Genomic DNA, 57,671 nt, shown 5'->3' on the forward strand with positions numbered 1-57,671 from the left:
AGCGCAACGAGCTTTTCGGTCGGCGGGCTGCCTTCCGCAGCCATGTTGCCGCCGTCACCGCCGGTGCGCAGCTTGCCGGTGGTACCCAGCGAACCATCGATAAGGCGTCCATACATGTCGCGCAGCTCAAGGCCGAGCTGGCGCTGGCCGAAGAACCAGTTTTCCGGGTTCGGGGCCTGATAACGTGTCAGATTCAGAATACCGACATCGACAGCGGCAACCATGACATAGGCCTGCTCGCCGCCTGCATTTTCTACTGAAACGGGAACCGAGAGCGTGCTGCGCGGGGTGATTTTCTCTGGTGGCGTCAGCTTGACGGCCAGTTGTTTGTCGGCAGGGTCAACCTTCAGCCATTTGAGGCCAATGGCGCGGGCGGGCATGCGGCTTTCCTGCGCGCTGCCCGGGCGGAAAAGCGTTGCGGTGACATAAGCACCAGCGCCCCAGTTTTCGCCGACTGGAATATCGATGGTTGCACCGTCCGCCGATACGCTCTCGCTGATGGTCGTCAGCAGCTTTTCCGCGCCGATGGTGATCAGCAGCTCACCGGCAAAACGCGGGCTGATCTTCAGCTTCGCCGTTTCACCCGCAGCGTAATGATCCTTGTCGAGCGCAATTTCGAGGCCATCCGGCGTTTCCGTCGAGGTCGCGGCCACATACCAGCCCGCGTCGAATTCGTAGCTTGAAGCCGGACCGGAAGCGTCGCCCGTCTCGATTTCAAGACGATAGCGACCCCAGTCGACCGGCTGGGTGATGCTGGCTTCAGCATCAGCCTTGAGGTCGATCTTGCCGGTTGCAACCGACTTGGTGAAGGTGACCGGCTCGTAGTTCCAGCTATTGCCGCTGCGATACCATTGGTAATTGCGCTCAACCTTCACAAGCGACCAGACGGCGCCGTCAAGGTTCGTGCGATTGCCGTTGGCATCCGAAGCGATGAAGCTGAATTTCGCGGTGCCGCCTTGCGGAACTTCGTCACCGGAGAAATCCGGTCTGATGCCGATCATCGATCCTTGCGGACGAACGGCAAGGTCAAGCTTGCGTTCCACAGCACGACCGCCGCTTTCGCGCATGCGGACGGTGACGGCTGCATTGATAAGACGGGTGGTGGATGGCAGGTCATCGATCACGACCGGGAAGGTTGCCTTGCCGTCGTCGCCAACCTTGGGCAACTGATCCAGCGGCAGACGCGTGGCTTCGCCCTGACCTTCATCGGCCAGCCCGAAATAATAGCCCTTGAAACGGTCCCAGTCGCGCTTGGTCGAAAGAGTGACTTCGCCTTCGAGCGCCAATCCGGCGGCAGGCGCGCCATAGAGAAAGCGGCCATCGACGGTTACATTGGCGGCTTCACCGCTGGCGATTTCCGGCTTGTCCGATGTCAGGTCGAACTCAATGCGGTCCGGCACGAAATCTTCAACCAGGAACATTTGCGAGGCGACTGCCGGTTGCTTGGGGTCGGTATAGATATTCAGGTTCCATGTGCCGCGCATGGCATTGGCGGCTAATGTCAGATCGACGGAATGTCCGCCAGCCTTGCTGCTATCCGATACGAGGCGACGATCTTCCACGCCATCCGGGCGTGTGAAGATGAAGGTCAGCGGCAGGTTGTCGACGGCGAGCGACGCATCATCCCGGGCAAGCGCTGCGGCATGAACCACTTCGCCTGCGCGATAAATGCCGCGTTCTGTCCAGGCATAAACGTCGAGCGCCTTGGGCGCTGCGCGTCCGGTGACGCCGCGATCAGAAAGATCAAAGCCTGCACGCGCCATATCGAGGAAGACGAAATCATCCTCACCCTGATTGGCCATCAGCACGGCAGGAACCATGCCATCGGTGCCGCGCGTGAGACCAGCGGTAAAGGTAGCACGACCGTCGCGATCAGTTGTCGCTTCGCCCAACATTTCGTTGTTGCGAGCCAGCAATGTCAGCTTGACGCCGGAAAGCGGTTCCGCCGTTTCGAGCGAACGCGCAAAGACATTGATACCGTCCTGACCTGTATAGGTCGAAAGCCCGATATCCGACACGACAAACCACTGGGTCGCCTTGGTGTCATAGCTCTCGCCGCTCGCCTTGATCGGTTCTGCGGTCAGCACGTAGACGCCGGGCTTTCGCTGCGGCAGGGCTTCATCAATCGGGAAACTGGTAGTGACTTCCTTGTTCAGCTCTGCGGCGGCAGTGTCGATTTCGCCTTCCCAGACGGGTGCGCCCATCTGGTCGGAAATCGTGCTGACGTCATAGCCGTCGAGCTGACGCAGAAACTGGTAGCCGGACAAAAGCTGCGCCAGCGAACGGTCGCCGATGCGATAGAGCTTCACCTTGGCTGCGCTCATATTGACGCTGACCAGTGGAATGCCGCGACGCGCCTTGGCAGGCAGCACGAAACTGTCGCCGGTAAAGCGCACCGATGGAGCACGGTCCTGCACATAGACGGACAGGGTTACCGGTGCTGGCAGCGTCTCGCCAATAGCAGCGGGCAAACCGGCGCGGAATGTCACGCTATATGTGCGGCCATGTTCCAGACCTTCGACGCAAATCTGGCGATCCTTGGCTTCAATAGCCTTTGGCGCGGCGCTGTCCAATGTCACGAAACTGGAATAGTCGGTGCCGCTCTTGACCAGTTCTTCGGAAAACTGCGCGCAGATGCGTGGCGATGCATTGTCGTTATCGACACTGTGGTCGACGATGCGGAAACCCTTGCGGGCCTTGAGGTCTTCATAGGCGGCGCGAACGGAAGCTGAATTGACGAGATTGAGGCTCGCATCATAGGCCTGAAGGGCTGGGCGCGACAGTTCGCGACGGTCAAGTGCCTGCGCCATCGCATTCAGGGCATCGGCGCGCGCGGCCTTATTGCGCGAGGTCTGATAGCCGTTCCAGGCTGCCGATGTGGCGTCGCGTTTGAACTTGGCCGTCTCTTCGCTGTTGGAAGGTTCTGTCGCCAAAGTGGCGAGAGCCAGACCGGTCCAGAGCGCGCTGTCGTCAGGCGAGGCACCGGCCGCGGCTGCAAATTTCTCCATTGCCGTGCGTGGGTCGCTATTGGCGAGTGCGGAGGCAGCTTCCGCCTTCAGCGTGCTGAGGCCTTCGCTGCTGTCCGCAGCCAGAATAGCCGTGCGGAAACGGCGGGCTTCATCGACAAGATTATCCGCGAAGAAGGTAACGGCTGGTGGCGCGCCGATATCGGCCTTGGCTGTGTCCTTGGCTGCGCCCGACACGACCTTACCGGCAATGGAGCCGACCGAAGGATTGAGCTTGTTGAAATCGGTCTTGAGGAAGCACCACTTGACCTTCGGATTATAGGTAAAGGCGCGGCAGGCATTGTCACCGAGGCAGGTGCTCTTGCACTGGTCCAGTGTCACGTTCTTCTGGGTGCGCAGGTCGAAGCCGAAATAATCGCTGTCTTCGGTGATTTCGATACGACGCGTTTCAGCGGCGTTCGACGGAGTGGGCGCAATCGCAAGCCCAGCGGTCAAACCAGTGATTGCAGCCAGCGTCAGGAAAACCTGTGCCCAAAGCGCATGACCCATCTGCCGTTTGAAACCGTTAAGCATTTGCCTCTCCTTGCGATTTCGGTGCCCGACCAATGTCCCCTGGAAGAGCGGAAAGAATCTGCGCCATGTGAAGCTTGCGCACAACCCAGAGTCAAGTTGCTTTGCTAATATATACAGTGTTCTATCATCATCACCCGCAATTGTGACGGCTGTTTCGGCCCATCTGCCAAGCGTGCTTTTGGCGTGCAAATTGAATGAGACGTGTCGCGATTGAGACTGAGCCTTGCTCCCATCGCCGTTACGTTTTCACTTTCTGACATCTTCGTTTGTTGTCCAACCTGGAGGAGGTAGACATGAGCAGGAACCGTGGCGTCGTCTATATGCGACCCGGAAAAGTCGAAGTCCGTGACATTGAAGATCCGGTGCTTTCTGCACCCGATGGGAGGAAGCTGGGTCACGGTGTCATTCTGAAAGTCATCTCGACCAATATATGCGGGTCGGACCAGCACATGGTGCGCGGACGCACGACGGCGATGCCCGGGCTTGTGCTTGGCCACGAGATCACCGGCGAAGTCATTGAGAAGGGTTCCGATGTCGAGATGCTTGATGTCGGCGACATCGTATCAGTGCCGTTCAATGTTGCCTGTGGCCGTTGCCGCTGCTGCAAGGAGCAGGACACAGGTGTCTGCCTGACGGTCAATCCGTCGCGCGCTGGCGGTGCTTACGGCTATGTCGATATGGGTGGCTGGATCGGCGGGCAGGCCCGCTATGTCATGGTGCCTTACGCCGATTTCAATCTGCTGAAATTCCCGGATCGTGACCGGGCTATGGAGAAGATCCGCGATCTCACCATGTTGTCGGATATTCTGCCGACCGGCTTTCACGGCGCGGTCAAGGCGGGCGTCGGTGTAGGCTCGGTGGTCTATGTGGCCGGTGCCGGACCAGTCGGGCTGGCCGCCGCAGCCTCGGCAAGAATTCTTGGCGCTGCTGTCGTGATGGTTGGAGATTTCAACAAGGAACGTCTGGACCATGCCCGCAAGGTTGGTTTCGAGCCGATTGATCTTTCCGCCAGCGACCGTCTGGGCGACATGATCGCGGAAGTTACCGGCAGCAATGAGGTGGACAGCGCCATCGACGCTGTCGGTTTCGAGGCCAGAGGCCATAGCGGTGGTGAACAGCCCGCAATCGTTCTGAACCAGATGATGGAAATCACGCGTCCTGCCGGTTCGGTTGGTATTCCGGGCCTCTATGTGACGGAAGATCCGGGTGCGGTGGATGGTGCGGCCAAGCAGGGCAGCCTGTCGCTTCGCTTCGGGCTCGGCTGGGCCAAGGCGCAGTCATTCCATACGGGGCAGACACCGGTTCTGAAATATAACCGGCAGTTGATGCAGGCGATCCTGCACGGGCGTCTGAACATTGCTGAAATCGTCAATGCGGAAGTCATTTCGCTTGAAGACGCAGCGGCTGGTTATGAGAGTTTTGACCAGGGCGTAGCGAAGAAGTTTGTTCTCGATCCGCACGGTATGCTCGGCAAAGCCGCGTAACCTTGCGAAACACAGAAGCGCTGTGCCCCCGCGCGGCGCTTCTGTTGTCGCCTATTCCGCGTCGCTACGCTAAAACAACAGGTGGTAGCGACGATGCGGAGATTTCAACATGACCGATATTCGCCTCAAACGGATCTATGAAGCGCCATCACACGATGACGGCTATCGGGTTCTGGTTGATCGTGTCTGGCCGCGCGGCATGACCAAGGAGAAGGCTGCCATCGATCTCTGGGCAAAAGATATCGCGCCGTCCACCGATCTTCGCAAATGGTTCAATCATGACGTGGCGAAGTGGGACGAGTTTCAAAAACGTTATTATGCCGAATTGCAGGATAAGTTGTCGGACCTCAAAACACTGGTTGCCCAGGCCGGTGATGTGCCGCTGACATTGCTTTATGGCGCGAAGGACGAGGAGCACAATCAGGCCGTTGTGCTGCATGAATATATGCAGAAGATGCACCTCGATTAAATTATTAGGTACTTCTAATATTGCATTGAATAGATACCAGAAAGTAGCATTCGTTATGAATAATCATTGCTGATTTCAGATCGGCTGCTCTGTGATATAATCGCCCTCCGTCTATAGGATGCAGGCGACTGAGATGCTGGAAGCCGATAAAGTGTTCGCCGGTTCCATCCCGGAAAATTACGAGCGCTATATGGTGCCGTTAATCTTCGAGCGTTACGCTGCGGATATGGCCGAACGTGTGGCCAGTCTTTCACCCGCAATCATTCTGGAAACCTGTGCCGGTACCGGTGCAGTCACGCGTGCTTTGGCACCGAGGCTGGGCAGCAGCGCCCATTATACTGCGAGTGATCTGAACCAACCGATGATTGATTTTGCGGCATCACGGCAACTGCCCGACAGCCGGATTGAATGGCGGCAGGCCGATGCTCTAGCATTGCCGTTTGAAGCGGCGCGCTTTGATGTGGTCTGCTGCCAGTTTGGTGCGATGTTTTTCCCCGACCGAATTGCCGGTTACCGGGAAGCGCGGCGCGTCCTGAAACGTGGTGGACGGCTTCTGTTCAGCGTCTGGGATCGTATCGAGGAGAACATCTTCGCGGATGACGTAACGCATGCGCTTGCCGAGATATTTCCGCAGGATCCACCACGTTTTCTGGCGCGGACACCGCATGGCTATCACGATACGGCGCTCATCCGAAGAGAACTTGAGGAAGCAGGATTCTCAAGTATCAGTATCGAGACACGCGCCGAGCAAAGCTCCGCATCGTCACCGCGCCTTCCCGCCGTCGCTTACTGTCATGGAACTTTGCTTCGTCAGGAAATAGAAGCCAGAAATGCGAATGGACTCACCCCGGCGACGGACTATGTGACCGAGGTGCTTTCCGAAAAGCATGGCAGCGGTGAAGTTTCTGCCAAAATTCAGGCGCATATCATTCAGGCTGTGGCGTGAAATCCTAGAACGAAAGCGCAATCAGATCGCGCCGGATTTGATCGCCATTGCCTTGCGAGAGGTTCTTTTCGATTTCCGCATGCGTGGAGGTCCAGATGGGCACTGCGGCAGCCAAGGCAGCCTTGCCATCCGGTGTCAGTTGCAGCAGGCGCTCGCGGCGGTCGGCAGGATTGACCAGTATTTCCACCCAGCCCTGTCTTTGCAGGGGCTTCAGCGCGGCGGTGAGGGTGGTCTGATCCATTGCCAGCAATTCAGCCACCGGTTTCATCGGCGGTGGTGCAGGCCGGTTCAGCGACATCATCAGGGAGAATTGCCCATTCGTCATGCCAACCGGACGAAGAGCTTCGTCAAAACGCCGCGCAAGCGCACGAGCCGCTCGCTGGACATGCAGGCAGAGGCAGGTGTCTCTGACCAAAAGGGTTGTTTCAAAAGGGACTTCAGGGGCGTTTGACATGATCCATTAATATTGATATCAATGTAAACCGTCAAGCAAATATCCCGATATAAACTGGGCGTTTTACCATCCGGGGGGCGGAGGAGGACTTGCATCATGAATGAAGTCGTATCCCGCGAAGTCTGGCTTGAGGCGCGTCGCGCGCTTTTGGCCAGAGAAAAGGAAGCGACGCATCTTCGCGATCGCGTCAATCAGGAAAGACAGGCGCTGCCCTGGGTCAAAGTGGAGAAAGACTATGTCTTCGACACCCCGACTGGGCGTCGAACACTGGCAGAGCTTTTTGATGGACGCAGCCAACTGGTCGTCTATCATTTCATGTTCGGGCCGGAATGGGAGCAGGGCTGCGTTGGCTGTTCTTTCCTGGCCGATAATCTCGACGGGGCGCTGGCGCATCTCAACAATCACGATGTCACGCTTATTGCCGTATCACGTGGGCCCCTTGCAAAGCTGGAAGACTATAAGCGGCGCATGGGCTGGCATTTCCCATGGGTGTCGTCCTATGGCGGTGATTTCAACTTTGATTTCCATGTGTCGTTCGACAAGGCTGAGATCGAAGAAGGGCGCGTCTTCTACAATTTCGACAGGCTGGCGCCAGAGCAGGCGCATGACGAACTGCCCGGCATGAGCGCCTTCATCAAGGCCGATGACGGCACGATCTACCATACATATTCCAGCTATGCGCGTGGCATCGAAGAATGGATCAGTACGCTGATGATCCTCGACCGTGCACCGAAGGGGCGCAACGAAGATAGCACCATGCACTTCGTGAAGCGCCACGATGAATATGCCGCGCCAGCGGCAAAGCACAGCTGTTGCAGCTGAACGCTGAATTCAAATTCTGGGAGGAATGACAATGAATAACGGAGCATCACCGTTCGTCTGGTACGAACTCATGACTGAAGATGTCGCCGAGGCCGCAAATTTTTATGGCAAGGTCGTCGGTTGGAATACCAAGGATTCGGGCGTCCCCGGTGTGAATTATACCCTGCTGGAAGCGCCCGGTTGTGCAGTCGCCGGTATGATGGCGCTGTCCGATATGCCCAGCGGAGATTGTGGCGCAAAGCCCGGCTGGCTCGGCTATATCGGTGTGGCCGATGTGGATGCAATGTCCGAGAAAGTTACGGCTGCGGGCGGAAAAATCCTGCAACCGGCCTATGATATCCCAACCGTTGGGCGGTTTGCCATCGTGGCGGACCCGCAGGGTTCGGTCTTTGCGCTTTTCGAGCCGAAAGACCCGCCAGAACCGCCAGCCGACTTTGGTTCACGCAAGGTGGGCCATCCGGGCTGGCATGAGCTTTATGCCAAGAACGGCGAGGAAGTCTTTGGCTTTTATGAGAAAGTGTTCGGCTGGAAGCTCGCGCGCGATTTCGATATGGGCGGTATGGGCAAATACAAGATCTTCAGCGTAAACGGTGCAGATACAGGCGGCATCATGACGGCTCCGCCGAATGTGCCGCAGGGCTGGGGCTTTTACTTCATGGTGGATGGAACGAACGCCGCTGCTGAACGCGTCAAATCGCAGGGCGGCACGGTTACATTCGGGCCGACCGAAGTGCCGAATGGCGAGTGGATCATCCAGTGTCTTGATCCGAAGGGCGTGGCCTTTTCACTGGTTTCAGCGACACAATAAGGAACGTGCGCGAAAGCGCATGAAACATTCAGAATGGCAGACGGCTTCTGGTTCTAAATCAGAAGTCGTCTTCGTGATGATAATGGCGCAGATAGGCGAATGCTGTTCCCACCAAGATCGGCAGAAGCAAGATTCCCGTCCAGAATATGATGTTGCTCATTTTCTCCCTCCCTGTTGCCCTCAAACCGAAACGATAGCCTGAGACAGTATGCGGGCACTTGGAACAACGCTGAAAGCGGACATTTGTTCCAGTCAGAATCGCTTGCACGTAAAGCTATTGCCATAACGTCCGCGTTTGAGTAGAAGTGCGAATACATCAAGAGTTGGGGAGACGCCCAACGCCAACCTGCCGCTCCGGGCAAGGTGGTACTCCCTGACAAGGGAGGATGTGGCCAAACCGGCAACTATGCGGATAAAGCCACTCGCGTCTACCTGACAGAACTAGGGACCGACGCGATCATGCCGATAAAAATTCCTGACGATCTGCCAGCAACCAGTGTTCTCCAGGCCGAGGGCGTTATGGTCATGCGCGAGGCGGATGCCGTGCGTCAGGACATACGGCCCTTGCGCATTGGCCTGCTCAATCTCATGCCCAATAAGGCGACCACGGAAACGCAGATTGCACGCCTGCTGGGTGCGACGCCGCTTCAGGTGGAGCTGACGCTGGTGCGCATTACCAATCATGTCGCGCGGCATACCTCCGCCGATCACATGCTGTCTTTCTACCGCCCGTGGGAAGATGTGCGTGATGAGCGCTTCGATGGTTTTGTGATTACCGGCGCGCCAGTGGAACGGCTGAACTTCGAAGACGTGACCTATTGGGATGAATTGCAGCGCGTTTTCGACTGGACGCAGACCCATGTGCATCGCTCGCTGAACATCTGCTGGTCGGCGCAGGCCGCCGTCCATCATTTCCATGGCATGGGTAAGTATGAACTGCCGGCCAAGGCATCGGGCGTTTACAGCCAGCAGAATCTTGCGCCAGCATCGCCCTATCTGCGCGGTTTCTCGGATGATTTTACCATTCCGGTTTCACGCTGGACGGAAGTGCGCAAGGAAGACATTCCGCAGAATAGCGGTTTGAATGTTCTCGTCGATAGCGCTGAATCCGGCCTTTGTCTGCTGGAAGACCCAAACCATCGCGCGCTGCATATGTTCAACCATGTCGAATATGACACCACGTCGCTGGCTGATGAATATTTCCGCGATATTCAAGGCGAGCCAGAAACGAAGGTGCCTGCGAATTATTTCCCGGAAGATGATGCCACGCGCCCGCCGCAAAACCGCTGGCGCGGCCACGCGCATCTCTTGTTCGGCAATTGGATCAACGAGATTTACCAGTCAACGCCGTATGAGCTGGAGAATATCGGCAAGAAGTGATTGCCGCTGAATAAAGAAAACCCCGGAACGGAAATTCCGGGGTTTTTGCTTGGAGTGAAGCAATATTAGCTGCCGACGCGATCAAGCCAGCGGTGCCATTCGGCTTCGGAACCGTGGAACACGTTCAGGTCGATCTTGTTGCTCACGCCCTGAGACAGGCCCGATCCCGAATATTGCCAGAACAGCCATGGGCGGCCCGGATAGACCTTGGATGGGTGCTGAGCCACTGCGCGCAGCCAGAACGGATAGTCGTTGAATGCGCCTTTCAGATTGTCGTCATAGAAATCCGGTGCGGTATAGATGACCGGGCGCTTGCCGTAATGGCGCTCAAGCTTGTCCATGAAGACCTGCATCTTCTCGCGCACTTGTTGCGGCGAAGGACGGCGGCGGCAGGCGGAATCGCCGTTCCATTCCACGTCGATCACCGGTGGCAGCGCATCGGGATCTTTCGGTACATTGCGAATGAACCAATCAGCCTGCTCGCTGGCAACGCGGCACCAGTAGAAGAAGTGATAAGCGCCGCGCTTGATCCCGGCTTCCTTGGCCTCGCGCCAGTTTTTGCGGAACATCGGGTCGAGATGGTCGCCGCCGTCAGTCGCCTTGATATAGGCGAAGTTCGCACCTTGCGTGCGCAGCTTCGGCCAGTCGATATCGCCCTGCCAGCGCGAGACGTCAACGCCATGAACTGCGAGCTTGCGCGGTGACGCACGACCAAAATTGATCGGCTTCGCATCACGGAAGCGGTGGCTATAAATTCTGGAGCGGTCCTGTGCCGTGCGGGCTTGCGGTTCCAGACGCACTGCCGGATAGGCCGCGACCTGCGGTGCAGGCATACGCGGCGCTGCCGCTTGTGGAACTGGGGCTGGTATCTGCGCGACGGGGCGCTCCTGCAAGGGCGCGCGCGGTTGCGGTGCAACGGGCGCAGGCGGCTGAACCTTGAACGGTCCACCGTCTGGAACGGGACCGGCCCAGGCGAGCACTTCTTCTTGCGGGGGGAGTGGCTGCGCGCGCGGCGCGCTTGCCGTTTCGGTTACAGCTGCGGGCGGAACCGGCCTCACAACAGAACTGGTCATCTCCGCCGAGGGTTTCGGCTGGAGCATGATGCTGTCGATGCCGGAACTCGATGTGCAGCCCGACAGGGCGGCGCAAGCGAGCGCAATGGCAGACACGACCAATGAACGCGAAGGCGAAGAACGCATGGACACCCGTACTCAAAACAAATGGGCTGCAACGCTCTTCCGAGTCATTGCTCAGGTAAGATTACCGGCAAAAACTGAATCCAAAGTTTACGAAAGTGCTAACGCACGCGGTTCAAATTGAGCTTTCGAGGATTTTTATCAATGCTGTTGCAGATTTCTCCAGATGGGCTTCATCAAAGCCTGAGAAACCGAGGATAAGTCCCTGCCGTGGTTGGAAAAACCTGTAGAGCGGGGAGAGCGGTTGAACGTTAATCCCGGATTCTGCGAGTTTTTCTGCAAGTGCCACATCATTTTGGTTGTCGGAAAGCGCGAGCAGCAGGGTCAGGCCCGCAGGCGGCGCTTCGATCCTGAAAAGCGACGATTCACCGGGCGACAATGCCGCGATAAGCCTGTTGCGACGGGACGCATAAAGACGGCGCATTTTCCTGATGTGCTGGGCGAAGGCACCGGTGTCGATGAGCTGCGCCAGCGCCGGTTGCGCCAAAAGCGACGGCGGCGGCAAAAGCTGTTGCCGTAGCGTGTTAAATTTATCGGTCAGCTGTGGAGGTACAATCAGGAAGCCGAGCCGCAAGACGGGCGAAAACACTTTCGAGAAACTGCCGATATAGAGAATTCGATCACGGTCGAGCGACATCAGCGCCGGAAGCGGCTGGCCGATATAGCGGTGCTCGCTGTCATAGTCGTCTTCGATGATGAATGCGTCGCTCTCGCGTGCCCAGGCGATGAGGTCGAGCCGCCGGGCCAGTGGCATGGTCACACCTGTCGGGTGATGGCGGGCAGGCGTTACAAATGCTGCGCGTGCATGCAAGGCAGCTTGCCGACCCGCTGCCACATCCAGACCATTGCCGTCGACAGGCACCGAGACGACGTCAATTCCCTGACCGCCAAGAATATTGCGGGCGGGCGAATAGCCCGGCTCTTCCATCCAGATTTTGTCACCCGGTGCGAACATGGCTTCACGGAGCAGAGAAAACGCGTCGGTGCTGCCGCCAGTGATCAGAATTTGCGCTGGGTCAACAGCCATGCCGCGCCATTCGTGCAGATGGCGGGCGAGGGCCATGCGCAGCGGCAGGTAGCCGAAGGGGTCGTGACCATTCAACAGGCGGGCGTCAGGTTTGCGCCAGATGCGCCCCAGCAGCTTGCCCCATTCCGCGTGGGGAAAATGATCACTGTCGAACACACCTTGCTGAAAAGGCTGCGGTTCCCGCACTGTCCTGGCTGCCGTCTTTGTCCTGCTGAAAGTGCCCATTGGCCCGGTCTTCAATGTCACTTCCGGCAATTGAGCTGCGATACGCGTGCCAGAACCGTGCCTGCCTTCCAGATAGCCTTCTGCGATCAGCTGGTCATAGGCGGCTAAAGCCGTGGCGCGAGACACGCCCAACTCTTCTGCAAATGCGCGTGTTGAGGGCAAGCGGCTTTCAGGCTTCAGCCTTCCGGTCAGAACGGCTTGCCTTATCTGTTCTGCTAGCTGCACGGCGAGCGGAATATCGCTCGTCCGGTCAATGCCGAACTCAGGTATCGATGCAGTAAGTGGCATGGTTCTATATCTTTTAAGTGGTTATTTTCAACATACCACTATGGCGGCATTTTGCGTGCATTGAAAGTTCAAATGCAGACGGGAATGACCAGCATGACGAATGCCCCCACAGACAGAACCAGAGTGAAACGCCTGCATGATCGCGGCCATTATGATGCGAACAGCGTGCATGCGATCATTGATGCGCAGCCGCTTGCCCATGTGGCTTATGTTTTCAATGGCACGCCCTACGTTTCGCCAACGCTCGTATGGCGGGAAGGTAATTTCATCTACTGGCACGGTTCATCGGCAAGCCGCATGCTGGAAGCCTGTGAGGAAGCGGAAGTCTGTGTCAGCTTCGCAACCCTGGACGGGTTCGTGCTGGCGCGTTCTGCTTTTCACCATTCCTGTAACTATCGTTCTGTGATGGCTTTCGGCACTGCGAAGAAGATTACGGATGTCGCGGCGAAGGAACGGCATTTGCGCAACTTCGTGAATGGGCTTTTCCCCGATCGTTGGGAAGGGCTGCGTCCGATGATGGCCAAGGAGCTGAAGGCGACCATGCTTCTGGAACTGGAGCTGAACGAAGCGTCGGCGAAGGTTCGCTCCGGCCCGCCAAAGGATGATGAACCGGATTATGCGCTGCCGATCTGGGCAGGGATCATTCCGGTGACGACGCAGCTTGGTGAGCCGATTGACGATGACCGCCTGTTGCCGGGCGTAACTGCTCCGCAAAACGTGCTGCAATTCGGCTATCTGGCAGATGCGGCGGAGTGAGTAGCCCAAGCGTCAGACCGCCGGTGGCGAGCCGAGCCTAGGCGGTCTTGGACTGTATGACGGCGAACTGATCAAGCGTCGGGCTATTTTCTGCGCGGTGCTTGACGCTCTCGATCTGCTTCATGAGTTCGGCGATCTTTTCCGGCTGGAAGACGCCGCACTCGTAAATCTGGATGATTTCACGGACCAGCTCGTCCTTCAGGGGCGAGGTAACAGGACAACAGCCAATAGCTGTGCAAGTCTGGATATAGGCCTGCTGCAACCTTGCCAGTTCATCGGCCTTGAATCGTCCGAAGTAATAGTCCCTCGAAAATGGCATTCCCATGCATTCCGCAATGTGACCGGTGGAGGCGATCCACACGCGTCTGTGTTCGGAAACATCCCAGTCTGCTGAAGCTAACTATAGCATATGACCAGAGATCGTAACCGCCAATCGTTTACGTCTTCTAAAATATTTGGTTTTTTTGGAATAATTATTACAAGAATAAGTATTGTTTCACTCAATAATGCATCTCTTACTGGCACCTGCTTTTGTGGGGTAGGGCTCAGCGTAGAAAAGCGATATTTGCCTCGGTTGTCATGGCCATGGCTTGCATGAGCGCTGCCGCGTGCAACAGCCGGTCTTTCTCTGTGGCACTGGCAGCTTCCGATGCGACGAGAATCCGGCCTGCACCGGCCTTGGTGGTTTCGATCAATGTTGCGGGTTCGAAAACAGCCAGCGCTCGGAGCATATTCTGGATGGCCAAGCGCACATCCGGCACCGGATGGTCGGTCAGTTGTGCCAATTCCAACGCTGCCGAGCCGAGGTTCAAAACGGCCAGCATGCCGCGCAAATCCTGATGCGCCTCCGTTGATGCAGCCGAGGTTTCCGTCACCAGCAGACGCGAGATGCGGTCCGCGCTCTGGCTGATCCATGCCTCAATGGAGATTGAGCGCGGTGAGGCCCCGATTTTCTTCAGACTGTCGCACATGGCGCGTTTCATGCGGCGCTGCGCGGCATGGGTGTTTGGCGGGAAGAGCAGCGAGAAAACAAGCGTTCCAATGCCGATGCCGAGAAGAAGTGCAATCACGCCATTCAGAAATGAGGTGGCGTCGGGCCGCGTGAAATTATCGGGTCCGATCAAGTCCCAGAAGAAGATTGCGAATGCCGAACCTTTGGCAATTGTCGAAGGATTGCGCATGGCAAGCCCGGCGCAAATCAGCACCGGAGCAATAACGATCATAAATGGCAGGAACCCCCATATGACCGGCAAGACGCCGAAATTCATGATCGCCGCCACGACTGCCGCGATGGCGGAACCTTTCAGAAATTCCGTGCCGCTGGCAACCGGGTTTGGTCTGGTTGCGAAAAGGGCGTTGACCACGCCAACAACGATGACGAAACCGGCACCGGACGGCCAGGCAGTAAAGATCCAGATGGCTGATGCGGCGGTCAGGGCCACGAATGCACGAATGCCGTTGATCACCGCTGCCGTGTGATCGACATGATAGGACAAACGCACGCGGTTGGCTTTCGGATGGGTTGTTTCAAGCTCGGCCTCGATACCCAAAGCCTGTTCTTGAAAACCGAGCATGCTGCGCAGGCGGTACAGGAACATCAGCCGCCCGGATGCAAGGTCGGCATTGCTGGCGGTTTCTGCTTCTGCCGTCCGGATGATCTTTTCGCGCAGCGCTTCCAGATCGACGCTTTCGTCGCCATCGGCGATCCGCGCCATGGCGTCTCGTGCTTCCAGCAGCAAAGGATCGTCACGCGTTGTTTGCGGCGGCATTTCCAATATGGCGCGAACAGCCGATGCCTGTTGCAGCGTAACGACCATGGCCTGACGGAGATAGCCCACGCTGCGCCTGACGGTGACAGAACTCGCGGCCTTGTATTCAATGGCGGTATCGAAGGCGATGGCATTGCGATAAGCGGTTTGGAGCGCGCCGGTTCCCGCTTCCCCGCCGAGCATTTCCGCGCAGAGTTTTGCCGTCTGCCGCATGAACTTTCCAAGCTGAGCGCGCGCTTCCTCGAAGGGATTGTCCGTACTGAACAGCCAGGTGATGATTGCTTCGGTGACGATGCCCAGCGCAATGTAGATCAGCCGCGATACGGCGATTTCAAACACATTGTCCGGATCGGACAGCGAGTCGATGGCGACGATGGCCGCCGTATAGCCAGCGAGCACTGCGCCATAGGAACGAAAGTTGCGCAAGCCTGTCGACAGCGCCGTGCAAAGGCCGATCCAGCTTGCAAGCACCAGCAGAAACAAGGTTGGCGTCTGGATGAAGATTGCCGTGAGTAATACGGCGACCACGACGCCGATTGCCGTGCCCATAAGACGGTAGATGCTCTTGGAAACGCTCATTGCGCGGCTGCTTTGAGCGACGATCCATACCGTCATGGCCGCCCATTTGGGGTCGTCCATATTCATCAGGAAGGCGATATAAAGCGCGATCAGCGATGCGGCGGTGGTGCGTACCGCAAAAATGAGATCGTTGCGCTTGATGATCATGATTTCAATAGGTTGCCGTGAGATGCCGGGAAGATGGCAGTGTTAAGTAACGACGATGATAGAGGTTTGGCGGCTGCGTCAAGCAACTATTGTTTCAAAACGCCGTGTGTTGCGGCGCGGAGAGGTCGTCGCTCTATTCCACCGCCATAAAATAGGCTGCAAGTTTATTGAAAGCTGATTGAAAGCTTGGCTGCTGTAACCATTCTCCACCGATTAGAGGAATCGGCTGCATATCAGGAGGAGGGTTCGGCTTTTGCCGGACTGAAGCATTCCTTGGAGGAGCCTATATGAAAATTTCAACGAATTCGCTTCGGCTTGTTTGGCACGCTGCGCTTTTGAGCGGTGTCATGGTGCTCGGCGCCGGTGCTGCGCATGCCGAAAAACTGACGGTTATTGTCGGCGGCATGGAAAAGCAGATTTATCTGCCAGCTGTACTGACCGAAAAGCTTGGTTACTTCAAGGATGAAGGCCTCGACGTCGAGCTGATCAACAGCCGCGCAGGCGTGGACGCCGAGAACGAACTGCTTGCCGGAGCCGCGCAAGCCGTGGTCGGCTTCTACGACCACACCATCGACCTTCAGTCGAAGGGCAAGTTCATCCAGTCCATCGTGCAGTTCAGCCAAGCGCCGGGCGAGGTGGAACTGGTTTCGACAAAATATGCCGACCAGATCAAGTCACCAGCCGATTTCAAGGGTCATACGCTGGGCGTGACGGGCCTTGGCTCTTCCACAGACTTCCTGACGCAGTATCTGGCTGTGCGCAACGGGCTGAAGCAGGGCGATTACACGTTGCTGCCGGTTGGCGCAGGCAATACCTTCATCGCCGCCATCAAGCAGGACGCTATTCAGGCCGGTATGACTACCGAGCCGACGATTGCCACCATGCTCAAGACCGGTGAAGCCAAGGTTCTGGTCGATATGCGCACGCCGGAAAAGACCGCCGAAGCGCTTGGCGGACCTTACCCGGCAGCATCCTTCTATGTGCAGTCGGCCTGGCTCGAAACCCACAAGGAAGAAGCACAGAAGCTGACCAATGCTCTGGTCAAGACCATGCGTTACATCGCTTCGCACAGCGCCGAAGAAATCGCCGATCAGATGCCGAAAGATTATTATGTCGGCGACAAGGACCTTTATGTGAAGGGTCTGGCTGAAGGTAAGGCGCAGTATACGCCGGATGGCCGTATGCCGAAGGATGGTCCGGAAACGGTTCTGAAGGTGCTCGCAACCTTCAAGAAGCCGTTGCAGGAAAAGCAAATTGACCTGTCGAAGACCTATACGACGGAATTCGTCGACAAGGCCAACGCGACGCTCGACGCCGCGAAGTAAGTGGCCCTCCGGCTGGCGTTCGCAAATGAACGTCAGCCCCGCCGACCCAACCACATTCAACAGCATTGCAGGCGCGCAATAATAAGCATTGCGCGCGAGCGGTGCCGCACATCCGCGAGGAACCTATGCTGATGGAAGCCCCGAAAACCATTGCGCGCGACGAAGCCGGTAATGGCGCGCCCGCAATCGAACTCAACAATGTTACCCGTCGCTTTGTCACGCCCGACGGCAAGATGATGACGGCGCTGCGCGATTTCACCATGCATGTCGGCAAGGGCGAGTTTGCCTGCGTCGTCGGCCCTACGGGTTGCGGCAAGTCCACAACGCTCAATCTCGTGACTGGTCTCGCCAAGCCGAGCGCCGGTGAAGTGCGCCTGATGGGGCAGCCAATCGAAGGCATCAGCCCTGATATCGGCTTTGTGTTTCAGGCGGATGCGCTGTTTCCCTGGCTCAATGTCATCGACAATGTGAGCGCCGGTCCACGCTATCGCGGCATGGGCAAGGAAGAAGCCTATGAAAAGGCGCGCAGCTGGATTGCCCGCGTTGGCCTTGCGCGCTTTGAAAAGCACTACCCGCACCAGCTATCTGGCGGTATGCGCAAGCGCGTGGCGCTGGCCCAGACCTTCATCAATGAGCCGAAAATCCTGCTCATGGACGAGCCGTTCAGCGCGCTCGACATTCAAACCCGCACACTGATGCAGGGCGAGTTGCTCGACCTCTGGCAGCAATCCGGCGCATCGGTGATTTTCGTTACCCACGACCTCGAAGAAGCGATCGCCCTTGCCGACAAGGTTTATGTGCTGACTGCCGGACCGGCCACGGTCAAGAGCGTCTACAATATCGACATTCCCCGCCCGCGCGTCATGGAAGACATTCGTTACGACGACAAATTCGTCGAAATCGCAAAAGTGATCTGGGACGACCTGCGTGAAGAAGTGCAGATCGGCCAGCAGCGCGCGCTGGCAAGCGGCAAATAAAACCGGGAGGAACCGACATGACCGCACAGACTCTTGCTTCTCCCGCGGGCGCTCAGGCCAATGGCAGCGCCGCGGAACTCGCCCGCACGGAAGCGACCTTCCGCGCCAAGTCGCGCCAGCGTCGCGCCGTCGTTATTCTCGTTCGCCTCGCGATTCTTTTCGCTGTCCTTGGCGGCTGGGAACTGGGCGCACGCACCGGCTTTATCGACCCGTTCTTCTTTGCCAGCCCATCGGGTATCGCCGATCAGATCTGGATCTGGATCACCGAAGGCACATCGCAGGGCCCGCTTTCCGAGCAGATTATCGTAACGCTTGAAGAAACCGTGCTTGGCTTTCTGATTGGTGCTGTCGGCGGTGTCATCTGCGGCATCATTCTCGGTCGTAACAAGTTTCTGGCCGATGTGTTTTCGATCTATATCAAGATCGCCAACTCGATCCCGCGTGTTGTTCTCGGCTCGATCTTCATCATCGCGCTCGGTCTCGGCATGGCCTCCAAAGTCGCGCTCGCCGTGGTCATGGTTTTCTTCGTGGTCTTCGCCAATGCGTTTCAGGGTGTCCGTGAAGCTGATCGCGCCTTGATCGCCAATGCGCAGATTCTGGGTGCCTCACCGTCGCAGATCACCCGCTCGGTCATCATCCCCTCGGCTATGAGCTGGATTCTGGCCAGCTTGCATGTCAGCTTCGGCTTCGCGCTTGTCGGTGCCGTGGTTGGTGAATTTCTGGGCGCCAAGAAGGGCGTTGGCCTGATGATCTCGACGGCGCAGGGCTCGTTCAATGCCAATGGCGTTTTCTCCGCCATGGTCATTCTGGCGGTGCTGGCACTGGTGGTTGAATACATCATCACGCTGATCGAAAACCACCTCGTCAAGTGGCGTCCGCAGGCTCTGTCTGAACAGGGCAGCTGATAAACGAAAACTGAGAATTGATAGAGCGGTTCCGTCGGAACCGCTCTATCCGTTTGTTTTCACGCATTATCCTACGCAAAACCGCTTCGCACTTTTGCTGGAAATGCTCTTAAATCAGGCGGCGGGCAAGGTCACAATGACCGTAAGCCCGCCGCCTTTTGTTTCGTGAAGCTGCACATCGCCATCCGCCGCATCGGCAACTTCCCGCACGATGGCAAGGCCGAGACCGCTTCCTTCGGCAACCGTTCCGGGTACACGATAGAAACGCTCGAACACATGTTCGCGCTCCGCAACCGCAATGCCGGGGCCGTTATCTTCAACAGCGATGCGAACCTGACTGTCCTGACTATCGATGCTCAAGGTTACCATGCCGCCTTGCGGTGTGTAGCTGAGCGCATTGTCCACCAGATTGACGATCATTTCGCGCAGCATCGTGCCATCGCCTGAAACCGTTGCATTCTCCGTTTTCAGATCGAAGCCAAGATCGATATTGCGGTCGAAGGCCTTTCCGGCAAGGCTTTCCAGCACCTGCTTTCCAGCTTCGGCCAGATCGATCCGGTCGGCGCGCGGGCGTCTGCTACCGGGCTCGGCACGTGACAGTGTCAGCAATTGCGCGGCGAGGCGCGAGAGCTGCATGGCCGTGCTTTTGAGGCTGGCGAGCACTTCGTTTCGATCATTCTCACTGGTCGTGCGCACCGCAAAACTCGCCTGTGTCGTCAGCGTGGCAATCGGCGTGCGAAGCTGGTGCGCGGCGTTCTGGATAAACCGGCGTTGCGCTGACATTTGTTTACGCACCCGCTCCATATATTGGTTGAGCGCGGTAACGAGCGGTCGCAACTCCGTCTGTACAGTTTCAGGGTCGAAGGCCTCCAGCTCCGATTTTCGATTGCGCACTTCGTTGCGCAGCCGGATGAGCGGGCGCAACACGAAACGCAGCCCCAGCAGAGATAAAGCGCCCGCTGCAATGATGAGCAGGGATTGTTGCCAGACCGAATGCAGCCAGAGATCGCGCTGCATGGCATCGTAACCGGCCATGGTCACACCGACGATGACGTCGATTGATTGTGGCAGGTTCGAAGAAGCGGCGACGGGATGGCGCAGCACTACGAGCCGCAACGCGCGGTCACGATAGGTCCCCAGATAATGCTGCGGATCATAATTGGTGATGGTCGCGGGCTTCGGCAGATCCGGATAACCAGCCAGAAGGCGGCCATCCGAAGTTTCGACGCGATAATAGACGCGATCTCCGTAACCTGTTGAAAACATTTCCAAAGCAACAGGTGGAATGACAGCATCAATGGCGTCGTGCGACGCGGCCGTCGCTTCGCCAATTGCACGGGCCGAAGCTGTCAGCATCCGGTCGGAGACGATGCCTGCAATATTTTCCGCGGAGCGCCACGCCGTCCAGAGGTTGAGAGCCGCGACAAGGATCAGCGGCACGACGATCCAGGAAACGAGCTGGGCGCGAAGACTTTGGGACAGTCGGGAGAAAAGGCGGGCCATATCAGCCAGCGTCACGCAGAAGATAGCCAAGGCCGCGCAAGGTCACGATTTCTGCCTTGCTGCCTTCGAGTTTCTTGCGCAATCGGTGAATGTAGATTTCGATGGCGTTTTCGTCCGTCTCGCTCTCAAAATCATAGATGCCCTGAACCAGTGTCGCCTTGCTGACGGTGGTTCCAATCCGGCGCAGAAGCTGTTCCAGCACAGCATGCTCCTTGGGCGCAAGCGGTAGCGCGTCCTCCCCAACTGAAAACAACCGGGTATTGGTGTCGAAGCGCAGCAAGCCGCAAGTGACGACCGGCGCAGTGCGCTGGCTTGCCCGGCGCAGATGCGCACGAATACGCGCTTCCAGCTCGCTTAACTCAAAGGGTTTCGCAAGATAATCGTCTGCTCCGGCGTCAAGCCCGCGAATACGGCCATCGAGGCTCGCATTGGCGGTGAGTATAATGACCGGCACTTCATTGCCGCGATTGCGTATCTGCTCCAGCACGTCCAGCCCGGTCTTGTCCGGCAGGCCGAGATCGAGAATGACCAGATTATATTCCGTGAAAGCCAAAGCCTGTTCAGCGTCGGCGGCATCGTGAACCGTATCGACGTTGTAATTCGACTGTTGCAGGCTTTTGGCAAGCCAGCTCGCGAGGGTCAGATTGTCTTCGACAAGCAATATACGCATAACTGGCGATGATAGAGCACAAGCGAAGAACTGTGAAACGGTTTTGAGAGAAGATACGCGTAAAAACAAAATGTTAGAGCGCTAACTTGATTCAACGGCACTGAACCCAGACTGATAGGTGGACTTCACATTATCAAGACCGAACGCTATAAGCGGTGCAGCCTACCGGATGTGAGGATAAGACCTTGAAAATCGGCGTTGTTACCGTTTCTGACCGTGCAAGTCGCGGCGAATATGAGGATCTGAGCGGCCCGGCCATCGAAGCATGGCTGAAGAGCGCAATCGTCACGCCTTATGAAACGGTGAAGCGCGTCATTCCCGACGGGATGGCGTCGGTACGCGATACGCTGATTGCGCTTTGCGATGACGAGGCTTGCGATCTGATCCTGACCACCGGCGGCACGGGACCAAGCCCGCGCGATGAGACAACGGAAGCGATGCACGCTGTGCTGCATAAGGAATTGCCGGGTTTTGGCGAGTTGATGCGCCGCGTCAGTCTGGAACAGACGCCGACGGCCATTCTTTCGCGCCAAACGGCAGGTAGTCGCGGCAAGAGTTTCATTTTAAACCTGCCGGGCAAACCTGCATCCATAGCGATGACGTTGCAGGCGGTCTTTCCCGCTATCCCGTATTGTTTGGATTTGATCGGTGCGGGGCGCATCGAAACCGACCCCGCCGTCGTTAAGGCGCATCGTCCCGTCTAAGAAAAACCGCGCAGCGATTCCCGATTTGGACGGAATTCTACATTGCCTTTCGTCTGTTGTCATCACGACGAATTGCGCAACCCTGCTTTGCACTTTTATATGATTTCAATGCTTGCTTTTCCCCGAAACCGCGCCGAATAATAGCGAAAAAAGGGGTACTAAGTGAAGCCATTTGACGAAATGCTCAACCATGGCGGGAATGTCCGCCCACCTTACGAATTTCTCAAACAGTGGCTCGACGGCCAGGATTCTGGCAAGCTTTTGCAGAAGTCTCATGATGCCGAAAGCGTCTTTCGCAAGACCGGCATCACCTTTGCGGTCTATGGCGATCAGGAAGCCGCCGAGCGGCTCATTCCCTTCGATATCATCCCGCGCATTATTTCCGGTCAGGAATGGCGTCGTCTTTCGCAGGGCATCGAACAGCGCGTCATGGCGCTCAACGCCTTCCTCGACGACATTTATCATCGGCAGGAAATCATCAGGGCAGGGCGTATTCCCAAGGAACTGATCACCAAGAACGAGGCATTTTTGCCCGAAATGATCGGTTTTCGTCCGCCCGGTAATGTCTATACGCATATTATCGGTGTCGATATCGTGCGCACGGCGGAGAACCAGTTCTATGTGCTGGAGGACAATGCCCGCACGCCATCCGGCGTTTCCTATATGCTGGAAAATCGCGAAACGATGATGCAGCTTTTCCCGGAGCTGTTCCAGAACGTCAAGGTGCGTCCGGTCGAGAACTATCCGCAACTTCTGCGCCAGTCGCTGGCCAGTGTTGCACCTCCCGGCACACAGGGCGTGCCAACTGTCGCGGTGCTGACGCCCGGCATTTATAATTCCGCCTATTTCGAACATGCGTTTCTGGCCGACCAGATGGGTGTCGAGCTGGTGGAAGGAAGCGATCTGCGGGTGGTCGACGGACGTGTTGCGATGCGCACCACGCAAGGCTATCGCGCCATTGACGTGCTCTATCGTCGCGTGGACGACGCCTATCTCGACCCACTGACCTTCCGTCCGGATTCGACGCTCGGCGTTGCCGGTATCATGGATGTCTATCGCGCGGGTAATATCACCATTGCCAATGCGCCGGGCACCGGCATTGCGGATGACAAGGCGATCTATTCCTACATGCCGGAAATCGTCGAGTTCTATACGGGCCGCAAGGCGATCCTCGAAAATGTGCCGACATGGCGCTGTTCGGAACCGGACAGTCTGGCCTATGTGCTCGACAATCTTGCCGATCTCGTCGTCAAGGAGGTGCATGGTTCTGGCGGTTACGGCATGCTGGTCGGGCCTGCGTCCACCAAGGCGGAACGGGAAGCCTTTTCGAAGAAGCTCCAGGCTCGCCCGCGCAACTATATCGCGCAGCCGACGCTGGCGCTTTCCACGACTCCGATCTTTACTGAAAAGGGGCTGGCGCCGCGCCATGTCGATCTGCGTCCCTTCGTGCTGGTTTCAGACCGTATCCGTATCACGCCGGGCGGCTTGACCCGTGTGGCGTTGAAGGAGGGATCGCTCGTTGTGAACTCCAGTCAGGGTGGCGGCACCAAGGATACCTGGGTTCTGGACGACTAGACGTTGCGTGAATACGATTTTGTGTGCGTGGAACCCGGCATCAAGACCGGAGCGCGAAGACGGAGCCGAAAAGGCTCGATAAGGGGAATGATTTCATGCTTTTAGGCCGCACGGCAAACGGGCTTTTCTGGATGTTCCGCTACATTGAACGGGCGGAAAACATGGCTCGCCTGGTGGATGCCGGATTGCGCATGGCGCTGACCAAGACGTCCGATGCACCGGAGGAATGGTCTTCTGTGGTGGTGTCGGCGGGCGCAAGTCAGGCCTTTTCCGCCAAATATGATGCATACAATGCTGCAAATGTTGCCGATTTCCTGCTGCGGGACACCAGCAATCCGTCAAGCGTGATGTCGTGTTTTGAGACAGCGCGTTCCAATGGGCGCATGGTGCGCACCGCGCTGACACGTGAAGCGTGGGAAAGCGTCAACGAAGCATGGATGCTTTTGAAAAAGTCGCTGAGCAAGCCTTTGAAGGAAAGCGACCTGCCACCGCTACTCGACCAGATCAAGCGCGAAACTGCGCTGATCCGTGGCGCTTTTCACGGCACTATGCTGCGCAACGAAATTTTCGATTTCGCGGGCCTCGGCACCTTCATAGAGCGCGCCGACAACACGGCACGTATCCTCGACGTGAAATATTATGTGCTTTTGCCAGCCATATCCTATGTCGGCACGACGCTCGATAATTATCAGTGGGAGTCGATCCTGCGCTCGGTCTCGGCGGATCGCTCCTATCGCTGGGTTTATGAGGGCGATTATCGACCGGCCCATGTTGCGGATTATCTGATCCTGAACGGGCGCATGCCGCGCTCACTGAATTACTGCTATCGCAGCATCAACGAGCATCTGGATTTTCTGTCCAAGGACTATGGCAACAATGCCACCTGTCATGAAACAGGGGAGAAAATCTTTTCGACACTGCAAAATCAGGACATAAGTGCCATCTTTGATGTGGGACTGCATGAATTCCTGACGGACTTCATCAAATGCAACAACCGGCTCGGCAACGAGATCGCTGAAACCTATAATTTCTATTGAGGTCCTCGCTTGCATCTTAAAATCCGGCACGTTTCGCATTATGCTTATGAACATCCGGTGCCCTATGCGGTGCAGCGTTTGCGTTTGCGGCCGCCGACCGTGCCGGGACAGGTGGTGAAGCACTGGGAAGTGAAGATCGAAGGCGGCGAGCCGGAAGTCTCTTATATTGACGGTTTTGGCAACAAGACCGATTTGGTGCAGCACCATCGCAATATCAGCGAGATTATCATCACCGCCAGCGGCAGTGTCGAGGTAGAAGACCGCGTCGGCGTGCTCGGTCCGGTGTATGGCTACGCGCCATTGTGGCTGTTTGAGCGTGAAACAGAACTGACCTTGCCGGGTGAGGGCATTCGCGCTCTGGCAGGCGAACTTTCAACCGGGATGGAACGGCTTGCGCTGTTGCACGATCTGATGAACCGCGTCCATGCGAACGTGGCCTATGTGCCTGGCACGACCAGCGTTTTCACCGATGCGGAAACGGCACTCGGCGCGGGCAAGGGGGTCTGTCAGGACCACAGCCATGTCTTCCTGTCGGTCGCGCGGCTTCTCGGCATACCTGCGCGTTATGTCTCCGGCTATCTCATGATGGAGGGCGTGGAAGACCAGACTGCAAGCCATGCCTGGGCGGAAGCGCATATTGACGGGCTTGGTTGGGTCGGGTTCGATGCGGCCAACAATATTTGCCCGAATGACCGCTATGTGCGTCTGGCGACGGGGCTCGACTATCGCGATGCGGCTCCAATTTCGGGGGTTAGGCTCGGTGGAACGGCTGAAAGCCTTGCGGTTCACATCAATGTAGGGCAGTGATCGGACAAGAACGATGATATTGCCTGCCGGATACTGCTGATGACCTATTGCGTTGGAATGAAAACCGATCGTGGCCTTGTGTTCATGTCCGACACCCGGACAAATGCAGGGCTCGATAATATTTCCACTTTTTCCAAGATGCGGAGCTGGTCGAAGCCCGGCGACCGCGTCATCGTCCTGCTTTCGGCTGGCAATCTTGCCACGACCCAATCCGTCGCCAGCCTTCTGGAAGAACGGATGAAGGCACCTGCCGACAGACACCCGTCAGTATTCGATGCTCCGTCCATGTTTCAGGTCGCGCGGCTGATCGGTGACACGGTCAAGGAAGTGATCCAGAACTCAGCAACCGGTGGCCAGAAGGCGGCAGATGCGTTCGGTGCTTCCTTCATTCTGGGTGGACAAATCAAAGGCGGCCAGCCGCGCCTGTTCTATATCTATCCGGAAGGCAATTTCATCGAAAGCTCGGTCGATACGCCGTTCTTCCAGATCGGCGAGAACAAATATGGCAAGCCCATTCTGGTGCGTGCCTACCAGCCGGATATGAGCTTCGAGGAAGCGGTGAAGCTGCTGCTGGTCTCTTTCGATTCCACGCTGAAAGCCAATCTCTCTGTCGGGCTTCCTCTGGACATGCAGATTTACGAAGCCGATAGCCTCAAGACGGGCATGCAGCGGCGCTTCGAAGCAACGGATCCTTATTACCAGACGGTATCCGAAAGCTGGTCCGAAGCGCTGAAATCGGCGCTCGTGCAGTTGCCGCCATTCAGTTTCGACGATCAGAAATAAGAAATAATAACCGTTTAAAAGAGAAGACCGGGCATCGCAGGATGCCCGGTCTTTTTGATTAGTCTTTCGTCACGGTCTGAACGTAGTTGGCGTCTGCAACCATGTTGAAACCGTGCACATTCGCACCGGTCACAGCCGTCTCGATCTGCTGATAGAGGATGGCGAACGGGCTGGTTTCCTGAAACTTCTTCTGAAGATCGTGATACATGGCTTCACGCTTCGCCGTGTCGCGCTCTTCGGCAGCAGCCATGGTTTCAGCCGTCAGTTCCGGAATCTCCCAATGCGCCTGCCAGGCATTGGTGCGCATGGATACGTCTTCACCATTGTTCGGATTGTTGGTGAAGGTCACGGCATTGGTATGCGGATCCCAGTAGTCCGGGCCCCAGATGCCGAGTGCGAGCTGATGCTTGCGCGCACGCACCTTGGTCGTTGTCAGTTTGCCGTCGCCTTGCAGAATTTCCACGTCGATGCCAGCCTTGCGCATGGTCTGCTGAATGTTCTCGGCAATACCGACGCCGGGCTGCGTGTTGCGGACATCGAGTGTCACCTTGAAGCCGTCCTTCAGGCCGGCCTTGGCCAGCAGTTCCTTGGCCTTGTCGACATCATAGGTGAAAGGCTTGTCGTCCACCGCACCGAACATGCCCGCAGGCAGGAAGGATTGATGCGTGCGGCCAATGCCCTTGATGAGCTGGGATTCGATGGTGTTGTAATCGATGAGATACTTGATTGCCTGACGCACTTCCGGCTTGGCCAGTTCAGGCACATTCTGGTTTGCGACCAGATAATAGACGCGCCCCTTCGGCGCTGCGAGAACGTGATACTTGTCGTCCTTGCTGAGCGTTTCCAGATCGCCGGGTTCAAGGTTGCGTGCAATATCGATATCGCCTGCCTGCAAGAGCAGACGCTGTGAGCTGCCTTCTTTCACATGACGATAGATCACGCGCTTCATGGCGGGCTTGACGTCGGCATAATTCTCGTTGCGTTCGAGAAGCAGCACTTCATTGGCACGCCATTGCTTCAAGGCGAACGGGCCGGAACCGGCATAACCGGTTTTCAACCATTCATAGCCGAAGTCGGTATCGTAAGGATAAGCGTCGGTCTTTTCGGCCTTCTGCTCGTGCTCCTTGACCAGCTTGCTGTCTACGATGGACGCAACGCTGGAGGTCAGGCAGTTCAAAACGAAGCTCGGCGCAAACGCTTTTCCAGTCGTGAAGACCAGCGTTTCGTCATCGGGAGCCACGATATTCTGATCGGCATTGTCGCGTGTCAGGCCGAACTGGCTGAGAATGAAAGCCGGGCTTTTGTCGAGCTTGATCGCGCGTTGCAGCGAATAGGCAGCATCTTGCGCCGTCAACGGATTGCCGGAGGCGAATTTCAGGCCCTTGCGAATCTTGAAAGTGATCGAGCGGCCATCATCCGAGAACGTCCAGCTTTCGGCGATCTGCGGGATGATCTTGGTCGGATCCTTGGTGTCCGTCGTCACCAGACGCTCATAGGTGCTGGTGAGCACCTCCGACGTGGTGATTTCGAAAATTTCCGCGGGATCGAGCGAAATGACGTCATCGATACCCATGGCGATGACCAGCGTATCGGCTGGCGTGGCGGCCTGCACCGCTTTCGGCGCTGCCGACAGCAGCAGGCCAAAGGCCAGCGCAGCGGGAATTGTGCTGCGCAAAAGACGCTGCGCAAAGCCAGATTTCAGGCTTGTTCTGGAGGTGGTATCGCCATGGCGACGGTGATTGAAGGACAGGATTCCGGTGGTCATGCAACTTCCCCTTCGGTCATGGCCATCATTTGGGCCGGACCATGCATAGAAAATGCGCCTCATAGTCTGAGAAGCCGGATGTCCGCGACTCGCTCTGGCGCCGCGCCATTAGATTCCTATTTAGGGAAGGTTCACAATATAGACTGCGCTTATCAGGCAATATTGTGCCCGCAAAAAAGAAAAGGCCGGAGAAGATCTCCGGCCCTGTCTCATATTCTCAAATTCGGGATCAGCCGAATACCTTGAAGCGCTCGCCATCATCCATGAAGGCTTTTTCGCCGAAAGGCTGTTCGTTGGAGCCGAACGGCATCTGGGCGCGGAGCTTCCACGACGACGGAATATCCCAGGTCTTGGCGACTTCTGCGTCGATCAGCGGGTTGTAGTGCTGCAGGCTCGCGCCGATACCGGCGTCGGAGAGGGCAGTCCAGACCGAATGCTGAGCCATGCCGCCCGACTGTTCCGACCAGACCGGGAAGTTATCGGCATAAAGCGCGAACTGTTCCTGAAGGCCCTTCACCACGTTCTGGTCTTCAAAGAACAGAACCGTACCAGCACCGGCTGCAAAGCTGTTAAGCTTGGCTTCCGACTGTGCAAATGCGTCGGCAGGAACGATCTTGCGCAGCTCTTCCTTGGCAATGTTCCACAGCTTGTCGCTTTCAGCGCCAAACAGGATGACTGCACGCGAGCTCTGGGAGTTGAACGACGAAGGCGTGTGCTTGACGGCTTCACGGATCAGTTCTGCAACCTGTTCCTTGGCGAGCGGGAGGTTCTTGCCAAGAGCATACTGGGTGCGACGCTTCTTGATGGATGCGAGATGACTATTGTTCATTCGTTCTAATCCTGATGTTGCAGTAGATTGTGAACTTCCTGACACATCTATCGATGCAGAATGTCCAGAAGTTACATTCATGACGTGCCCCAAGATATTGGGGTAAAACCGTTCAACGCCAGCCCGTTTTTCAGCGACACACTGTCAACAAATAGGGATTGTGAAACCGCCATTGTTTCCATTTTGGCCAGAGAATGCGGGTGGGAGCCTGTGCGTTGTGGGGAAATTCCCAACTAAAGCGGGGTTTACATCTTGGGCACGATGTTGGAATCTTATTAAATTAGTGGGATTTTGAAAAGGACGATGGAAGCCCTTCAAAGGGCGAAACCATCGCGAACAGGGATAGGTCACGATAGTTTGAAGTCTTTTGTCATTATCGGCGGTGGCGCGAGCAGCGTCATTCTTGCAGCGCAATTGCTGGAGCGTTCGCTCGACACGACGGTTCGCATTTTCGAACGGTCTGGTCGTATTGGCAGGGGGATCGCCTATTCCACGGAAAACCCCAGTCACCTTCTCAATGTTCGCGCGAACAATATGAGCGCTTTTCCCGGTGATCCGGATCATTTCCTGGACTGGCTGCAAGCCCGGCAAACGGCAGCAAACGCGCCAATCGCCAATGAATGGCAGCCGCAGTCTTTCGCACCACGCAGGCTCTATCGCGATTATCTGAACGAACTTGTGGAAGAATATCGCGCTGGCGACGCAGCGAGGCTGGTTGTCGATCCACGCGAGATTGTCGATGTCGTTCTGGAAGGCGGAAGGCCTACCGTTGTCGCGGATTCAGGCGATATCGTTTCGGCAGAGGCGGTTATTGTCGCGACAGGCAATGAAACAGCAATTGCCGTTTCCGGGGCAAATGTTGCCGAATATTGGTCCAGCAACGGCTATTTCGACATTCCGGCGGAGGCGCCAGTGGCGATCTTCGGGACCGGGCTGTCCATGGTCGACAGCGTGTTATCGTTGCTGGATCGTGGTCATCGGGGACCGATACACGCAATATCGAGGCGCGGATTGGTGCCTGCGCGTCACGCACCTGTGGAGCCTTTTGCGGTCGACACCGACTCTCTGTTTGTCGCTTCTGGCGTTGTTGGTCTGCTGCGTCGCGTTCGTGCGCTCATGCAGGAGGCTGAAGCTGCGGGTTCGAACTGGCGTGTCGTCATGGATGCGCTGCGGCCTCACACACAGCAGATATGGACGCGGCTGCCGGTGGCGCAACGCGAAAGTTTTCTCCGTCATTTGCGTCCTTGGTGGGATACGCACCGTCATCGCATGGCACCCGCTGTCGCTGATCGTATAGATGCGGCGCGCGCTTCCGGACAGCTTGAAATTATCGCAGGGCGCCTGCTTTCCGTACAGGAAAGCGATGAGGATATGACGATCCGCTATCGCGAACGTCATACCGGTTCGTTCCATAAGGTGAAAATCGCGACAATCATCGATTGCCGTGGTGGAAATCCCCGGTTCTCGACAACACGCAATCCAGCATTGCTCGGTTTGATGGAGCATGGGTTGGCAAAACCCGATGCACTTGATCTCGGTCTGGATGTGACCAGGGATTTCCAGTTGATCAATGCGCGCGGCGAGCCTTCCGGTTCATTTTTTGCAATTGGTCCCGTCACAAAGGGTGTTTTTTGGGAATCGACAGCCGTTCCAGATATTCGCGTTCAAGTCGCGAAACTGGTGGATACGCTGCTCGAAGGCTAGAGCTGAAAAAATCTTTCAGGTAGCAATGTGTGCTCATGTCATTCGCCTGCAAGATTTTTGCGGCAAGTTACCCTTCAAGGTAAGGTTGCAGGGGCAGGCTTGCGGTGAACGAAAGAGATTCGCATCGGTTTCTACGGTAAAAAAGTCAGAAAATTGCGATAAGTCTCTGATTTGTCCCATATAAACAATCGAAAGCTATTGCCAATATATTGTCGAGCCGGTCATAATAACGACATCGGAATATATGATTCCTCACAACATCTGGCCGGAGCATTTCAATTGCTGCTTTACTGAGCTGCATTTGCGCCGTGTCAGTTGACAGAACATTTCCTGCAAAAGTGTCTGACGGTTTTGCGCCCGGAAATTAAGACAAATTGGAGCGCATCCCGAAAAGTGTGAACAGCTTTCGGACAAGATGTGTGTGATTATAAAACGTAAGAGCGGATTGGAGGCCTTGGGCGCATGACGATGGACGGCAGAATGCTTTTCCTGCTTGTCCTTCTTCCTTTTATTGGCAGCGTCATCACGGGTCTTTTCAGGGGCGCCGACCGAAGCGGTTCCGCTTGGTTCACGGCAGCCATCGCTCTCGTCGCATTCATTCTCACGGCGAGCCTTTATCCGATCGTTTCGGACGGAAAAGTCCTGCGCGGCACCGTTGAATGGTTGCCCGCCTATGGTCTCAATGTAACGCTGCGCATGGATGGTTTCGCCTGGCTGTTCGCCATGCTGATCACCGGCATTGGCCTTCTGGTCGTGATCTATGCGCGCTATTACATGTCACCGGACGATCCGGTGCCGCGTTTCTTCTCTTTCTTATTGTCGTTCATGGGGTCGATGCTCGGCGTCGTTCTGTCCGGCAATATCATTCTGCTTGCTGTCTTCTGGGAGCTGACGAGTATCTTCTCGTTCCTGCTCATCGGCTATTGGTATCACAATGCCAGTGCGCGCGATGGTGCGCGTATGGCGCTGACAGTCACCGGCATTGGCGGCTTCTGCCTGCTGGCAGGCATGCTGCTGCTCGGCCATATCGTCGGCAGCTATGATCTTGATGCGGTTCTGGCAGCGGGTAACGAGGTTCGTACCCATCCGCTTTACACCGTCGCGCTCGTTCTGATCCTGCTCGCCGCTTTCACCAAAAGCGCGCAGTTTCCGTTCCATTTCTGGCTGCCGAATGCGATGGCGGCGCCGACACCTGTTTCGGCCTATCTCCATTCGGCGACGATGGTGAAGGCCGGGGTGTTTCTGCTTGCCCGCCTGTGGCCGGTGCTGGCCGGAACCGAGGAATGGTTTTGGATATTGGGTTCGGCGGGCCTGATCACGCTTTTGCTGGCAAGTTTCTTTGCTGTGTTCCAGCAGGATCTCAAAGGGCTGCTCGCTTATTCGACGATCAGCAATCTGGGTCTTATTACTGCGCTTTTGAGCCTTGGAAGCCCGCTTGCGGCGGTGGCCGCGATCTTCCACATGGTCAATCATGCCATCTTCAAAGCGTCGCTTTTCATGGCAGCCGGCATCATAGATCATGAAACGGGCACGCGCGATATGCGCCGCCTGAGCGGATTGTTCCGATTAATGCCCTACACGGCGACACTTGCCATGGTGGCGAGCGCGGCCATGGCCGGCGTCCCGCTGCTGAACGGCTTCATTTCCAAGGAAATGTTCTTTGCTGAAGCAGTCGAGACGCATCTTGCATCGTGGCTGGATTCGATCACGCCCTATGTGGCGACGCTTGCCAGTATTTTCACGGTGGCCTATTCGATCCGCTTCATCTACTCGACCTTCTTCGGTCCGCCGCCGCATGATCTGCCCCGCGAGCCGCACGAACCGCCGCACTGGATGCGTCGGCCTATCGAGCTTTTGGTGCTGCTCTGCCTTTTGATCGGTATCGTTCCAGGACTGTCTATCGGCCCGTTCCTCCATTCGGCGGTTCGCTCGGTGCTGGGTGATGCAACGCCGGAATATAGCCTCGCGGTCTGGCATGGTTTCAATCTGCCGCTGATGATGAGTATCGCCGCGATGATTGGTGGCGTGTTGTTGCACTGGTGTCTGAAAAACTATCTGGCCACCAGCGAAGATGGTCCGCCACTCTTCCGCCATCTGCAAGGGCAGCGTATTTTCGAGCGCGTGCTGGTGACGCTGTCGTGGAACTGGGCGCGTAAGGCGGAAAGCTTCCTGAGCACACGCCGCTTGCAGCCGCAACTCCGCATCATCGTTGCTATAGCCGTTGTGGTCGCTGGCTGGCCGCTGATCGAGGGTAGTTTACGCTCTGGCACTTTGGGCGCGCAGCCGGTCGATCCGATTTTCGCAGGCCTCTGGGCGCTTGGTTGCGCCTGCGCCATCGGTGCGGCTTATCAAGCCAAGTATCACCGTCTAGCTGCTCTGATCCTGCTTGGCGGGGCAGGGCTTATCACCTGCATCACCTTCGTCTGGCTGTCTGCACCTGATCTCGCGGTAACCCAGCTTCTGGTGGAAATCGTCACCACGGTTCTGTTGTTGCTCGGCTTGCGCTGGCTGCCGAAGCGTTGGGAAGACCCGGACCCCATTCCCGTGAAGATCGGCCCGCGCATCCGCCGTTATCGCGATCTCTTGCTGGCGGTTGCCAGTGGTGTCGGCGTTTCGATCATTGCCTATGCGATGATGACGCGCCCGTCACCCAACAGCATTGGCGATTATTTCCTGCAGAACGCCTATTCAGGCGGCGGCGGCAAGAATGTCGTGAATGTCATTCTGGTTGATTTTCGCGCTTTCGATACATTTGGTGAAATTGCCGTTCTCGGCATTGTCGGCCTGACGGTTTTTGCGCTGCTGCGTCGTTTCCGTCCCGCGCCGGATTCCACCGGCTCGACTGCACAGCAGAAGATTCAGGACGCCTATGACGAAGCCATGCCGGATCGCAAGGCGGGTGAAACGCTGAATGATTATCTGGCTGTGCCGTCGGTTGTCATGCAATGGCTGTTTCCGGTCATCATCGTTCTGGCCGTGCATCTGTTCCTGCGCGGGCACGATCTGCCGGGCGGCGGTTTTGCGGCTGGTGTAGCGCTGGCGATTGCCTTCATCCTGCAATATCTGGCTGCCGGAACGCGCTGGGTTGAAGACAGGCTGCGCATTCTGCCGCTGCGCTGGATCGGCATCGGCTTGCTGAGCGCTGCGGCAACCGGCTCCGGCGCGTGGCTGTTCGGCTATCCGTTCCTGACCACATTCTTCCAGTATGCAGACATACCCTATGTCGGGAAAATGCCGATGGCGAGCGCCTTGCTATTCGATTTCGGTGTTTTCACGCTGGTCGTGGGTGCAACCGTCATCGTTTTGATCGCATTGGCGCACCAATCGATCCGTAAACATCGCGTCGAGAAACTCGCCGCTGCGACTGCGAAGGAGGAGAACTGATGGAGCTGGTTCTTGCTCTCGCAATCGGTGTGCTGATGGCGTCCGGCGTCTGGCTGGTGCTGCGCCCGCGCACGTTTCAGGTGGCGATCGGCCTGTCGCTGATCTCCTATGCGGTCAATCTGTTTATCTTCTCTATGGGACGGCTGCGTTCCAATGCGCCGCCGGTTCTGGAATCGGGTCTGGACGTGCAGGCCGCTCAATATACCGATCCGGTGCCGCAGGCGCTCGTGCTGACGGCAATCGTTATCGGCTTCGCCATGACGGCGCTCTTCCTTGTCGTGTTGCTCGCTTCGCGCGGTCTGACACGCACCGACCATGTCGACGGCAAGGAGAACTGATGATGGATTGGAAATCACACCTCATCGTTGCTCCGATCCTTCTGCCGCTGGTAACGGCAGCGGTTCTGCTGTTGATCGACGAGCGCAGCCGCAAATTGAAGATGGCGATCAATTCGCTCTCGACACTTGGCCTGATCGGCATTGCCTGCACGCTTGTGGTTATGGCGAGCGAAAAAGCGCCGGAAGCAATCGTTTATCTCATCGGCAACTGGCCTGCACCGTTTGGCATTGTGCTTGTGCTCGACAGACTGGCGGCGATGATGCTGCTTCTGGCAAGCCTGCTCGGCATGGCCGCGCTCAGCTTCGCGCTGGCGCATTGGCACAAGGCAAGTCCGCATTTCCATACGATCTTCCAGCTCTTGCTGATGGGCCTGAACGGCGCATTCCTGACGGGCGATCTGTTCAACCTGTTCGTCTTCTTCGAGGTCATGCTCGCCGCCTCCTATGGTCTGGCGCTGTACGGCTCCGGTCCGGCACGCGTTAAGGCGGGTCTCCATTACATCGCGGTCAATCTGGTTGCGTCGTCGTTGTTCCTGATCGGCGTGAGCCTGATCTACGGTGTCACCGGCACGCTGAATATGGCTGACCTCGCGCAGCGGATCACGCAGGTTGCACCTGAAGACCGTATGCTGCTTGAAGCAGGTGCAGCGGTTCTGGGCGTCGCGTTCCTGATCAAAGCGGGCATGTGGCCGCTCAATTTCTGGCTTGCGCCGACCTATACGGCAGCTGCAGCGCCCGTTGCGGCGATCTTCGCGATCATGAGCAAGGTAGGCATTTATGTGCTGTTGCGCCTGTCGCCGCTGATGTTCGGTATTGGCGCTGGCTCGTCCTACGGTTTCGGCAATGACTGGCTCTATTTCGGCGGCATGATCACGCTCGCCTTCGGTCTGATCGGCGTGGTCGCATCGCAGGCCATGGGCAGGCTCGCCAGCTATAGCATTCTCGTTTCCTCGGGCACGCTGTTGGCTGCCATCGGTAGTGGCAACACCGCCATGGCTGGTGCAGCATTGTTCTATATGGTCAGTTCCACGCTGACGATTGCTGCATTCTTCCTGTTGATCGAACTTGTCGAGCGCGGACAGGATGCCGCCGCCAACGTTCTTGCGGTGACGATGGAAGCCTATGGTGATGACGAGGAAGAGGAAGAGGAGGAAGAGGTTGGTGCAGTCCTGCCTGCTACGCTTGCCATCCTTGGCACATTCTTCGCGATATGCGCCATTTTGCTAATCGGTCTGCCACCGTTTTCGGGCTTCATCGCCAAGTTCCTGATCCTAGCAGCGGTCTTCAACGGTGATGGACCGACGCCGCAACTGGCTATGCCGGTCAGTCCGGCAAGCTGGGCGCTGATCGCGCTGATCCTGCTGTCCGGCCTTTCGGCGCTGATTGCCATGACACGAACCGGCATCCGCACCTTCTGGGCGTCGCTAGAAGGCAATGTGCCGCGTGTTCTGGTGCGCGAAGTGGTGCCGATTGCCGGGCTTTTGGCGCTTTGTCTTGCTCTGACAATCGCAGCTGGTCCCGCCATGCGCTACATGGACGAAACTGCACGTTCGCTGCACCATCCATCCGATTATATCGACAGTGTTCTCAAAGCGCCCAAGATCGAGCATGACGCGACCAAGGCGACAGGTGCGCAAGCGGTGGGGGTAGAATGAGAAAAATCCTGCCATATCCGCTGTTGTTCGTGTCGCTGCTTCTGTTCTGGCTGTTGCTGAACGGCTTTACCCCCGCGCAGCTCATTCTTGGCGTGGTCATCGCGCTGTTCGCCTGCCAGATCATGACGGCGCTTCAACCACAGAAAAATCATATTCGCTCGATCCCGACGATGCTCCGGCTTTTCGTCACGTTCAGCCTCGATATTCTGAGTTCGAACATCACCGTTACGCGCATCATCCTTTCCGGAAGAAAGCGCCGTCCCGGTTTCGTGGTTATCCCGCTGGAGCTGGAAAATCGCACGGCGCTGGCAGTACTCGCCTGTGTGGTGACAGCAACACCCGGCACGGCCTGGGTCGATCATCACAGCGCACGTCGTGAACTGACCATTCACGTACTCGACCTTGAAGAAGCGCAGGTCTGGCGCGATCTGATCAAGCAAAAATATGAGAAGCCGCTGATTGCGATTTTCGGGGCAGCAGACGTTGTCGAGAAGGAGAAATCCGCATGAGTGCCGTTATCATCTTCTGGTCTCTGCTCGCTGCGCAATTGATGCTGATCGCCGCCATGGGATGCGCGGTTTATCGCTTGCTGGTCGGCCCTCGGGCACAGGACCGCGTGCTCGCCACCGACGCCCTTTATCTAAACGCCTTGCTGCTGCTGATCACCTTCGGCATTCGCACTGGCAGCGATATCTATTTCGAGGCTGCGCTGATCATCGCGTTGCTAGGTTTCGTCGCCACCGTCGCGCTCGCCAAATTCCTGATGCGCGGGGAGGTGATCGAATGATCCATGCAGCCGAAATCCCGCTTTGGGCCGCCATACTCATTTCGTTTTTTCTCGTCGCCGGTGCTTTCCTGACGCTTGTCGGATGCATTGGCCTTGTGCGTTTCAAAACCTTTTACGAACGCATTCACGCACCAACCATCGGCTCTTCTTTTGGGGCTGGGGGAATCTTGATCGCGTCGATCATATTTTTCTCCATCTTGCAATCGAAGCCGATTCTGCATGAAGTATTGATTACCGTCTTTGTGGTCATCACAACGCCGGTGACGCTCATGCTGCTCAGCCGCGCCGTGATCCATCGCGACACGACGCAGGACAGCAAGGAGCTGCCTTCATCTTCCGACCCCGATTGAGGCCGGCAGACATCATGCTTGAGGGTGCGGAAGGGGCGTTTTCGGCTTTTCCGCAGTGCAGAACGGGGAAAATCAGCGGCTTCTTCCGGTAAGGGCCGCCATCGTTTTTCGGACGAACGGACTGAGCTTTTTCGGGTTCGCTTAAAGACTCATATCCTCTTGTTCGGTCACGATATTCGCTCTTTCCCGAATCTGAAGCGTATTGCCTGCGGCCTGTTGGGTCCGGAAGGAGCGGCCGATGGCATTTGGAGGAGTGCTGGCGGCTGCGGCCAATTGTCCAGATGCGGCGCATCAATGGTCAGGCGGATTGAAGGTTTTCATCATTTAGATTATCTGGATTTCAGTAATTTCTGAAAATTCAGAAAATACGGGAGAGAGAATTTTGGAATTGTCGCCAATCGTTCAGTCGTTCGTGCTCCACTTTGGGGAGATGGGCAGCCGTTGGGGCATCAACCGCACGGTGGGGCAGATTTATGCGCTGCTCTATTTGTCGCCTCAGCCCATGTGTGCTGACGAGATCGTCGACGCGCTTGGTGTGTCACGCTCGAATGTCTCCATGGGCATACGCGAACTGCAGGGCTGGAACCTCGTGCTTCTGAAGCACATTCCCGGCGACCGTCGCGATTTCTTCACGACGCCGGATGATGTCTGGCAAATTCTGCGCACACTCGCGGAAGAGCGCAAGAAGCGCGAGATTGACCCAACCCTGTCCGTTTTGCGCGAAGTGCTGATGGAAGCACCGCAGGACGACGGTGATCGTTATGCGCAGGAGCGCATGAAAGACATGTACAGCCTGATCGAGCGGCTGACCAACTGGTACGACGACGTCAAGAAGCTCGATACGGACCGTCTGACAAGCCTGCTGGCGCTTGGCGCCAAGGTAACCCGTTTCCTCGAAACCACCGACAGGATCGTGGCTTTGGGACGTGGGCGAACATCGGCCAAGAAGGAGCCTAAGCGAGATTGACATCTGATGTCCCCCAAACGGAGCAGCTGGCGGAGAAGCTGACGCCAGACGACGGAGAGGCGACAGGCGGCAAGCGCCGCTCAAGCCCTTCCAAGCGTCGTTCTGAGCGCCGGTCAGTTCCAGCCATGCTTCGGCGGGGGGCAAATCTTCAGGCACTGGCAGCGCTTCTGTGGCTGCCCCAGGCCGGGCTGATCGCCTATGCGATCGGATGTCTCGCCGATACGGGTTTCGACGACAGAATCTACTATGCGGCGTTCGGCATATTCGTGCTGGGTTGCCTGCGCAGCCTGATCGACGGTGCTGGCGCGGCCAAGGCATTCGACGCTGCTCGCGCCGAACTGACAGCTTTGCGTGAACGGGCTGTCACAGCGCTTTCCAACCGTTCTCCACTCGACACAGCGCGGCCATCGTCAGGCGAGGCTGCAAGCATTCTCGCCGAACAGGCCGAGATGGTCGTGCCCTATTTGTCGCGTTTTGTGCCGGTGCGCATTCGGGTCATGCTGGTGCCGCTGGCGATACTGCTGGCCGTCTTCTGGTTTTCATGGGCAGCGGCACTGGTTTTGCTCGTTGCCGCGCCTTTGATCCCGATTTTCATGGCGCTGATTGGCTGGCGCGCGAAAGCTGCGAGTGAGAAGCAGCTTGTAGCGCTTGGCGGGATGAATGGTTTTCTGCTCGACCGGCTGCGCGGTTTGACCACGATCCGCAGTTTTCACGCTGTGGATGCCACCGCCACGCGGCTGCGTGAAAATGCCGAGACCCTCCGCACGAAGACAATGAAGGTTCTGCGGATTGCATTCCTGTCTTCCGCTGTGCTGGAGCTTTTTGCGGCGCTTGGCGTAGCCATGGTTGCCGTTTATATCGGCTTCCACTTGCTTGGCACATTGCAGTTCGGTGCCTGGGGACACCAGCTGACGCTCGGCGAAGGCTTGTTTATCCTGCTTCTGTCGCCCGCTTTCTTTGAACCACTGCGAGACCTTTCCGCCGTCTGGCATGACCGTGCATCGGGCGAAGCCGCCATTGATGCGCTGGAAAAGCTCAGCCGTCATTTCATGCCGGTTGTAGGCAAGAGCGATATCTCAGCGCGCGAACCGGAACAAACGACCCCTTCCGTTCAACTGCACGATGTTGGTTTTCAATATCCGGCCGGGCCTTCGGTCTTGACTGATTTCAACCTGATGATTGAAGCGGGCGAGCATGTCGCTCTGCTTGCGCCAAGCGGTTATGGCAAGTCCACCATTCTGGCGTTGATCGCCGGGCTGGCAGCGCCGCAAACAGGCGCAATACGTATCGGCAGCACGAGCATGACACCTGAAAATGCGATGGGTTTGCGCCAACGCATGAGCTGGGTTGGGCAAAGGCCGCATATTTTTGCAGGCTCCGCACGTCACAACATTACGCTCGGGCGTGAAGCTGCGGCTAGACCGACTGCCGCTATCATCGATGATATGGCGCTTGCACATGTTACCGGCGTCACCGGGAATGGCGTTATCGGGGAAAGCGGGGCCGGACTTTCGGGTGGTGAGGCCTTGCGGCTTGCATTGGCCCGCATCGCGGTAGACCCCAAGGCCGATATCATTCTTGCCGACGAGCCGACGGCCCATCTCGATAATGAGACCGCCAGGCACATTGCCGACAGTCTGTTGCGGTTGGCCAAGGGCAAGACCCTGATCGTCGCCACCCATGATGAGGGACTGGCGCGCAGGATGGATCGCATCATACGCCTGGATTCTCGTCAGGATACCGATCCCTTGTGGCAGAGGAGGGCAGCCGAATGAACGGTCTGCAAGCGCTCCGTCCAATCCTGCGCCTGTTTTTCAGAACCAAGGGTGCTGCTCTTTATGCTGGCATTGCAGCTGCGACGGTCACTGTTCTGGCTGGTATCGCGTTGCTTGGCCTCTCTGGCTGGTTCATCACGGCGACGGCCATTGCAGGCTTGAGTGTAGCCACCGCTATTGTGTTCGATGTCTTTGCACCAGCAGCCGGTATCCGGTTCCTGGCAATCGTGCGGACGGGCGCGCGTTATCTCGAACGCCTTGTCACCCACGATGCGACGCTCGCCATTCTGGCGGCCTTGCGCGAAAAGCTGTTTCGAAGCTGGGCGAGACCCGCCGCAGCCAATGCACTTTTGAAACGCCCTGCGCGGCTGTTGTTCCGCCTGACCGCAGATATCGATGCACTGGATTCGCTTTATCTGCGTGTCGTCGTGCCGATTGGTGCTGCACTTGCAACTGCGTTGGTGGCAGGTCTTGCGCTGGCACTGATGCACCCTCTGTTCGGGCTTGCTGTTGCCCTTGTGCTTTTGATCGTCGGCTTGAGCCTGCCGCTATTGGCTGCACGGCGTTCGGAAATGCCGATGCGGAGACGCGCCAAGGGCACTGAGGCCCTGCGTGCCCGTACGATCGATCTGGTTGCGGGCCAGACAGAATTGCTCATGGCCGGGCGGATGCAGGCGCAAAATGATGCTCTCATCCGGGCAGATGGTTACGTCGCTGCGGCGGACCGCACGCTCAACCGGGTCGAGATCAGAACCGGCGCGGGCCTCGGTGTGGCACATGCCGGACTTCTGGCTGGCGGCCTGATTGGCGGTGGCTGGCTTGTTCAGGCCGGGACAATCGGGGCGCCGGTCGCTGCATTGGCTATGCTGGTTATTCTGGGGGCCATGGAACCATTCGCGGCGCTGCGGCGCGGCGCGATGGAACTGGGGCGCACCATTCTGGCTGCGCGGCGCGTTGGGCCACAATTGCGCGACGGAGTAGCGACCGCCGGTCTGCCCACGCCACCGGATGGCGTTGCTGTGCGGCTTCGTAGTCTTTCTGTCCGCCATGAAGACGCAGCCGTAAATGCCTTGAAAGCCATCAACCTCACGGTCGAAGCGGGTGAACGTGTTGCCATTGTCGGAACCAGTGGTGCAGGTAAATCGACCTTGTTCAACCTGCTCGCAGGCGAAATCGCGGTGAAGGACGGCAGTGCGGAAGTGATGGCCAGCAGTTTGCTGACACAGCGCACCGAACTCTTTCAGGACAGTCTGCGCGATAATCTGCGACTGGCCAAGCCCGATGCTGATGACGCGAAGCTGATGCAAGCTTTGCACACAGCCGGTCTCGGAGAATTTGTCGAAACATTGCCAGCAGGCCTCGACACGATGCTGGGCGAGGGTGGTTTTGGATTGTCCGGCGGGCAGGCGCGACGTCTTGCATTGGCGCGACTGTTCTTAAGCGATTCTTCATTGTGGCTGCTCGACGAACCGACCGAAGGACTGGATGCTGCGACCGCTGAAGACGTGTTGACGCGGCTGCGGACACAGGCTGGCCAACACACGCTGTTGGTTGCGACACATATCCAGCGCGAAGCGCGGATTTGCGACCGGATCATTGTTTTAAATCAAGGCGCTCTAGTTGAGTCTGTGCGCATGAGTGACCAGCGCTTCGGTGAAATCCTCGAATCCATGAGGTAACCGGGCGGGCAGGGTCCAGATATCGGGGCTTTGCCAACATTAGAGAATGGAAACGACGGGCGGCTTTTCATCCGGTCTTCGTTGGAGCGCATCCCGAAAAGTGTGAAACGGTTTTCGGAAAAGATGCGCGTTAAAAGATAGAATTGGAGCGCCAATCTGATCCAATCGGATCGAAACGCGCTCTAGAACGGACGATGTCATGACGGAGTCCGTCAAGCGAAGGCGCGTCGCGTCTGCCAATTTATGCGGCGTGCAACATTATATCGTTTTGGTCGCATTCTGCGATGCCGGTGAAATCATCGGACCGCGAATGCTCTAGGAGGGCCGGGAATTACCGGCTGAAAAAGATGGAACTCGATATTGTCTCCCTGTCGCGATTGCAGTTTGCAATCACGGCACTTTATCACTTCCTCTTCGTACCTCTGACGTTGGGTCTTTCCGTGCTGCTGGCCATCATGGAAACCGTTTATGTGATGACGGGGCGACTCATCTGGCGACAGATGACGAAATTCTGGGGTACTCTGTTTGGCATCAACTTCGCGATCGGTGTCGCGACGGGTATTGTGATGGAATTCCAGTTCGGTATGAACTGGAGCTATTACAGCCATTATGTGGGCGATATTTTCGGTGCCCCGCTCGCCATTGAGGGCCTGATGGCCTTCTTCCTCGAGGCGACCTTCGTTGGTCTGTTCTTCTTCGGTTGGGACCGTCTTTCCAAGGTCGGCCACTTGATCGCGACCTATGCAGTTGCGGCGGGTTCGAATTTTTCCGCTTTGTGGATTCTTATCGCCAATGGCTGGATGCAGAATCCCGTCGGATCGGCGTTTAACCCTGAAACCATGCGCATGGAAATCACCGATTTCTTCGCGGTTCTGATGAACCCGGTGGCGCAGGCTAAATTCGTGCATACGGTTTCGGCGGGTTACGCAACGGCCTCGGTCTTCGTTCTGGGCGTTTCCGCCTGGTATCTCCTGAAGGGGCGCTCGGTTGAACTCGCCAAGCGTTCGATGACGGTTGCTGCTTCCTTCGGTTTGGCCGCCTCGCTTTCGGTCGTCGTTCTTGGCGATGAAAGCGGCTATCTGGCCAATGAACACCAGAAGATGAAGATCGCCGCTATCGAAGCGATGTGGGAGACGGAACCGGCTCCGGCCCCGTTCACCGCCTTTGGTATTCCGGACCAGCAAGCACGCGAAACCCATTTCGCGGTGCAAATTCCATGGGTCATGGGGTTGATCGGCACACGTTCGCTGACCACGCCGATCCAGGGCATCAACGATCTGGTCGAGAATGCGGAGAACCATATTCGCAACGGTATCGTCGCCTATGATGCCTTGCAGAAAATCCGCGCCACTGGCGATACCAGCACTGTGCCGCAGGATGTGAAGGACGTTTTCGCCGATAACAGCCAATGGCTGGGCTATGCGCTCCTCCTGAAGCGCTATGTGGACGATCCGCGCACGGCTACTGACGAACAGATTGCCAAGGCCGCGAATGACACCGTTCCGGGTGTCCTTCCGCTGTTCTGGGCATTCCGCATCATGGTGGCCATCGGGTTCTTCCTGATCCTGCTTACCGGTACGTTCTTTGTACTGTCGGCACGGCGCAAACTCGATCAGCATCGCTTCCTGCTGAAAGTTGCGGTCTTTGCAATTCCGCTGCCGTGGATTGCCGCAGAAATGGGCTGGATCGTCGCTGAATTCGGACGTCAGCCCTGGATCATCGAGGGTATTCTGCCGACAGCGGTCGGTGTCTCCAATCTCGGTGCATCGACGGTTCTGCTCACCATCATCGGCTTTGTCGCGATCTATACGGTCCTGTTCATCATTGAGATGGGTCTGATGATACGCGCTATCAAAGCCGGACCAGAACCCGACAGCAAACCTGAAGCCATGCTTGCACCTGCCAGCATTGCGCCTGCGGAGTAAGGACCATGATACTCAGCGAATTGTTGGACTATGAAACCCTTCGCATCATCTGGTGGGTACTGCTCGGCGTGCTGCTGATCGGCTTTGCCGCGATGGACGGGTTTGATCTTGGCGTGGACATTCTGATGCCGCTTGTCGGCAAAACGGATGTGGAGCGCCGCGTCATCATCAACACGATCGGCCCGGTCTGGGAAGGCAATCAGGTTTGGCTGGTTTTGGGCGGCGGCGCAATTTTCGCCGCCTGGCCACCGCTTTATGCCGTGTCCTTCTCCGGCTTCTATCTGGCGATGTTCGTCATCCTCTTTGCCCTCATTCTGCGCCCGGTCGGTTTCAAATACCGCTCGAAGCGTGAGTGCAGGGCTTGGCGTCAGGGGTGGGACATTGCCCTGTTCATCGGCGGTTTTGTACCCGCACTGATTTTTGGTGTTGCCGTCGGTAACGTGTTGCAGGGCGTGCCCTTCCGTTTGGCCGATGATCTCCAGATCTTCTATGAAGGTACGTTCTTCGGCCTGCTCAACCCGTTTGCTCTCATTTGCGGCGTGTTGTCGGTGACCATGCTTTCGATGCATGGCGCCTCCTGGCTGGTGCTGAAAACATCGGGAGAGATACAGCAGAGAGCACGCCGTTATGGCAGCATTGCTGCACTTCTCACGCTCGTTCTTTATGCCCTGGCCGGCGTTGCCAGCTGGTTCTGGGTGTCGGGTTACCGGATTACGAGCGCTGTCGTCACCGACGGGCCATCCAATCCGCTGCGCAAGACTGTGGAACTGGATCATAGCGCATGGTTCAGCAATTATGTGAACTATCCGATCCTGCTGATCGCTCCGGCGCTCGGCATTCTGGGCGCGATTGCAGTGTTCCTGACATTGCGTGGCGGTCGTGAAGTCGCTCCGCTTCTGCTGGGCAAGCTTACGATCTTTGGCATCATCTCGTCGGTCGGCGTCTCGATGTTCCCCTTCATTCTGCCGTCTTCGCTCGATCCCCGGGCAAGCCTGACAGTTTGGGACTCGTCTTCCAGCCATATGACGCTGTTCATCATGCTGGTCGTGACCCTGATCTTCCTGCCGATCATCGTTGCCTACACCTCCTGGGTCTACAAAGTGCTGTGGGGCAAGGTGGAAAAGGAAATGATCGAGGACGAGAGCAACCACGCTTATTGATCTGGCTGCGGGCGGCGTTGTCCGTCCGCGCCTTTCAATCCAAGAAAGGAAAGCAATATGTGGTATTTTTCCTGGCTTCTGGGCCTGCCGCTCGCCGCAGCTTTCGCTGTGCTCAATGCCATGTGGTACGAGCTGATGGATGACCGTGCGCGCAAGCGCATCGCAGCCGATCCGACTTTGGATATGGCACACCAAGGCACGAAACATCATTAAAAGCATTTCCAGCAAAAGTGCGAAGCGGTTTTGCGTGGGATAATGCGTAGAACAAAGGCAAAACGGCCCGGAAACGGGCCGTTTTCTTTATGGGTTCATTCGGGCTTTAAGCGGATGGTATCGAGAGTTCCGCCACGAAATCATAAGCATCTCCGCGATACAGCGATTTGGTGAATTCCACTGCCCGGCCTGATGCGAGATAGGAAATGCGCTCGATAGACAATCCTGCATCGCCAGCCTTGACGCCGAGTATCCGTGCATCGGGATCCTTGATGTTGCAGGCGGATATGCGCTGCACCGCACGAACCGGGCGAAAGCCTGTCCGTCCGAGTTCGGCATAGAGCGAGCCCTGTACGGCATTGGGGTCTGGCAAAACTTCGCTCGACAAGGTGGCGCGTTCGATAGCCAAGGGCAGATCACTTGCCATACGCAAACGGCCAAGCCGGGCGACACGGGTTTCTGAAGAAACGCCAAGCTTCATCATTTCCTCGGGCGAGGGATAATAGAGACCGCGCTCCAGCCATTTTGATTGGGTGGCAATGCCGCGCCGCGCCATGTCTTCGGTGAAAGACGTCAGCATGGAAAGCGATTGCTGCACGCGCTCACTGGGGCGAACGACAAAAGTGCCGGAACCATGACGGCGCACCAGAAGTCCCGATTTGACGAGATCATCCACCGCCTTACGTACAGTCACGCGGCTGATATTGGCATATTCAGCAATGTCGCGTTCAGGTGGCAGGGCTTCACCGTCGGCCAGATGTCCGGCGCGAATCGCGGCTTCCAGCGACTGGCGCAACTGCATGTAGAGCGGTCCCGCGCCTGAAGAGGGGGCGGTGCCCTGAAGATTTTTGGGTAGGAAAGCGCTGAAATTGCCGCTCATGCACGCGCCTCATCCATCTTGTGGCCATAGCGCTTGAGTGCGAGCTGCAAGGCTCCAGTCAAAGCGTCGGCTGCCGGTTGGACAATGAGCTTCTGATGGTTCGCGGGGAGCCACTCCACATAAAGCGGCGCCATGCCGCCCAACAGACTGATCCGCTCCGCACCCTGAGCGACCAGCATATCCAGTGTTTCGCTGACATAGCCTGCGGAACGTTCAAGAAGCATGCGTGCCGTCTCGTCGCCATTGGCAGCATACTGGAAAATACGCGGGGCATATTTGCCGAAATCGCCGGGCTTCGCTGTCCACGCAAACTCAACCAGATTGTCGGGATTGTTGCTGAACTCATCGAGCACGTCTGTTGTCAGGCGGCTGCGGGGATGAATGCCGTCATGCACCAGCAGGCATTCCTGCAACAGGCTTTGTCCAAGCCGCGCGCCGCTGCCCAGATCGCTGAGCGGAAAGCCCCAGCCGCCAACCGAATGAATTCGCTCCTGCTGGCGGACGATATAGGCCGTGCCAGTGCCGAGAATGGCGACGATGCCGTCCTGATCGCCAAGCGCACCTTGCAATGCGATGAGGCCGTCGAACTCGACATTGGCATGGGCAAAGGGGAGGCCGCGTTCAATCGGCAGTCCCGCACCTGCGACATTGCCGCCAGCAAGGCCGAGGACCGCATGGCTTTCGCCGTAATGGCTCTGGTCCAGCCCGGCATCGGCAAAGGCATTGTCGATGGCTGCGCGTACATTGACGAGCGAAGTCTGCGGGTCGGTGACAATATTGGCCGATCCGCTGCGTCCCGTTCCGAGAATCGCACCGTTGCCATCTGCCACCACAGCGCGACATCCGGTGCCGCCGCCATCCACGCCAATGAAAAACTCTGCCATGAAGATACCTCCAACTTGAAGATACCAAAAAAATACCATTAACCAAGCAGATTCAGCGAAGCCGAGACAAATTGATTAATGTGTTGATAAAATAAGGTAAATTATCTTGCTTCCAATTTTTATGCGAGAATTTCGTAAACTTCGCTGGACAATTGGTACGTTTTTGGCATTAAATTCAACCAAAGGGGAGCGCAATGCCGCCAGGGGTCGCCAAAGGTTGTTGACAGGCGAGGGCCGCGCGGAAATGGGATGGAGCAAAGACCGGCAGAGCCGGCATTTATCCCGTACCGTGATGAGCCATCGTCATCAACGTGGTGTATCGCAATGGACAGGCGTATCTCGCCTCTTTTGTGCGTCTGCGTTCAAAAAACGGGAGAAGGTCAAATGGTTCGCAATACCTTGAAATTCATGCTGCTGGGTTCGACGCTGCTGGCGTCGGGTTCTGCCGCATTGGCTCAGGACGTCACGCTGACGGTTGAAAGCTGGCGTAACGACGATCTGCAGATCTGGCAGGAAAAGATCATTCCAGCCTTTGAAGCCAAGAATCCGGGCATCAAGATCAATTTCGCGCCAAGCGCGCCGACGGAATATAACGCCGCTCTCAATGCCAAGCTGGATGCTGGTTCGGGCGGCGATCTTATTTCGTGCCGTCCGTTCGACACCTCGCTGGAGCTGTTCAACAAGGGCAAACTTGCCGATCTCACCGACCTCGAAGGCATGAAGAACTTCTCCGACGTCGCCAAGTCCGCATGGACCACCGACGACGGCAAGAAGGCTTTCTGCGTGCCGATGGCTTCGGTTATTCACGGCTTCATCTATAATCAGGAAGCCTTTGACAAGCTTGGCTTGAAGGCCCCGGCGACCGAAGCCGAGTTCTTCGCGATGCTCGACAAGATCAAGGCCGACGGCACCTATATCCCGATGGCGATGGGCACCAAGGATATGTGGGAAGCCGCAACCATGGGCTACCAGAATATCGGCCCAACCTATTGGAAGGGTGAAGAAGGCCGCAAGGCGCTCATCGCTGGCCAGCAGAAGCTGACCGACGAGCCGTGGGTTGAGCCGTTCAAGGTTCTTGCCAAGTGGAAGGATTATCTGGGCGACGGTTTCGAAGCACAGACCTATCCGGACAGCCAGAACCTCTTCACGCTGGGCCGCGCTGCGATCTATCCGGCTGGTTCGTGGGAAATCGGCCTGTTCAACACGCAGGCGCAGTTCAAGATGGGCGCATTCCCGCCGCCAGTGAAGAATGCCGGCGACAGCTGCTACATCTCGGATCACAACGATATCGGTCTTGGCCTCAACGCTTCGAGCAAGAATGCCGAGCAGGCCAAGGTGTTCCTTAACTGGGTCGCTTCGCCGGAATTTGCGGAAATCTACGCCAATGCGCTGCCAGGCTTCTTCAGCCTGAATTCGACGGCTGTGAAGATGTCCGATCCGCTGGCGCAGGAATTCGTATCCTGGCGCGAAAAGTGCAAGCCGACCATCCGCTCGACCTACCAGATCCTGTCGCGTGGCACGCCAAACCTGGAAAACGAAACCTGGGTACAGTCTGCTAATGTCATCAACGGCACCGTAACGCCGGAAGATGCCGCCAAGAAGCTGCAGGAAGGCCTGGACAGCTGGTACAAACCAGCCAAGTAAAGCGATAGTGCACGGGCGGCTTTGCGACAGAGCAGGGCCGCCCGTGTGCATTTTCGATGCCGAACAGACCTACCGGATAGTCTTGCGGGCAGTTTTTCTTTCGCGCAATGCGCGATCCGTGTCAGTCTCACGGCGATGGAAAGTTCGTAAGAACCGCATAAGCCGAAGAACAGCGAGTGTTGATGAGCCAGTCTGCCGACCTGCCAATCATTGAGCAAAAACGCCCGAGGCGGTGGCACATTCTTGTGTTTCTGCTGCCTTGTGTGCTGGTTTATACTGCCGTCATGGTGCTGCCGCTGATCGAAACATTGCGGCAAGCGTTTTTCAATGTCGTTGATGGCCAGCGCGTCTTTGTTGGCTTCGCCAATTTCCAGACGCTGTTCGGCGACGTAAACTGGTCGCGCGATTTCTGGAATGCTTTGAAAAACAACGTCATATTCTTCTGCATTCACATGCTGGTTCAAAACCCGATCGGCATTTTGCTCGCGGCCATGCTGTCGCTGCCGAGACTGCGTTTTGCCGCCTTCTACCGCACCGCGATCTTTCTGCCGACGCTTCTGTCCTTCGTGATTGTCGGCTTTATCTGGAAGCTGATCCTGTCGCCGATCTGGGGCGTTGCACCATGGATGATGGATCTGGTGGGCATGAAATGGGCCTTTGGACCGTGGCTCGGCAAGGCCGAAACCGCACTTGTGACGGTGTCGCTTGTCTCTGTCTGGCAGTTTGTCGGCATTCCGATGATGCTGATCTATGCAGCGCTGCTCAACATTCCCGATGAAATTATCGAAGCTGCCGAATGCGATGGCATTACCGGCTGGAGCCAGTTCTGGAAGATCAAGCTGCCGCTTATCCTGCCGTCAATTGGCCTGATCTCGGTCATGACCTTCGTTGCCAATTTTAACGCGTTCGACCTTGTATATTCGATGCAGGGCGCACTCGCGGGACCAGACAAGGCGACCGATATTCTGGGCACGTTCCTGTACCGCACCTTCTTCGGCTTCCAGCTTCAGCTTGGCAATCCGTCCATGGGCGCCACTATCGCGGCCGTGATGTTCCTCATCATCCTCGCCGGTGTGTCGCTCTATCTGTTCGGCATCCAGCGTCGCATGCGCCGCTATCAGTTCTGAGGAGCGAGAAATCATGTCGAAAGCACGCACTTCGCCCCTTCGCACAACATTCGTTCATGCGGCACTGATCATCTATATGCTTGTCGCCGTCTTTCCGGTGGCGCTGACGCTGATCAATTCCTTCAAGGACCGCAATGCGATTTTCCGCACGCCGCTGCAGTTTCCGACACCGGAAAGCTTTAGCCTCATCGGCTATGAAACGGTTCTGAAACAGGGCTCGTTCCTGACCTATTTCCAGAACAGCGCCATCGTTACGGTGGCGAGCATCTTCTTCGTCATCCTGTTTGGCGCTATGGCCGCCTTTGCGCTGTCGGAATATCGCTTCAAGGGCAACACGCTGATGGGGCTTTATCTGGCCATCGGCATCATGATCCCGATCCGTCTTGGTACGGTTGCATTGTTGCAGGGCATGGTCGCTGTGGGGCTGGTCAATAGTCTGACCTCGCTGATCCTCGTCTATACAGCCCAAGGCTTGCCACTTGCGATCTTCATCCTGTCCGAATTCATGCGAACCGTGTCCGACGATTTGAAAAATGCCGGGCGAATAGACGGCATGTCGGAATATGCGATCTTCTTTAAGCTGGTGCTGCCGCTGATCCGTCCCGCCATGGCAACGGTCGCCGTCTTCACCATGATCCCGATCTGGAACGATCTCTGGTTCCCGCTGATCCTCGCACCGAGCGAAGCCACCAAGACGGTGACATTGGGCTCGCAGCTGTTCATCGGCCAGTTCGTCACCAACTGGAATGCGGTTCTGTCGGCGCTTTCGCTGGCAATGTTCCCGATCCTCGTCCTCTACGTCATTTTCTCGCGGCAACTGATCCGCGGCATCACAGCCGGAGCTGTAAAATGAGTTCAGATACATCAAGCGCCCCGGCCCCAATCGCTCCGGTACGCGTGCTTTCGGCAGGTCTTGGCAATATGGGCCGCAGCCATGCGTTGGCCTATCATCGCAATCCGGGCTTTGAAGTCGTTGGTCTGGTCAACCGGACCAAGGTTGCGGTGCCAGACGAGCTGGCAGGCTATGAAATTCATCCATCTTTTCACGAGGCCATGGCCGAGCTGAAACCGGATATGGCCTGCATTGCCACTTATTCGGAAAGCCATGCCGATTATGCCGTGGCTGCGATGGAGCAGGGGGCGCATGTCTTTGTTGAAAAGCCGCTGGCAACGACCGTGGAAGACGCGCGCCGGGTCATCGATTGCGCACGGGCCAACGGACGCAAGCTCGTCATCGGCTATATCCTGCGCCATCATCCGTCCTGGATGCGGCTGATTTCTGAAGCGCGACAGCTCGGCGGTCCTTACGTTTTCCGTATGAACCTCAACCAGCAGTCAAGCGGCGCGACCTGGGAAACGCATAAGAACCTGATGAACACCACATCGCCGATTGTCGATTGCGGTGTGCATTATGTCGACGTCATGTGCCAGATCACTGATGCAAAGCCGGTGGAAGTGCGCGGCATGGGCCTGCGTCTTTCCAATGAAATCAAGCCGGATATGTATAATTACGGCCATCTGCAGGTGCTGTTCGATGACGGCACGATTGGCTGGTACGAAGCAGGCTGGGGTCCGATGATGTCCGAAACCGCCTTCTTCGTGAAGGATGTAATCTCGCCGAATGGCTGCGTTTCCATTGTCATGAACGAGGCTGTGACCAAATCTGACGACGTAGACGCGCACACCAAAACCTCGACCATTCGCATCCATCGCGCTGAACGCGGTGCGGAAGGAAAATTCCTGAAGCCGGATACGGATCTTTCCATGTCGGATGAGCCGGGCCATCAGGAATTGTGCGAACGCGAACAGGCTTACATGCTGAAAGCTATTCGCGAGGATATCGATCTCAACCGCCATATGGACGATGCGCTGCAATCGCTGCGTATCTGTCTCGCCGCTGACGAAAGCGTGCGTCTTGGCCAGCCGGTAAAACTGTAAGGGATTTTTGACTGTGGGATCGCTGCTACTCAAGTCGATAAACAAGAGCTACGGTTCGCAGGCTGTTCTGAAGGATATCAATCTGGAAGTTCGCGACGGCGAGTTCATCATTTTCGTGGGGCCTTCCGGTTGCGGTAAGTCCACGCTGCTGCGTTCGATTGCCGGTCTGGAAGATGTGTCTTCGGGTCAGGTGCTGATCAACGACAAGGATGTGACTGTGACGCCGCCGTCAAAGCGTGGCATTGCGATGGTGTTCCAGTCTTATGCGCTTTATCCGCATCTGACCGTGAAGGACAATATGGGCCTTGGTCTCAAACAGTCCGGTGCGCCGAAGGAACAGATTGAAAGCCGCGTTACACGCGCTTCGTCCATGCTGTCGCTTGATCCTTATCTGGCGAGACGTCCGGCGGAACTGTCGGGCGGCCAGCGCCAGCGCGTCGCCATCGGTCGCGCGCTTGTGCGTGACCCGGAACTGTTCCTGTTTGACGAGCCTTTGTCCAACCTCGACGCTGCCTTGCGCGTGCAGACGCGTCTTGAAATAGCCAAGCTGCATCGCGAGCTGAAGGCAACGATGATCTATGTCACCCATGATCAGGTGGAGGCAATGACGCTTGCCGACCGTATCGTGGTGCTGAATGCAGGCCGTATCGAACAGATCGGTTCGCCAATGGAGCTTTATAACAAGCCCGACAATCTGTTCGTGGCAGGCTTCATCGGTTCACCACAGATGAATTTCATCGACGCCGACCGTATCGGTGAAACGGGTGCGACGATCATCGGCATTCGCCCGGAACATCTTGGCGTCAGCCGCGAAAGCGGCAAATGGAAAGGCAAGGTCATCCACGCCGAACATCTTGGCGCCGATACCATCCTTTATGTCGAAACCGAGGGGGCAGGTCTCATCACTGTTCGCCTGTTCGGCGAGCACCATTACACGGAAGATGACATCATCTTCGTGTCGCCGGAAGCGGACAAGACACATCGCTTTGACGATGACGGCAAGGCCATCCGCTAAGCCATTCGACAGTTCGAAAAAATTGAACCGCGCTTGTTTCAAGCGCGGTTTTTTATGCTCGCCAGAATCAAGGTGGCCTCTGGAGACTTTTTCCGTTGGTTTTGCCATGACAGCGCGGTGGACAAAGTGCCTCATGCATCATTTGGGAATGCGCAATTCACGCGAAATAGTACCAGATAGTACTGACGTATTCGTCAACGGTGCGTAAGAATATTGCGTCCGTGGCAGGCTAAACATTCCATATCAAATCCCATATAAAACATGGAAATACACTTATTTCATTGACCTGTTGAAGCGACGTATTTTCGGGCCGGAGAACTGAACTGCAAGAACACCTCTCGAGGTCATGAAAAATAATCTTGCTTTATTTTGAGAGCCGTATCACCCTGAATGACAGTGAAATCGGAGGAGGAAAACCGGCTTCACGTCGCATGGGAGGAATGCGGTCAATCTGTGTTTGAAAGGCCATCCGGAAACCGGATTTTGATAAGGTCTATTCGCCGGAACCAAACAGAATTCCACCCGTTCGACATTCAGTGCCAGTTTTGCCAGGCTAGTTGCCTGGCCCATTGCGAGGTATGCCCGCATGAGCGACGATGTCGTACTATCCCTGCATGTTCCTGAGCCGGAATGGCGGCCCGGCGATGCGCCGGATTTCTCCCATGTCAAAATCCCTCGCGCGGGCAGTGTCAGAAGGCCGGAAATAGACGAAAAGCCGGAAGCGATGCGTGATCTCGCTTTCAGCATCATTCGTGTGTTGAACCGCGAAGGTGAGGCTGTCGGTCCCTGGGCCGGGACACTCACTGATGATGAGCTGAAAGACGGCCTGCGACACATGATGATCCTGCGGGCCTATGATGCGCGCATGATGATGGCGCAGCGTCAGGGCAAGACGTCGTTCTATATGCAGCATCTGGGCGAAGAGGCTGTGAGCTGCGCTTTCAGAAAGGCGCTGCGCAAGGGTGATATGAATTTCCCGACCTATCGGCAAGCGGGGCTGCTGATCGCTGATGATTATCCGCTTGTCACCATGATGAACCAGATTTTCTCTAACGAGCAGGACCCGCTGAAAGGCCGCCAGCTCCCGGTGATGTATTCCTCGAAAGAGCATGGCTTCTTCACGATTTCCGGCAACCTTGCGACGCAATATACGCAGGCTGTCGGTTGGGCGATGGCCTCTGCGATAAGCCACGATGCCAAGATCGCGGCTGCGTGGATCGGTGACGGCTCGACAGCCGAAAGCGACTTTCACGCCGCGCTCGTCTTCGCCTCGACGTACAAGGCGCCTGTGGTGATGAATATCGTCAACAACCAGTGGGCTATTTCGACATTCCAGGGCATTGCCCGTGGCGGTTCCGGCACTTTCGCGGCCCGTGGGCACGGCTTCGGCATTCCCTCGCTGCGCGTAGACGGCAATGATTATCTTGCCGTTCACGCCGTGGCGAAATGGGCGGTGGAGCGCGCACGGCGCAATCTCGGCCCCACAATCATTGAATATGTGACCTATCGCGCTGGCGGCCATTCCACTTCGGATGATCCTTCCGCCTATCGCCCCAAGGCGGAAAGCGATGCGTGGCCGCTTGGCGATCCGGTTTTGCGGCTCAAGAACTATCTGATCCTGCGCGGTGTCTGGTCGGAAGACCGCCACAAGCAGGCGGAAGCGGAAGTGATGGACCTTGTCGTCAGCGCGCAACGCGAGGCGGAAGCCATCGGCACCCTGCATGACGGGCGCAAGCCGTCCATGCGCGACATGTTTGAGGATGTTTACGCGGAAACGCCGCCGCATCTTGTTCGCCAGCGTCAGGAAGCGGGGTTCTGATCCATGACCAAGATGACTATGCCAAGAATGACAATGATCGAGGCGATCCAGAACGCCCACGACATTGCCATGGAGCGCGACAAGAATGTGGTCGTGTTCGGTGAGGATGTCGGTTATTTCGGCGGCGTGTTTCGCTGCACCGCCGGTTTGCAGAAGAAGTACGGCAAAGAGCGCTGCTTCGATGCGCCAATCAGCGAGCTTGGCATTGTTGGCACCGCAATCGGCATGGCCGCTTACGGCTTGCGCCCCTGCATTGAAGTGCAGTTCGCCGATTATGTCTATCCGGCCTATGACCAGATTGTCTCCGAAGCCGCCCGTCTGCGCTATCGCTCGGCAGGCGAGTTCACGTGCCCCATCGTGATCCGCATGCCATCCGGCGGCGGTATTTATGGCGGGCAGACGCACAGCCAAAGCCCGGAAGCACTTTTCACCCATGTGTCCGGCTTGAAAACGGTGATGCCATCCACGCCAGCGGATGCCAAGGGCTTGCTGCTTGCAGCGATAGAAGACCCCGATCCGGTGATCATGTTCGAGCCGAAACGGCTTTATAATGGCCCCTTCGACGGCCATCACGACAAGCCGGTCACGTCCTGGAAAAAGCACGATCTGGGCGAAGTGCCCGAAGGCTATTACACGGTTCCGCTCGGCAAGGCCGCTATTCGCCGTGAAGGCAGCGCCGTGACGGTTTTGGCCTATGGCACCATGGTGCATGTGGCGCTGGCCGCCGCGGAAGAAACAGGCGTCGATGCCGAGATTATCGATCTGCGCACGCTTTTACCGCTCGATACCGAAACCATCATGGCCTCGGTGCGCAAGACTGGTCGTTGCGTCATCGTGCATGAAGCAACGCTGACCTGCGGCTACGGTGCGGAACTTGCCGCGCTGGTGCAGCGCGATTGCTTCTATCACCTCGAAGCGCCAGTCATTCGCGTGACGGGTTGGGACACGCCTTACCCACATGCGCAGGAATGGGCCTATTTCCCCGGTCCTGATCGCGTCGGTCGCGCACTCGTGTCGATCATGGAAGCGTGAGGGGAGACAACATGGCTCATTTTACAATTAAACTCCCTGATGTTGGCGAAGGCGTTGCCGAGGCCGAGCTAGTCGAATGGCATGTGAAGGTTGGCGATATCATTCGCGAGGATGATCTTCTGGCTGCCGTCATGACCGACAAGGCGACGGTGGAAATCCCGTCGTCGCGCGCGGGCAAAGTCATCGCGATCAATGGCGAAGTCGGTGAAAAGATTGCCGTCGGTTCCGAACTGGTGCGGCTTGAAATCGGAGGCGATTCTGGCGCAACCGAGGAAGTAAAGGCGGAAGAGCCAGCGCATACACCGATAGCGGTTGAGGCTCCAACGACGAACGCGCCGGAAGTGCCGGTCTTGTTGCAAACACCCGTTCCGCCAAAGCCGGCAGCACCCAAGCGTGAAACCTCCGCTCGAGCTTTTGCGGGCGCTGGCCCCGTGCGGGCGGAAGGTGAAAAGCCTCTGGCCACGCCATCGGTCCGGTTGAGGGCGCGTGATGCGGGCGTTGATCTGCGGCGTGTTCGCGGAACCGGACCTGCCGGGCGCATCACGCATGAAGATCTGGACGCGTTTTTCGAGGCCGAAAGCGGTGCTGTTACGGCACTGTCGGGCTATACAGCCGACACATCCGTCAACGAGATCAAGGTGATCGGGCTTCGACGCAAGATCGCCGAGCGCATGGCGGAAGCCAAGCGCCACATTCCGCATATCACCATTGTCGAAGAAGTAGACGTCACTCAGCTTGAAGAGCTGCGCGCTGGCCTCAACAATGAGAAGAAGGAAGGGCGTCCGCGCCTGACGCTGCTGCCATTCGTTATCCGCGCCATCGTCAAAGCGGTGAAAGAACAGCCGGGCCTGAATGCCCATTTCGACGATGAAGCCGATATCATCCGCCAGTTCGGGGGAGTGCATGTGGGCATTGCCACGCAGACACCGAATGGCTTGATCGTCCCCGTGGTGCGTCACGCCGAAAGTATGACCGTCTTTGCCGCTGCTTCCGAGCTGTCGCGTGTGACGGATGCCGCCCGCAATGGAACGGCAAAGCGGGAAGAGCTGAGCGGTTCCACCATCACGATCACGTCGCTTGGGCCGCTTGGCGCGATTGCCACAACACCGATTATCAATCGGCCAGAAGTTGCGATTGTCGGCATCAACAAGATTGCCGTGCGCCCGATGTGGGACGGAACCCAGTTCGTGCCGCGCAAGATGATGAACCTTTCATGCAGCTTCGATCATCGGGTGATTGACGGTTGGGATGCGGCTGTCTTTGTGCAGAAGCTGAAAAGCCTCATCGAAACGCCTGCGATGATCTTTGTGGAAGGCTGAACTTATGAGTGAGATTAACTGCAAACTTCTGATCATCGGCGGTGGTCCCGGCGGCTATGTCTGCGGCATCCGGGCGGGACAGCTCGGCATTGATACCGTGCTTGTCGAGCGAAAGCGCCTCGGCGGCACCTGCCTCAATGTCGGTTGCATTCCATCGAAAGCACTGATCCATGCGGCGGATGAATTCCATCGCCTTACACATTTCGCATCGAAAGGCGCGCTTGGCATTACCGCGCAAAATCCGGCCATAGACTTTGTCAAAACACTTGAATGGAAAGACGGTATCGTCAATCGACTGAATAGTGGTGTGGCCGGGCTGTTGAAACGGTCGCGCGTGCGCATGTTTCAAGGGCAGGCGCGGTTCATGGACGGTAAGACCGTGCTGGTTGATACCGATACGGGCCGCCAGACCATTCATGCGGAGAACATCGTGATCGCCACCGGCTCCGTGCCGGTTGAAATTGAAGCGCTGCCCTTCGGCGGCAATATCATTTCGTCCACGGATGCTATGTCGCTGGGTTCGATACCAGAGAAACTGGCTGTCGTAGGCGGAGGTTATATCGGGCTCGAAATCGGCACGGCCTATGCGAAGCTCGGTTCCAAAGTCACTGTCGTAGAAGCGACCGACCGTATCCTGCCGCAATATGATGCAGAGCTGACACGGCCCGTCATGGCACGCCTGAAGGCGCTTGGCGTCGAGGTGCTGACCAGCACATCGGCCAAGGGCCTGACCGGCGACGGCAAGGCACTGGAAGTGCTGGCAGCAGATGGTTCAGTTAAGCGCATCGACGCTGATAAGGTGCTGGTGACGGTCGGACGCAAACCGCAGACTGATGGTTGGGGTTTGAGTGAAATCAGGCTCGATATGGATGGACGCTTCATTCGCATCGATGATCGCTGCCGCACATCAATGCGTGGTGTCTACGCGATTGGCGATGTCACCGGGGAACCGATGCTGGCGCATCGCGCGATGGCGCAAGGTGAAATGGTTGCCGAGATCATCGCAGGCGGCAAGCAAGCCTGGGACAAGCGCTGCATTCCGGCGGTCTGCTTCACCGATCCGGAAATCGTAACGGTAGGGCTGCTGCCCGACGAGGCGCGCAAGGCCGGTCACAACACGCAGATTGGCATTTTCCCTTTTCAGGCCAATGGCCGCGCCATGACAGTTGAACGGGAGGACGGCTTCATTCGCGTGGTGGCCCGTGCGGACAATCATGTCATTCTGGGCATTCAGGCAGTTGGTGTTGGTATTTCCGAACTGTCGTCAGCCTTTGCGCAAGCCGTCGAAATGGGCGCGCGTCTTGAGG

Annotated in this window: 49 protein-coding genes and 1 riboswitch (2 of these 50 cut by a window edge); of the genes, 37 read left to right on the plus strand and 12 right to left on the minus strand. The window is 57.0% G+C overall.

What is annotated here, in order from left to right; translation table 11 throughout:
• Positions 1-3,515 carry the 5' portion of an alpha-2-macroglobulin family protein gene (locus tag FGI60_RS21490; protein ID WP_138786964.1) on the minus strand. 1,996 nt of this gene lie to the left of the window's left edge, so 3,515 of the gene's 5,511 nt are visible here — the first part of the coding sequence; its start codon is at positions 3,513-3,515; its stop codon lies beyond the left edge, outside the window.
• A gap of 317 nt (positions 3,516-3,832) precedes the next feature.
• Here FGI60_RS21490 and fdhA point away from each other — a divergent pair, with 317 nt between their 5' ends.
• From fdhA to FGI60_RS21505, 3 genes are all read left to right on the plus strand, one after another.
• Positions 3,833-5,023 carry a formaldehyde dehydrogenase, glutathione-independent gene (fdhA, locus tag FGI60_RS21495; RefSeq protein ID WP_138786908.1) on the plus strand — a complete coding sequence of 397 codons (1,191 nt, stop codon included), beginning with the start codon at positions 3,833-3,835 and terminating at the stop codon, positions 5,021-5,023.
• Between the two features lie 109 nt (positions 5,024-5,132).
• Positions 5,133-5,492: a DUF488 domain-containing protein gene (locus FGI60_RS21500; RefSeq protein ID WP_138786909.1), complete on the plus strand. Its 360-nt coding sequence runs from the start codon at positions 5,133-5,135 to the stop codon at positions 5,490-5,492.
• 133 nt (positions 5,493-5,625) lie between these two features.
• A complete protein-coding gene (locus tag FGI60_RS21505; RefSeq protein WP_138786910.1) occupies positions 5,626-6,438 on the plus strand; it encodes a class I SAM-dependent methyltransferase in 813 nt (270 codons plus the stop codon).
• Positions 6,439-6,442: 4 nt separating this feature from the next.
• On the opposite strand, the gene FGI60_RS21510 is transcribed toward FGI60_RS21505, so the two are convergent.
• Positions 6,443-6,892 carry a MarR family winged helix-turn-helix transcriptional regulator gene (locus tag FGI60_RS21510; protein WP_138786911.1) on the minus strand — a complete coding sequence of 150 codons (450 nt, stop codon included), beginning with the start codon at positions 6,890-6,892 and terminating at the stop codon, positions 6,443-6,445.
• Between the two features lie 93 nt (positions 6,893-6,985).
• Between FGI60_RS21510 and FGI60_RS21515 the strand changes: the two genes are divergently transcribed.
• The 3 genes from FGI60_RS21515 (at position 6,986) to metA (ending at position 9,902) form a co-directional block, all read left to right on the plus strand.
• On the plus strand, positions 6,986-7,714 hold the full coding sequence (locus FGI60_RS21515) for a DUF899 domain-containing protein (protein ID WP_171058830.1): 729 nt from the start codon (positions 6,986-6,988) through the stop codon (positions 7,712-7,714).
• A 31-nt stretch (positions 7,715-7,745) separates the two neighbouring features.
• Positions 7,746-8,522, plus strand: coding sequence for a VOC family protein (locus FGI60_RS21520; RefSeq protein WP_138786913.1), 777 nt, complete (start codon positions 7,746-7,748; stop codon positions 8,520-8,522).
• A 308-nt stretch (positions 8,523-8,830) separates the two neighbouring features.
• Positions 8,831-8,940, plus strand: a riboswitch (SAM-I-IV-variant riboswitch).
• Positions 8,941-8,981: 41 nt separating this feature from the next.
• Positions 8,982-9,902 carry a homoserine O-acetyltransferase MetA gene (gene metA / locus FGI60_RS21525; protein WP_138786914.1) on the plus strand — a complete coding sequence of 307 codons (921 nt, stop codon included), beginning with the start codon at positions 8,982-8,984 and terminating at the stop codon, positions 9,900-9,902.
• 65 nt (positions 9,903-9,967) lie between these two features.
• Here metA and FGI60_RS21530 read toward each other — a convergent pair whose 3' ends face one another.
• Both FGI60_RS21530 and pdxR read right to left on the minus strand, forming a co-directional pair.
• Positions 9,968-11,101, minus strand: coding sequence for a glycoside hydrolase family 25 protein (locus FGI60_RS21530; RefSeq protein WP_138786915.1), 1,134 nt, complete (start codon positions 11,099-11,101; stop codon positions 9,968-9,970).
• Between the two features lie 112 nt (positions 11,102-11,213).
• Positions 11,214-12,638 carry a MocR-like pyridoxine biosynthesis transcription factor PdxR gene (gene pdxR / locus FGI60_RS21535; protein WP_138786916.1) on the minus strand — a complete coding sequence of 475 codons (1,425 nt, stop codon included), beginning with the start codon at positions 12,636-12,638 and terminating at the stop codon, positions 11,214-11,216.
• Between the two features lie 93 nt (positions 12,639-12,731).
• On the opposite strand from pdxR, the gene FGI60_RS21540 reads away from it, so the two are divergent.
• Positions 12,732-13,394 (plus strand): pyridoxamine 5'-phosphate oxidase family protein, encoded by a 663-nt coding sequence (locus FGI60_RS21540; RefSeq protein ID WP_138786965.1) that lies wholly within the window; start codon positions 12,732-12,734, stop codon positions 13,392-13,394.
• Between the two features lie 37 nt (positions 13,395-13,431).
• On the opposite strand, the gene FGI60_RS21545 is transcribed toward FGI60_RS21540, so the two are convergent.
• On the minus strand, positions 13,432-13,713 hold the full coding sequence (locus FGI60_RS21545) for a hypothetical protein (RefSeq protein ID WP_138786917.1): 282 nt from the start codon (positions 13,711-13,713) through the stop codon (positions 13,432-13,434).
• Positions 13,714-13,939: 226 nt separating this feature from the next.
• Entirely contained in the window at positions 13,940-15,889 is a 1,950-nt protein-coding gene (locus FGI60_RS21550) for an FUSC family protein (protein ID WP_138786918.1), read from the minus strand.
• Between the two features lie 287 nt (positions 15,890-16,176).
• On the opposite strand from FGI60_RS21550, the gene FGI60_RS21555 reads away from it, so the two are divergent.
• The 3 genes from FGI60_RS21555 (at position 16,177) to FGI60_RS21565 (ending at position 19,096) form a co-directional block, all read left to right on the plus strand.
• Positions 16,177-17,214 carry an ABC transporter substrate-binding protein gene (locus tag FGI60_RS21555; protein WP_138786919.1) on the plus strand — a complete coding sequence of 346 codons (1,038 nt, stop codon included), beginning with the start codon at positions 16,177-16,179 and terminating at the stop codon, positions 17,212-17,214.
• A 125-nt stretch (positions 17,215-17,339) separates the two neighbouring features.
• Entirely contained in the window at positions 17,340-18,191 is an 852-nt protein-coding gene (locus FGI60_RS21560) for an ABC transporter ATP-binding protein (protein WP_078337025.1), read from the plus strand.
• Positions 18,192-18,208: 17 nt separating this feature from the next.
• Positions 18,209-19,096 carry an ABC transporter permease gene (locus tag FGI60_RS21565; protein ID WP_113533464.1) on the plus strand — a complete coding sequence of 296 codons (888 nt, stop codon included), beginning with the start codon at positions 18,209-18,211 and terminating at the stop codon, positions 19,094-19,096.
• A gap of 114 nt (positions 19,097-19,210) precedes the next feature.
• On the opposite strand, the gene FGI60_RS21575 is transcribed toward FGI60_RS21565, so the two are convergent.
• Together FGI60_RS21575 and FGI60_RS21580 are read right to left on the minus strand one after the other, a co-directional pair.
• Positions 19,211-20,599 carry a sensor histidine kinase gene (locus FGI60_RS21575; RefSeq protein WP_138786966.1) on the minus strand — a complete coding sequence of 463 codons (1,389 nt, stop codon included), beginning with the start codon at positions 20,597-20,599 and terminating at the stop codon, positions 19,211-19,213.
• A 1-nt stretch (position 20,600) separates the two neighbouring features.
• Positions 20,601-21,269, minus strand: a complete 669-nt coding sequence (locus FGI60_RS21580) for a response regulator (protein ID WP_138786920.1) — start codon at positions 21,267-21,269, stop codon at positions 20,601-20,603.
• 185 nt (positions 21,270-21,454) lie between these two features.
• Here FGI60_RS21580 and mog point away from each other — a divergent pair, with 185 nt between their 5' ends.
• The 5 genes from mog (at position 21,455) to FGI60_RS21605 (ending at position 26,175) form a co-directional block, all read left to right on the plus strand.
• Positions 21,455-21,973, plus strand: coding sequence for a molybdopterin adenylyltransferase (mog, locus tag FGI60_RS21585; protein WP_138786921.1), 519 nt, complete (start codon positions 21,455-21,457; stop codon positions 21,971-21,973).
• Positions 21,974-22,135: 162 nt separating this feature from the next.
• The gene (locus FGI60_RS21590) at positions 22,136-23,548 is read left to right on the plus strand and encodes a circularly permuted type 2 ATP-grasp protein (protein ID WP_138786922.1); all 1,413 of its coding nucleotides are present in this window, start codon (positions 22,136-22,138) and stop codon (positions 23,546-23,548) included.
• Between the two features lie 95 nt (positions 23,549-23,643).
• A complete protein-coding gene (locus FGI60_RS21595; protein ID WP_138786923.1) occupies positions 23,644-24,585 on the plus strand; it encodes an alpha-E domain-containing protein in 942 nt (313 codons plus the stop codon).
• 9 nt (positions 24,586-24,594) lie between these two features.
• On the plus strand, positions 24,595-25,392 hold the full coding sequence (locus tag FGI60_RS21600; protein ID WP_138786924.1) for a transglutaminase family protein: 798 nt from the start codon (positions 24,595-24,597) through the stop codon (positions 25,390-25,392).
• A 39-nt stretch (positions 25,393-25,431) separates the two neighbouring features.
• A complete protein-coding gene (locus FGI60_RS21605; protein ID WP_138786925.1) occupies positions 25,432-26,175 on the plus strand; it encodes a proteasome-type protease in 744 nt (247 codons plus the stop codon).
• Positions 26,176-26,233: 58 nt separating this feature from the next.
• Here the strand turns inward: FGI60_RS21605 and FGI60_RS21610 are convergent, their stop codons facing one another.
• The gene (locus tag FGI60_RS21610) at positions 26,234-27,940 is read right to left on the minus strand and encodes an ABC transporter substrate-binding protein (RefSeq protein WP_235889891.1); all 1,707 of its coding nucleotides are present in this window, start codon (positions 27,938-27,940) and stop codon (positions 26,234-26,236) included.
• A gap of 229 nt (positions 27,941-28,169) precedes the next feature.
• Entirely contained in the window at positions 28,170-28,769 is a 600-nt protein-coding gene (locus tag FGI60_RS21615) for a nitroreductase family protein (RefSeq protein ID WP_138786926.1), read from the minus strand.
• Positions 28,770-29,126: 357 nt separating this feature from the next.
• Between FGI60_RS21615 and FGI60_RS21620 the strand changes: the two genes are divergently transcribed.
• The 13 genes from FGI60_RS21620 to cydX all read left to right on the plus strand — a co-directional run bounded on the left by FGI60_RS21620 (position 29,127) and on the right by cydX (position 44,706).
• The gene (locus FGI60_RS21620; RefSeq protein WP_138786927.1) at positions 29,127-30,473 is read left to right on the plus strand and encodes an FAD/NAD(P)-binding protein; all 1,347 of its coding nucleotides are present in this window, start codon (positions 29,127-29,129) and stop codon (positions 30,471-30,473) included.
• 462 nt (positions 30,474-30,935) lie between these two features.
• Positions 30,936-33,857 carry a monovalent cation/H+ antiporter subunit A gene (locus FGI60_RS21625; RefSeq protein WP_138786928.1) on the plus strand — a complete coding sequence of 974 codons (2,922 nt, stop codon included), beginning with the start codon at positions 30,936-30,938 and terminating at the stop codon, positions 33,855-33,857.
• Positions 33,857-34,195 (plus strand): Na+/H+ antiporter subunit C, encoded by a 339-nt coding sequence (locus tag FGI60_RS21630; RefSeq protein WP_138786929.1) that lies wholly within the window; start codon positions 33,857-33,859, stop codon positions 34,193-34,195. Before FGI60_RS21625 ends, FGI60_RS21630 begins: the two co-directional genes overlap by 1 nt.
• A 2-nt stretch (positions 34,196-34,197) precedes the next feature.
• Positions 34,198-35,850 (plus strand): monovalent cation/H+ antiporter subunit D, encoded by a 1,653-nt coding sequence (locus FGI60_RS21635; protein ID WP_138786969.1) that lies wholly within the window; start codon positions 34,198-34,200, stop codon positions 35,848-35,850.
• Positions 35,847-36,359, plus strand: a complete 513-nt coding sequence (locus FGI60_RS21640) for a Na+/H+ antiporter subunit E (RefSeq protein ID WP_138786930.1) — start codon at positions 35,847-35,849, stop codon at positions 36,357-36,359. Before FGI60_RS21635 ends, FGI60_RS21640 begins: the two co-directional genes overlap by 4 nt.
• Positions 36,356-36,637 (plus strand): K+/H+ antiporter subunit F, encoded by a 282-nt coding sequence (locus FGI60_RS21645; RefSeq protein WP_138786931.1) that lies wholly within the window; start codon positions 36,356-36,358, stop codon positions 36,635-36,637. The genes FGI60_RS21640 and FGI60_RS21645 overlap by 4 nt, the downstream gene beginning before the upstream one ends.
• Positions 36,634-36,987, plus strand: coding sequence for a monovalent cation/H(+) antiporter subunit G (gene mnhG / locus FGI60_RS21650; protein WP_078337010.1), 354 nt, complete (start codon positions 36,634-36,636; stop codon positions 36,985-36,987). The genes FGI60_RS21645 and mnhG overlap by 4 nt, the downstream gene beginning before the upstream one ends.
• Positions 36,988-37,369: 382 nt before the next feature.
• Positions 37,370-37,954: a GbsR/MarR family transcriptional regulator gene (locus tag FGI60_RS21655; RefSeq protein ID WP_171058827.1), complete on the plus strand. Its 585-nt coding sequence runs from the start codon at positions 37,370-37,372 to the stop codon at positions 37,952-37,954.
• The gene (gene cydD, locus FGI60_RS21660) at positions 37,951-39,729 is read left to right on the plus strand and encodes a thiol reductant ABC exporter subunit CydD (protein ID WP_374843893.1); all 1,779 of its coding nucleotides are present in this window, start codon (positions 37,951-37,953) and stop codon (positions 39,727-39,729) included. Before FGI60_RS21655 ends, cydD begins: the two co-directional genes overlap by 4 nt.
• Complete coding sequence (cydC, locus tag FGI60_RS21665) at positions 39,726-41,408, plus strand: thiol reductant ABC exporter subunit CydC (RefSeq protein WP_138786932.1); 1,683 nt, start codon at positions 39,726-39,728, stop codon at positions 41,406-41,408. Before cydD ends, cydC begins: the two co-directional genes overlap by 4 nt.
• A gap of 284 nt (positions 41,409-41,692) precedes the next feature.
• A complete protein-coding gene (locus FGI60_RS21670) occupies positions 41,693-43,333 on the plus strand; it encodes a cytochrome ubiquinol oxidase subunit I (protein ID WP_328592675.1) in 1,641 nt (546 codons plus the stop codon).
• A 5-nt stretch (positions 43,334-43,338) separates the two neighbouring features.
• Positions 43,339-44,493: a cytochrome d ubiquinol oxidase subunit II gene (gene cydB, locus FGI60_RS21675; RefSeq protein ID WP_138786934.1), complete on the plus strand. Its 1,155-nt coding sequence runs from the start codon at positions 43,339-43,341 to the stop codon at positions 44,491-44,493.
• 57 nt (positions 44,494-44,550) lie between these two features.
• Positions 44,551-44,706: a cytochrome bd-I oxidase subunit CydX gene (gene cydX, locus FGI60_RS21680; RefSeq protein WP_138786935.1), complete on the plus strand. Its 156-nt coding sequence runs from the start codon at positions 44,551-44,553 to the stop codon at positions 44,704-44,706.
• 106 nt (positions 44,707-44,812) lie between these two features.
• Here cydX and FGI60_RS21685 read toward each other — a convergent pair whose 3' ends face one another.
• Positions 44,813-45,586, minus strand: a complete 774-nt coding sequence (locus FGI60_RS21685; RefSeq protein WP_113533455.1) for a GntR family transcriptional regulator — start codon at positions 45,584-45,586, stop codon at positions 44,813-44,815.
• On the minus strand, positions 45,583-46,470 hold the full coding sequence (locus FGI60_RS21690) for an N-acetylglucosamine kinase (RefSeq protein WP_138786936.1): 888 nt from the start codon (positions 46,468-46,470) through the stop codon (positions 45,583-45,585). Before FGI60_RS21690 ends, FGI60_RS21685 begins: the two co-directional genes overlap by 4 nt.
• 384 nt (positions 46,471-46,854) lie before the next feature.
• Between FGI60_RS21690 and FGI60_RS21695 the strand changes: the two genes are divergently transcribed.
• The 9 genes from FGI60_RS21695 to lpdA all read left to right on the plus strand — a co-directional run.
• Positions 46,855-48,114: an ABC transporter substrate-binding protein gene (locus FGI60_RS21695; RefSeq protein WP_138786937.1), complete on the plus strand. Its 1,260-nt coding sequence runs from the start codon at positions 46,855-46,857 to the stop codon at positions 48,112-48,114.
• A 182-nt stretch (positions 48,115-48,296) separates the two neighbouring features.
• A complete protein-coding gene (locus FGI60_RS21700) occupies positions 48,297-49,241 on the plus strand; it encodes a carbohydrate ABC transporter permease (RefSeq protein ID WP_138786938.1) in 945 nt (314 codons plus the stop codon).
• A 13-nt stretch (positions 49,242-49,254) separates the two neighbouring features.
• The gene (locus FGI60_RS21705) at positions 49,255-50,094 is read left to right on the plus strand and encodes a carbohydrate ABC transporter permease (RefSeq protein ID WP_078337000.1); all 840 of its coding nucleotides are present in this window, start codon (positions 49,255-49,257) and stop codon (positions 50,092-50,094) included.
• Complete coding sequence (locus FGI60_RS21710; protein WP_138786939.1) at positions 50,091-51,179, plus strand: Gfo/Idh/MocA family protein; 1,089 nt, start codon at positions 50,091-50,093, stop codon at positions 51,177-51,179. Before FGI60_RS21705 ends, FGI60_RS21710 begins: the two co-directional genes overlap by 4 nt.
• Before the next feature lie 13 nt (positions 51,180-51,192).
• A complete protein-coding gene (locus FGI60_RS21715; RefSeq protein WP_138786940.1) occupies positions 51,193-52,194 on the plus strand; it encodes an ABC transporter ATP-binding protein in 1,002 nt (333 codons plus the stop codon).
• A gap of 586 nt (positions 52,195-52,780) precedes the next feature.
• The gene (locus FGI60_RS21720; protein ID WP_138786941.1) at positions 52,781-54,013 is read left to right on the plus strand and encodes a 3-methyl-2-oxobutanoate dehydrogenase (2-methylpropanoyl-transferring) subunit alpha; all 1,233 of its coding nucleotides are present in this window, start codon (positions 52,781-52,783) and stop codon (positions 54,011-54,013) included.
• An 18-nt stretch (positions 54,014-54,031) separates the two neighbouring features.
• Positions 54,032-55,045 carry an alpha-ketoacid dehydrogenase subunit beta gene (locus FGI60_RS21725; protein WP_109367989.1) on the plus strand — a complete coding sequence of 338 codons (1,014 nt, stop codon included), beginning with the start codon at positions 54,032-54,034 and terminating at the stop codon, positions 55,043-55,045.
• 11 nt (positions 55,046-55,056) lie between these two features.
• Positions 55,057-56,364 carry a dihydrolipoamide acetyltransferase family protein gene (locus tag FGI60_RS21730; RefSeq protein ID WP_138786942.1) on the plus strand — a complete coding sequence of 436 codons (1,308 nt, stop codon included), beginning with the start codon at positions 55,057-55,059 and terminating at the stop codon, positions 56,362-56,364.
• A 4-nt stretch (positions 56,365-56,368) separates the two neighbouring features.
• Positions 56,369-57,671: the 5' portion of a dihydrolipoyl dehydrogenase gene (gene lpdA / locus FGI60_RS21735; RefSeq protein WP_138786943.1), read on the plus strand. 92 nt of this gene lie beyond the right edge of the window; the window shows 1,303 of its 1,395 coding nt (coding positions 1-1,303); its start codon is at positions 56,369-56,371; the stop codon falls past the right edge of the window.

Origin of the sequence: Brucella haematophila (assembly GCF_005938105.1) — a bacterium.
Lineage (GTDB): Bacteria > Pseudomonadota > Alphaproteobacteria > Rhizobiales > Rhizobiaceae > Brucella > Brucella haematophila.

What these genes read in the sequence shown, in the direction of transcription:
- fdhA (WP_138786908.1), top strand. Translation starts at nt 3,833, where the DNA reads ATGAGCAGGAACCGTGGCGTCGTCTATATGCGACCCGGAAAAGTCGAA.
- FGI60_RS21500 (WP_138786909.1), top strand. Translation starts at nt 5,133, where the DNA reads ATGACCGATATTCGCCTCAAACGGATCTATGAAGCGCCATCACACGAT.
- FGI60_RS21505 (WP_138786910.1), top strand. Translation starts at nt 5,626, where the DNA reads ATGCTGGAAGCCGATAAAGTGTTCGCCGGTTCCATCCCGGAAAATTAC.
- FGI60_RS21510 (WP_138786911.1), bottom strand. Translation starts at nt 6,892, where the DNA reads ATGTCAAACGCCCCTGAAGTCCCTTTTGAAACAACCCTTTTGGTCAGA.
- FGI60_RS21520 (WP_138786913.1), top strand. Translation starts at nt 7,746, where the DNA reads ATGAATAACGGAGCATCACCGTTCGTCTGGTACGAACTCATGACTGAA.
- metA (WP_138786914.1), top strand. Translation starts at nt 8,982, where the DNA reads ATGCCGATAAAAATTCCTGACGATCTGCCAGCAACCAGTGTTCTCCAG.
- FGI60_RS21530 (WP_138786915.1), bottom strand. Translation starts at nt 11,101, where the DNA reads ATGCGTTCTTCGCCTTCGCGTTCATTGGTCGTGTCTGCCATTGCGCTC.
- pdxR (WP_138786916.1), bottom strand. Translation starts at nt 12,638, where the DNA reads ATGCCACTTACTGCATCGATACCTGAGTTCGGCATTGACCGGACGAGC.
- FGI60_RS21540 (WP_138786965.1), top strand. Translation starts at nt 12,732, where the DNA reads ATGACGAATGCCCCCACAGACAGAACCAGAGTGAAACGCCTGCATGAT.
- FGI60_RS21545 (WP_138786917.1), bottom strand. Translation starts at nt 13,713, where the DNA reads ATGCCATTTTCGAGGGACTATTACTTCGGACGATTCAAGGCCGATGAA.
- FGI60_RS21550 (WP_138786918.1), bottom strand. Translation starts at nt 15,889, where the DNA reads ATGATCATCAAGCGCAACGATCTCATTTTTGCGGTACGCACCACCGCC.
- FGI60_RS21555 (WP_138786919.1), top strand. Translation starts at nt 16,177, where the DNA reads ATGAAAATTTCAACGAATTCGCTTCGGCTTGTTTGGCACGCTGCGCTT.
- FGI60_RS21560 (WP_078337025.1), top strand. Translation starts at nt 17,340, where the DNA reads ATGCTGATGGAAGCCCCGAAAACCATTGCGCGCGACGAAGCCGGTAAT.
- FGI60_RS21565 (WP_113533464.1), top strand. Translation starts at nt 18,209, where the DNA reads ATGACCGCACAGACTCTTGCTTCTCCCGCGGGCGCTCAGGCCAATGGC.
- FGI60_RS21575 (WP_138786966.1), bottom strand. Translation starts at nt 20,599, where the DNA reads ATGGCCCGCCTTTTCTCCCGACTGTCCCAAAGTCTTCGCGCCCAGCTC.
- FGI60_RS21580 (WP_138786920.1), bottom strand. Translation starts at nt 21,269, where the DNA reads ATGCGTATATTGCTTGTCGAAGACAATCTGACCCTCGCGAGCTGGCTT.
- FGI60_RS21595 (WP_138786923.1), top strand. Translation starts at nt 23,644, where the DNA reads ATGCTTTTAGGCCGCACGGCAAACGGGCTTTTCTGGATGTTCCGCTAC.
- FGI60_RS21605 (WP_138786925.1), top strand. Translation starts at nt 25,432, where the DNA reads ATGACCTATTGCGTTGGAATGAAAACCGATCGTGGCCTTGTGTTCATG.
- FGI60_RS21610 (WP_235889891.1), bottom strand. Translation starts at nt 27,940, where the DNA reads ATGACCACCGGAATCCTGTCCTTCAATCACCGTCGCCATGGCGATACC.
- FGI60_RS21615 (WP_138786926.1), bottom strand. Translation starts at nt 28,769, where the DNA reads ATGAACAATAGTCATCTCGCATCCATCAAGAAGCGTCGCACCCAGTAT.
- FGI60_RS21625 (WP_138786928.1), top strand. Translation starts at nt 30,936, where the DNA reads ATGACGATGGACGGCAGAATGCTTTTCCTGCTTGTCCTTCTTCCTTTT.
- FGI60_RS21630 (WP_138786929.1), top strand. Translation starts at nt 33,857, where the DNA reads ATGGAGCTGGTTCTTGCTCTCGCAATCGGTGTGCTGATGGCGTCCGGC.
- FGI60_RS21635 (WP_138786969.1), top strand. Translation starts at nt 34,198, where the DNA reads ATGGATTGGAAATCACACCTCATCGTTGCTCCGATCCTTCTGCCGCTG.
- FGI60_RS21640 (WP_138786930.1), top strand. Translation starts at nt 35,847, where the DNA reads ATGAGAAAAATCCTGCCATATCCGCTGTTGTTCGTGTCGCTGCTTCTG.
- FGI60_RS21645 (WP_138786931.1), top strand. Translation starts at nt 36,356, where the DNA reads ATGAGTGCCGTTATCATCTTCTGGTCTCTGCTCGCTGCGCAATTGATG.
- mnhG (WP_078337010.1), top strand. Translation starts at nt 36,634, where the DNA reads ATGATCCATGCAGCCGAAATCCCGCTTTGGGCCGCCATACTCATTTCG.
- cydC (WP_138786932.1), top strand. Translation starts at nt 39,726, where the DNA reads ATGAACGGTCTGCAAGCGCTCCGTCCAATCCTGCGCCTGTTTTTCAGA.
- FGI60_RS21670 (WP_328592675.1), top strand. Translation starts at nt 41,693, where the DNA reads ATGCCGGTGAAATCATCGGACCGCGAATGCTCTAGGAGGGCCGGGAAT.
- cydB (WP_138786934.1), top strand. Translation starts at nt 43,339, where the DNA reads ATGATACTCAGCGAATTGTTGGACTATGAAACCCTTCGCATCATCTGG.
- cydX (WP_138786935.1), top strand. Translation starts at nt 44,551, where the DNA reads ATGTGGTATTTTTCCTGGCTTCTGGGCCTGCCGCTCGCCGCAGCTTTC.
- FGI60_RS21685 (WP_113533455.1), bottom strand. Translation starts at nt 45,586, where the DNA reads ATGAGCGGCAATTTCAGCGCTTTCCTACCCAAAAATCTTCAGGGCACC.
- FGI60_RS21690 (WP_138786936.1), bottom strand. Translation starts at nt 46,470, where the DNA reads ATGGCAGAGTTTTTCATTGGCGTGGATGGCGGCGGCACCGGATGTCGC.
- FGI60_RS21695 (WP_138786937.1), top strand. Translation starts at nt 46,855, where the DNA reads ATGGTTCGCAATACCTTGAAATTCATGCTGCTGGGTTCGACGCTGCTG.
- FGI60_RS21700 (WP_138786938.1), top strand. Translation starts at nt 48,297, where the DNA reads ATGAGCCAGTCTGCCGACCTGCCAATCATTGAGCAAAAACGCCCGAGG.
- FGI60_RS21705 (WP_078337000.1), top strand. Translation starts at nt 49,255, where the DNA reads ATGTCGAAAGCACGCACTTCGCCCCTTCGCACAACATTCGTTCATGCG.
- FGI60_RS21710 (WP_138786939.1), top strand. Translation starts at nt 50,091, where the DNA reads ATGAGTTCAGATACATCAAGCGCCCCGGCCCCAATCGCTCCGGTACGC.
- FGI60_RS21720 (WP_138786941.1), top strand. Translation starts at nt 52,781, where the DNA reads ATGAGCGACGATGTCGTACTATCCCTGCATGTTCCTGAGCCGGAATGG.
- FGI60_RS21725 (WP_109367989.1), top strand. Translation starts at nt 54,032, where the DNA reads ATGCCAAGAATGACAATGATCGAGGCGATCCAGAACGCCCACGACATT.
- FGI60_RS21730 (WP_138786942.1), top strand. Translation starts at nt 55,057, where the DNA reads ATGGCTCATTTTACAATTAAACTCCCTGATGTTGGCGAAGGCGTTGCC.